The sequence below is a fragment of the Nakamurella endophytica genome, assembly GCF_014646215.1.
Taxonomy (GTDB): Bacteria; Actinomycetota; Actinomycetes; order Mycobacteriales; family Nakamurellaceae; genus Nakamurella; species Nakamurella endophytica.
Map to the genome: position 1 here is coordinate 142,243 of NZ_BMNA01000004.1, position 57,671 is coordinate 199,913.

Consider the following 57,671-nt stretch of genomic DNA (forward strand, 5'->3'; position numbering starts at 1 on the left):
CGCCGGCGCGGGGGGCGAGCCGGCGGACGCCATCCGCGTCGAGATCGCCGCCGGCGGGCGGCCCTGGGCGGAACTGGTCGCCGGGACCGCCCCGGGCCCGGCCGCGCCGGGCGGCACCCCGGCCGGCGAGACCGGCACGGTGGAGACCCTGCTGCGGCTGGCCCGGCTGCCGCTGCTGGCGGCGTGGGCGCAGAGCCGGCTGACCTCCACCCAGCGCACCGCGCACGAGCGGGCCTCGTTCCAGCTGCTGCGTCGCATGGCCGCGGAGCCGCCGGGCGACCGGGGCGGCCCCGCGGGCGCCCCGGCCGACGACGTGCAGCCACCGGAGTGGGTGGAGGAGCTGGGCTGGCGCATCGACGGCGCCAACCGCGCGGTGTGGATCTCCCCCGTCGACCTCGGCGTGCCGGGCGCCCCGCCGTACCCGGAGCTGACCGAGCTGGTGCAGGCGCTCTGGCACCGGCACCTGCCGGAGTGGCCCATCGTCGAGGACGAGGACGGGTGGATCTCCTGGGACAACGCCGCCCGTCGCGGCGGTGCCCCGGCGGTGCGCAAGGCCCTGGCCGGGCTGGCGGACGCGCTGCACAGCCACTCGCTGGTGGTCGGCGTGGGCGGCGAGCATCGGGGCGTGCCGGGGTTGCTGCGCTCGGCCGCCGAGGCCCGGCTGGCCGCGCACGTCGCCCGGGACGGCGGCGCCGGGTCGGTGCAGTGGTTCGAGCACGTCGGCGCGCGGGCGGCGCTCGCCCTGCTGCCGGTCGCCGCCATCGTGCAGGCGGCCGAGCTGTGCCTGGCCGACCTGATCGCGGCCCGCGACCGGGCGGCGCTGGTCGAGACCGTGCTGGCGGTGCTGGACTGCGGGGCGTCGCTGAGCCAGGCCGCGCAACGGCTGGGCGTGCACCGCAACACCGTGCTCGCCCGGGTGGCGCGGGCCCGCGACCTCGGGCTGGTGCCGGACGACCCGGCGCAGCGGCTGGCGCTGCACGTCATCTGCTACGCGCTGGACGTGTCCTGGTCCGGCGCGACACCCGCGGCAGGGAGCGCATCCTCGGTGACGGCGCCGACCGGGGTGACCGCCGCCGGTGCGCCCCCGGCCGGCGACGGCGACGCCGGTCCCGGACGGTCGTCCGCCGGTCCGGCCTCCCGGCACGGCCGCCCCGGTGCCGGCCGCGCGGGGCGGCCGGCACCGGGGTCGGGCCACCGTCAGGCGACCGCCGAGGTGTCGATGCCGTAGCGGCTGACCGCCGTCTCCGGCGTCAGGTGCCGGTCCAGCACGTCCGCCCGGACGTCCTCCGCGGCCCGCTCGGTGGGGTCACCGAAGCCGCCGCCACCGCCGGTCGCGCAGCGGATGACGTCGCCCTCGCGGATCGCCGTCCCGTTGACCTTGAGCAGGCGGCGCTCGTCCGGCCGGCCCGGATTGATGACGACCTCCGGCCCGACGGCGTCCTCGCCGCCGAACACGCCCCACGCCGGCTGCCGGGAGCGCTCGAACCACAGCGAGACCGTGCAGTCGGTGAGCGCCAGGTACTCGCGGACGACGCCGTTGCCACCGCGCCACCGGCCGGCGCCGCCGGAGTCGGGGCGGATCCGGTACTCGTTGATGCGCCACGGGTACCGCGTCTCGAGCACCTCGATCGGGATGTCCTTGAGCGAGCCGTTGACGTTGTTGATCAGCGCGCTCTCCCCGTCGCTGCCGTTCCACGCGCCCCAGCCGCCGACGGTGGCCTCCAGGCTGACCCACTCGCGGTTGTAGCGAGGGTCGGTCCCGGACGTCAGCACGATCATCGAGTCGCCGTGGCTGGCGCCCGCGACCTGGTCCGGCAGGGCCGGGGCCAGCGCCCTGGCGACCATGTCGATGAGCAGCCCCAGGTGCGAGAAGTACCACTGGCAGGCCGCCGGAGCGGTCGCACCCAGCACCGAACCCTGCCGCACCTGCGTGGTCATCGACCGGAACGAGCCGCCGTTGCCCGGCAGGTCCGGGCTGACCAGCAGCTTGTAGCCGACCCGCAGCGCCGACACCGCCTGCGCGACACCGCAGTTCACCGGACCGACGGTCTGGTCGGCGGACTCGGTGACGTCGAAGTCGATCGTGTCGCCGGCGACGGTGATCTTCAGCCGGATCGGGACCGGCGTGTCCAGGTCCACCCCGTCGTTGTCCAGCACGCCCTCCGCGGCGTACACCCCGTCGGGGATGGCGGTGATCACCGCGCGCTCGAGGACCTCGGTCTGGCGGAAGATCTCGTCCCGGGCCAGCTCCAGGGCCGGCAGCCCGAACCGCTGGACGATCTCCTGCAGCCGCTTCTCGCCCATGGTGATGCACGCGATCATGGCGTGCATGTCGCCGGTGGTCGGGTACGGGAACCGCACGTTGGTGGCGATGATGTCCATCATCGACCGCTCCGGGCGGCCACCGGAGAGCAGCTTCTGCGGGCCCATCCGCAGGCCCTCCTGGAAGATCGACACCGAGTCCATCGAGCCGCCCGGATCCTTGGACCCGACGTCGATCCAGTGCGCGCGCGAGGCCGTGAAACCGACGAGCTCGGTGTCGACGAACACCGGGCCGAAGATGGTCACGTCGTTCAGGTGCGTGCCACCCAGGTAGCTGTCGTTGAGGATCCACACGTCGCCCGGCTGCCACACCTCGCGGCCGAACCGCTCCTCGGTGGCCCGGGTGCAGGTCTCCAGGTTGCCCAGGAAGATCGGCAGCCCGGCGGACTGGCCGAGCACCTGGTGGTCGGCGTCCAGCAGCGCCACCACGCAGTCGCCGCACTCGTAGATGATCGGCGTGTAGGCCGAGCGGATCAGCGTGGCGTTCATGTCGTCCGCCGCCGAGTTCAGCGCGTTGCGGATGATCTCGACCGTGACCGGGTCGAGCGCGGTACCGGTGGTCATGCCTCTACCTCCTGCTGGGCGCGGATGATCAGGGAGCCGGCGTCGTCCACGGTGACCTGGAAGCCGGGCGGCACCACGGTGGTGGCCGTGGCCTCGACGACGATCGCCGGGCCGGCGAAACGGTGCGCGGCGCCCAGGTCGTCGCGGCGGATCAGCATGGTCTCGCAGGGGCGGCCGTCGAAGACCACCGTGCGGACCACGTGCGGGACCTCCTCGGACCGGGCCACCGGCCACTCCTGCGGCGCCGGCTTGCCCAGGTCGCCGAAGGCCGTGGTGCGCAGCGCGACGAACTCGATCGGCGCGCCGAGATTCGCGTGACCGTACCGGTCCTGGTGCTGCTGTGCGAACCGCTCGGCGACCGCGGTGAGGAACTCCGGGCGGCCCGGCTCGTCCGCGTCGGTCAGCGGCACGGTCAGCGTGTACTCCTGCGCCTCGTACCGGATGTCGACGGCGTGCGCCACCGCCCGCTGCTCGGGCTTGACACCCTCGTCGTCCAGCGTGGCCAGGCCCTGCTCCTGCATCCGGCGCAGCGTGGCCGCCATGTCCGCGGCGTCCAGGTCGGCGTCGAGGAAGAAGTACGGCTCGGTGAAGTCCTTGCGGATCCGGGTCTGCAGCATGCCCCAGGCCGAGAACGCGCCGGGGAACCGCGGGACGATGGTCTCGGCGATGCCCAGCTCCTGCGCCAGGAAGACGGCGTGCATGGGGCCGGCGCCGCCGAACGCCACCAGGCTCGAATCGCGTGGCTCGATCCCCCGGGACACGGTGATCGTGCGGATCGCCTGCGCCATCTTGGAATTGGCGACGGTGCAGATGCCCTCGGCCATCTCGGTGGTGTCCAGGCCGAAGCTCTCGCCCAGGGCGGCGACCGCGGTCTTGGCCGCGTCGGTGTCCAGGGTCATCTGCCCGCCGGCGAAGCCCTCCGGGTCGATCCGGCCCAGCACCAGGTTGGCGTCGGTCACGGTCGGCTCGGTGCCGCCCCGGCCGTAGCAGGCCGGGCCCGGCCGGGCACCCGCCGAGCGCGGGCCGACCCGCAGGCCACCGGCCTCGGACCAGGCGACCGAGCCGCCGCCGGCCCCGACGGTGTGGATGTTGACCACGCTCATCAGCATCGGCAGGCCCTCGAGCTGGGCCTCCGCGGACACGTCGGGTTCGCCGTCGACGATCAGCGAGACGTCGAACGACGTCCCGCCCATGTCGACGCCGATCAGATTGCGGCGTCCCGACTGTCGCGATAGCTCGGCGCAGGCGATGGCGCCACCGACCGGTCCGGACAGCAGGGTCTGCAGCGGCCGGGCACGCGCCGACTCGGCCGTCAGGATGCCGCCGGAGGACTGCATGACGTGCAGCGGGACGCCGAGACCGTCGCTGCGCAGCCGGTCCTCGAGCTCGAGCAGGTAGCGCCGCACGATCGGGCCGGTGTAGCTCTCCACCACGGCGGACGAGGTGCGCTCGTACTCACGCCACTCCTTGGCGGCCTCGTGCGAGAGCGAGACGGTGAAGTCGTCGCCGAGCTCGGCGAGCAGGATCTCCCTGGCCCGCAGCTCGTGCGCCGGGTTCTTGTAGCTGAACAGGAACGCCACCGCGACCGCGCCGTGGCCCTGGGCGCGGACGTCCGCCGCCGCCAGCCGCACGGCGGCCTCGTCCAGCGGCTCGAGTTCGCTGCCGTCGGCCGCGATCCGGCCGCCGATGCCGCGGACGTCGCGGCGCGGCACGAGCGGCTCAGGCTTGCGGTAGTGCAGGTCGTACAGGCGGGTCCGCGGACCGCGCGCGATGTGGTAGCTGTCCTCGGCGCCGGCGGTGCCGAGCAGCAGCACCTTGACGCCGCGGCGCTCCAGGAAGGCGTTGAGGCCCTGGGTGGTGCCGTGGACCAGGAAACCGATGTCCGACGTCCGGCCGATCACCGACCCCAGTCCCTCCAGCACCCCCTCGGACAGGTTGCCGGGGGTGGTGGAGGCCTTGCCGGCGGCGAAGGTGCCGGTGTCCTCGTCGTAGGTGACGACGTCGGTGAAGGTCCCGCCGATGTCCATCGAGACGCGGTACGAGCCCATGGGATCTCCGATCTGCTGGCCGGTGTGGCGCTCACCCTAGGAACGGGGCGCCCGGGCCCGGTGTGCACCGCGCATACGCAACCGGGCCTGCTGCGTGCTGGCTGCACGACGGCGGGTCCGGCGCGCTCCGGACCACCGGCCGGCCCGCGGATCCGCGGCGCACCGCGGCCGGGTCGCCGCCGGCGGCCCCGCCGGACACCACAATGGACCGCGTGACCAGCGCGGACCGGCCGGCCGGACCCCCTGCAGCCGCTGCCCCGCGCGCCGGGGCGCCGGCCGCCCGACCGGCCACCGGCCGGTCCGGCTCGCACCCGGCCCCCCGGTACCTCGCCGGCCGGTACCGGCTCGAGCGCGTGCTGGGCCGCGGTGCCATGGGCACGGTCTGGGCCGCGCACGACGAGGCGCTGCACCGCTGGGTGGCGATCAAGGAGGTCGACCTGCCGCGCGGGGTGCCCGTGTCGGAGGCCGACCAGGTCGCCGACCGGGCCATGCGGGAGGCCAGGGCGGTCGCGTCGGTCTCCGACCCGCACGTCGTCACGATCTTCGACCTGCTCTCCATCGGGCACGCGCCGGCGATCGTCATGGAACTGCTGGATGCGCGGTCGCTCGCGGAGGTGCTGCAGGAGGGACCGCTGGACGACGGCGCCGCGACCACCGTGGGACGCGGGGTGGCGGCCGGCCTGGTGGCGGCCCACGCCGCCGGGGTGACGCACCGGGACGTCAAGCCGGGCAACGTGCTGCTCTGCCGGGACGGGCGGGTCAAGCTCACCGACTTCGGCATCGCCCGGACCATCGGCGAGCAGACCCTGACCGCGACCGGGCTGCTTCTCGGATCGCCCGCGTACATCGCTCCCGAGGTGGCCGGCGGCCGGCCCGCCACCGCGATGGCCGACGCCTGGGGGCTGGGGGCGCTGCTGTTCGCCTGCGTGCAGGGCGTGCCGCCGTTCGACGGCGGCGACCCGTTCCGGACGCTGTCCGCGGTGGTGCAGGACCCGGTGCCGCCGCACCCGGCCGCCGGCCGGCTCGGACCGCTGATCGACGGCCTGCTCGTCAAGGACCCGGCGGCGCGGATGACCGTGTCGCAGGCGCTGCACCTGCTGCGCCAGCTCGACGACGACCCGATGGGCGAGCGGCTGATCCCCCGGGCCGCCCGGCCCGGACCCGCGGCGCCGCGGGCGGCGCGCCAGGCGCCACCGGGGCCGGCGTCCCCGTCCGGGCGGGCCCCGGTGGACCGCGCGGCCGGCCCCACCGCGACCCGCCCGGGTCGCCCGGCACGGCCGGCCGGGCTGCCGCCGCCGCCGTGGGCCGGCGGTGCCGGCAGTGCCGGCGGTGCCGGCGGTGCCGGCCGTGCGCTGCCGCCGCCGCCGTGGGCCGGCACCTCCGCGGCCGCGGCGGCCGCCGCCCTGCCGGCGCTGCCGGCACCGACCGTGCGGCCACCGCTGCGCGGGCGGCGGCTGGTGGTCGCGGCCGTGCTGGTCGCCCTGCTCGCCGCCGCCGGCGGCTTCTTCGGGGTGCGCGCGATCGCCGCGCTGGCCCGGTCCACGGCGGGCGAGGGCAGCCCGCCCGCCGCGGCGGCGGCCGCCCGCTCCACAGACGCTCCGGCCGCCATGTCGACCGACGCCCCGGCCGGCCTGTCGACCGACGCCCCGGCGGCCCTGTCCTCGGACGGCTCGGCTGCCCGGTCCACGGACGGCCCGGCAGCGGCCCCGCACACCGCCCTCACCCCGGGGCGCCCCGGTTAGGCTCCGCCGGTGACGACCGATTCGCCGGAGAACAGCCGCGCCACGGCGGAGGAGGCGGCCGCGCTGCTCGCTCGGGCCACCGGGGTGCTGCACCACGACGTCGCCCTGGTCCTGGGCTCGGGGTGGGGACCGGCCGCGGACGCCCTCGGCACCCCGACCGCGGAGCTGGCGACCGAGCACCTGCCCGGCTTCCGCCCGCCCGGCGTCGAGGGCCATGCCGGCACGCTGCGGTCCGTCCCGATCGCCGGTAAGCGGGCGCTGGTCTTCCAGGGCCGCACCCACCTGTACGAGGGGCGTGGGGTCGCCTCGGTGGTGCATGCCGTGCGCACCGCCACCGCCGCCGGCGCGCGGCTGGTCGTGCTCACCAACGCGGCCGGCGGGCTGCGCGAGAGCATGTCGCCCGGCCAGCCGGTGCTGATCAGCGACCACCTGAACCTGACCGCCACCTCGCCGCTGGTGGGCGCGCAGTTCGTGGACCTGACCGACCTGTGGTCGCCCCGGCTGCGGGCGCTGGCCCGGAGCATCGACCCGTCGCTCGAGGAGGGCGTCTACGCCCAGCTGCCCGGGCCGCACTTCGAGACACCGGCAGAGATCCGCATGCTGCGCACCCTGGGCGCCGACCTGGTCGGCATGTCCACGGTGCTGGAGGCGATCGCCGCCCGGGCCGCGGGCGCCGAGGTCTTCGGGGTGTCGCTGGTGACGAACATGGCCGCCGGGATGACCGGGCAGGCGCTGGACCACCAGGAGGTGCTGCAGACCGGGCGGGAGGCGGCCGGACGGATGGGTGCCCTGCTGGCCGAGGTGGTGGCGCAGGCGTGACCGGGTCCGGCGCCCTGACCCCCGATCTGCGGACCGCCACCCTGGCCTGGATCGCGGACGACCCGCACCCGGGCGACCGCGCCGAACTGCAGCAGCTCCTCGACCGGGCCGGCGACGACGGCGACGCCGCGGCCGAACTCGCCGACCGGATGCGGGCGCCCCTGGCCTTCGGCACGGCCGGGCTGCGCGGCGCGCTGCGCGCCGGCCCGGGCGGCATGAACCTGGCCACCGTGCGGCGGGCCGCGGCCGGCGTCGCCCGGTACCTGCGCGAGCAGGGCGACGTGGACCGCGTGGTGGTGGGCTTCGACGCGCGACACCGGTCGTCCGAGTTCGCCCGGGACGTCGCCGGGGTGCTGGCCGCCGCCGGCTTCCCGGCGCTGCTGGCGTCCGGTCCGGTCCCGACGCCGGTCACCGCCTACGCCACCCGGGCGCTGGCCGCCGCGGCCGGCATCCAGGTCACCGCCTCGCACAACCCGCCGCAGGACAACGGCCTGAAGGTCTATTTGCGCGGCGGCACGCAGCTGGTGGGTCCCGCCGACGGTGACATCGAGAACGCCATCCGGTCCGCGGGACCGGCCCGGGACATCGACACCGGCGGCGAGCCGCAGCCCTGGCCGCCGGACCTCGTCGAGTCGTACCGCCGGCGCGCGGCCGCGGTGGCCACCGTCCCGGCCGCCACCGCGCTGCGGGTGGCGGCGACCGCGCTGCACGGCGTCGGCGCCGCGCTCCTGGTGGACACCCTGGCGCTGGCCGGCATCACCGACGTGCACCAGGTGCCCGAGCAGGAGCGCCCCGACCCGGACTTCCCGACCGTGGTCTTCCCCAATCCCGAGGAACCCGGCGCCTGCGACCTGCTGCTCGACCTGGCCGCGCGGATCGGCGCGGACGTCGCGGTGGCCAACGACCCGGACGCCGACCGGTGCAGCATCGGCGTCCCCACCGGGTCCGGGTGGCGGATGCTCAGCGGCGACGAGACCGGCACCCTGCTCGGCGACCACCTGCTGCGCCGGCTGGACCGCACGGCGCACCCCGATCCCCTGGTCGCGACGACCATCGTCTCGTCCGAGCAGCTGCGGGCGGTGGCCGGCGCGCACGGCGCCCGCCACGACGAGACCCTCACCGGGTTCAAGTGGATCGTCCGCGCCGGGGACGGCGCCGGCACCGGGCTCGTCTTCGGGTACGAGGAGGCGCTGGGACTGGCCGTCGACCCGGACGCGGTGCGGGACAAGGACGGCATCTCGGCGGCCGTGCTGGCCTGCGACCTGGTGGCGACGCTCAAGTCGGAGGGCCGCACGGTGCAGGACCGGCTGGACGAGCTGGCCCGCCGGGACGGGCTGTACACCACCGGTGCGCTGTCGGTCCGGGTCACCGACCTGTCGCTGATCGGCGACGCCCTGCGCCGGCTGCGGGCCGCGCCGCCGGACCGGCTGGCCGGCGAGCGGGTGGAGTCCGTCGAGGATCTCCTGCCCCGCACCGACGGGCTGGTGCTGCGCACCGCCACCCAGCGCGTCGTCGTCCGGCCGTCCGGGACCGAGCCCAAGCTCAAGTGCTACCTGCAGGTGGTCGACCCGGTGCCGCCCGGGACGGGCGATCTCGCCCCGCTGCGCGCCCGGGCGCAGGCCCGGCTGGACGACCTGCGGGCGGCGGTCGAAGCCGCGGTCGGCCTGGCCCCGGCCTGACCGCGCCCCGCTTCCTCGGCGACCTGGTGGCCGCCTCGGGCCGCCCCGCCGGCACACCGCTCAGGCCGTCACGTGAGCCACAGCCGGACGGCCAGCGCCAGCCCGGCCAGCGCGACGACGACCCGCAGCACGGTGGGCGGGACCCGGCGGACCAGCGTCGGGCCGAGCGCCCCGCCGACCAGGCAGCCGATGCCCAGCGGCAGCACCGCCGCCCACCGCACGTCGCCGGAGACGGCGAACAGCACCGCGGCCGTGGCGTTGGCCGCCCCCATCAACAGGTTCCGCAGCGCGGTCGCCCGCGGGAGCACCAGGTCGGTGCCGACGACCAGCAGCGCCAGCACCATGACCCCGGCCGCGGCGCCGAAGTAGCCGCCGTAGACGTAGGCCAGGAACAGGCCGCCCGCGACCACCGGCCCGGTGTGCGCGGCCGGTCGCGGGCGCTCCGGGTGGGTCGCCGCCGAGCGCAGCGTGCGGATCCGCGGGGCGGCCAGCAGCAGCACCGACGCCAGCGCCACCAGGTACGGCACCACCACGTCGAACGCCGAGGACGGCGTGGTCAGCAGCAGCGTCCCACCGACGGCGCCGCCCAGCACGGCCAGCGGCACCGCCCGCCGCACCGCGCCGCCCAGCCCGCGGAGCTCGGCGCGGGACCGGGACACCGAGCCGACCGAGCTGCCGATCAGCGCCACGGTGTTGGTGACGTTGGCGACCACCGGCGGCAGTCCCAGCGCCAGCAGCGCCGGGAACGACACCAGCGACGCCAACCCGGCGGTCGAGCCGATCACGCCGGCACCCACCCCGGCCACCGCCAGCAGGACCAGCTGCCACAGCGTCACCCGCGCCGCTCCCTCCGGCCCCCCGCCGGCCGGGACACCCCGCGGGGCCGGCGACCGGTCCCGCGGCTGGCATCACAGCACGCCCGTCCCGATGGCCGACCACCGCCGTCGGACCGGGGCCTCGCCGGGACGGTCAGCGGCGCATGCCGGGACCCTCGGGGATCGTGGCGTCCGGACCCGGGGACTTGGTCGGATCGAGGCCCGGGCCGGCCGGGCCGGAGCCGGGGGCGGTCGACCGCGGCGGCGGGGTTCCGGCCGTGATCGACAGGCCGGGCAGCGGGGTCCCCGTCGTCGGCCTGCCCGCCGGCCCTGGCACCGGCTCCTGGGCCGCGGCGAACACCAGCCCGCGGCCGTCCTCCGCGGTGACCGTGAGCCGGTTGCCGTCGACTCGGTACGCCACCGTCCCGCGGATGACGGCGAGCAGGGCGCGGTCCACGTCGTCCCTCGCCCCGCCGCACGCCCGCTGCGTGGTGATCACCGACCCGATCCGCAACTCGTCCTCGGTGACCGTGACCGGGCCGCTCCCGCTGTTGCAGGCTCCGGAGATCTGGAGCTGGTCACGGGACAGCACCACGGTGGGTGCCAGTCCGCCCGGGACGCTGGACACGGTGTCCCCGGTGACGAGCCCGTCGAGCACCCACTGCGTCCCGGTCAGCCGGCGCGGCTGCTCGGCCTCGAGCCGGACGGTCGCCCCGGTCGCGGAGAGCACGACGGTCCCGCCGTCGCGCCGGTACTCCGGACCGGCGGCCAGGAACCGTGCCAGCCAGGCGTCGTCCGCCCCGCGGGCGCCCGGACAGGCCATGTCCGAGGCGACGACGTCCGACACCGCCAACCGGCCGTCGCGCAACACCACCGTGGCGGAGTGAATGTTGCAACCTGCGTCCGCGGACAGCCGGTCGCCGGCGAAGTCCACGGTCAGCGTGGAACCGGCCGCCAGCCGGTGCCCGGTGATCGACGTGGCGATCCACCGGCCGGCCGGCAGGGGGCTCGCGGCGGACCCGGATCCGGCTCCCGACCCGCTCGGCGAGCCCGCCGTGCCAAGGCCGGACGGACCGGCCGTCGTGGCGGAGCCGCCCGCGGACGAGCCGTCCGCCGCCGACGAGCCGGAGCCCGCAGCAGCGGTCGACCCGGCGGCACCCGGTGTTCCGGTGGCCGGCGCGGACGACGTGGCCGGTGCCGGCGACGAGGCCGGTGCCGGCGACGAGGCCGGTGCCGGCGACGAGGCCGGTGCCGGCGACGAGGCCGTCGTGCTCCCGGCGGAGCCGCCCGCGGGTGCCTGCCCGGCACAGCCGGCCAGCACCGCCGCGGCCACGGCGCCGGCGACCGCCACCCGGCAGGCGAGCAGCCAGGACGTCCGGCGACCGACCGGGCCCGTGCGGGGCGAGGCGGGGGCGCCGGTCGCCGGCTGCCGGGGCGGGGCGTCGGGCGCGGAGCGGGGTGCCGGGGGACGGGCGGATGTGGTCGTCACACCTGCAGGACGCGGCGGATGCCGTCCGGGGTTGCATCGGGATCGCGACCAGAACGGCCGAGCCACGAGCACTGTCAGGATTGGCAGGGACCGGGACGGTGCGCACGCACCGTTCCGCTGCCGCTGGTCGCCGGTCACACCGACCCGAACTGCCGGTCCCCGGCGTCACCGAGACCGGGGACGATGTACCCGGAGTCGTTGAGCCGCTCGTCGACCGACGCGGTGACCACCCGCACCGGCAGCCCGGCCGACGCCAGGGTGGCCAGGCCCTCCGGTGCCGCCAGCGCGCAGATCGCCGTGACGTCGGTGGCGCCGCGCGCGGTCAAGAGCTCGATGGTGTGCACCATCGACCCGCCGGTGGCCAGCATGGGGTCCAGGACGTACACCGGCCGGCCGGCCAGCGTCTCGGGCAGCGACTCCATGTAGGGCGTCGGCTGCAGCGTGGTCTCGTCCCTGGCCAGCCCGACGAACCCCATCTGCGCCTCCGGGATCAGCGCGTGCGCCTGGTCGGCCATGCCCAGGCCGGCGCGCAGCACCGGCACCAGCAGCGGCGGGTTCGCCAGCCGCACGGCCGACGTCCTGGCCACCGGGGTGTGGATGGCGAAGCGCTCGACCGCCAGGTCCCGGGTCGCCTCGTAGATCAGCATCAGGGTCAGCTCGCGCAGCGCGGCGCGGAACGTCGCGTTGTCCGTCCGGGCGTCCCGCATCGTCGACAGCCGGGCGACGGCCAGCGGGTGGTCGACGACGGTGACGGGCAGCCCCGCCGGGACCTCGTGCGGCGACGGCATCGCGGGCTCCTGACGCTCGGTCGGGCGGGACTGCGGGCACCGCCCGATGGCTGCACGGTAGTCGACCGCCCGCGACCGGGACGGCCGTCGCCGCCCCGCCCGGCCCGGGCTTGCGGACCTAGACTGCCCCGATGGACACCGCACGGCCGCAGGGCGGCGCCGCGGCGCTCGCCGAGCCCGGCGCCGGGCCGGACGCCACCACCCCCGCACTGCCCGCGGGCACCGCCGGGACGGCCGGGGGGCTGCAGCAGCGTCCCGCCCCGTCGCCCGGGCTGCGCACCGACGCCGAACTGTCCGACGCCACCCGCGACGACTCGTCGCTGCGCCGGTTCCTGCGCGGACTGCCCGGCATCGACCCGGTCGGCCTCGAGCAGCGTGCGGCCGGCCTGGCCACCCGCTCGATCAAGAAGAACAGCAAGCTGCAGGCCATCGACCTGGCCATCTCGATGGTCGACCTGACGACGCTCGAGGGCGCGGACACCCCCGGCAAGGTCCGGTCGCTGGCCGCCAAGGCCCGCCGTCCCGATCCTGCGCAGCCGGGCGTCCCGTCCGTCGCCGCCGTCTGCGTCTACCCCGACCTGGTCGCGGTGGCCGCCGAGCAGCTGGCCGGCAGCGGCGTCGGCGTCGCCTCGGTGGCGACCGCGTTCCCCTCCGGAAGAGCCGCGCTGGCCGTCAAGCTGGCCGACGTCCGGTCCGCCGTGGACGCCGGCGCGACCGAGATCGACATGGTGATCGACCGCGGCGCCTTCCTGGCGGGCCGCTTCGGCGAGGTCTTCGACCAGATCGTCGCCGTCCGGCAGGCCTGCGCCGGGCGCCGCCTCAAGGTCATCCTGGAGACCGGCGAGCTGGGCACCTACGACAACGTCCGCCGCGCGGCGTGGCTCGCGCTGCTGGCCGGCGGCGACTTCGTGAAGACCTCGACCGGCAAGGTGTCCCCCGCGGCGACGCTGCCGGTCACCCAGGTCCTGCTGCAGGCGGTCGCCGACTGGCACGCCCGCACCGGCGAGTACCGCGCGGTCAAGCCGGCCGGCGGCATCCGCACCACCAAGGACGCCGTCCGGCACCTGGTGGCGGTCAACGAGGTCGCCGGCCCGGCATGGCTGGACCCCTACCTGTTCCGCTTCGGCGCGTCGTCGCTGCTCAACGACCTGTTGCTGCAGCGCCGGACGCAACGCGAGGGCCACTACAGCGGACCCGACTACGTGACGGTGGACTGACATGACGGCGATCGCCCCCCATCCCACGCCCGGCTCCGCGCTGGAGTGGGACTACGCCCCCGCACCGGAGTCGGCCGCCATCGGCCGGATCCGGGACCGCTACCGCATGTACCTGGACGGCGACTTCGTCGACGGCCAGGGCGACGACCTGACGTCGGTCAACCCGGCCACCGAGGAGCCGCTGGCCACCGTCTCCACCGCCTCCGCGGCCGACGTGGACCGGGCCGTCACGGCCGCCCGTCGGGCGTACGAGGGCCCGTGGTCGGCCATGCCGGCCGCCGAGCGGGGCAAGTACCTGTTCCGCATCGCCCGCGGCATCGCCGAGCGCGCCCGCGAGTTGGCCGTGGTGGAGACCCTGGACAACGGCAAGCCGATCAAGGAGTCCCGCGACGTCGACGTCCCCACCGCGTCGGCGCACTTCTTCTACCACGCCGGCTGGGCGGACAAGCTGGCACACGCGGGCCTCGGCCCCGCCCCGCGGCCGTTGGGCGTGGTGGGCCAGGTCATCCCGTGGAACTTCCCGTTGCTGATGGCGGCCTGGAAGATCGCCCCGGCGCTGGCCGCGGGCAACACCGTGGTGCTCAAGCCGGCCGAGACGACCCCGCTGACGGCGCTGGTCCTGGCCGAGATCCTCGCCGACGCCGGACTTCCCGACGGCGTGGTGAACATCCTGCCCGGCGCCGGCGACGTGGGGCAGGCCCTGGTCCGCCACCCGGGCATCGACAAGGTCGCCTTCACCGGGTCGACCGAGGTCGGCCGGCAGATCCAGTCCGCGCTGGCCGGCACCGGGCGCGCGCTCACCCTGGAGCTGGGCGGCAAGGCGGCCAACATCGTGTTCGACGACGCGCCGCTGGACCAGGCGGTCGAGGGCATCGTCAACGGCATCTTCTTCAACCAGGGTCACGTCTGCTGCGCGGGCTCCCGCCTGCTGGTGCAGGAGTCGGTCGCCGACGAGGTGCTGGACAAGCTGCGCCTGCGGATCTCGACGCTGCGGCTCGGAGATCCCATGGACAAGAACACCGACGTCGGCGCGGTCAACTCCGCGGAACAGCTGCAGCGCATCACCGAGCTGTCCGCCACCGGCGACCTCGAGGGCGCGCAGCGCTGGACGTCGCCGTGCCCGCTGCCGGACCGCGGGTACTTCTTCCCGCCGACGGTGTTCAGCGGCGTCACGCAGTCCATGCGGATCGCCCGGGACGAGATCTTCGGCCCGGTGCTGTCCGTGCTGACCTTCCGCACCCCGGACGAGGCGGTCGCCAAGGCCAACAACACGCCGTACGGGCTGTCGGCCGGCGTCTGGACCGAGAAGGGCTCGCGGATCCTGGGCATGGCCTCCGCGCTGCGGGCCGGCGTGGTCTGGGCCAACACCTTCAACAGGTTCGACCCCACCGCCGCGTTCGGCGGGTACCGGGAGTCGGGTTTCGGTCGCGAGGGCGGCAGGGCCGGCCTGGCGGCGTACCTGCGGTCCGACGAGGGAGCACAGGCGTGAGCCAGCAACGACTTCCGGTCGCCAAGACCTACAAGCTGTTCGTCGGCGGGGCCTTCCCGCGGTCCGAGTCGGGCCGCACCTACCCGGTCCGCGGGCCGGGCGGCGAGTTCCTCGCCAACGTCGCCCGGGCCTCCCGCAAGGACGCCCGGGACGCCGTGGTGGCGGCCCGCAAGGCGTTCCGCGGCTGGGCCGGCACCACCGCGTACAACCGCGGCCAGGTGGTGTACCGGATCGCCGAGATGCTCGAGGGCCGGCGCGCGCAGTTCGTCGACCTCCTGGTCACCGGTGACGGCGCCGACCCGGCGGCGGCCGGTGCGGCCGTCGACGCCGCGGTGGACCGGATCGTGCACTTCGCGGGCTGGACCGACAAGCTGGCCGCGGTGTGGGGCAGCGCCAACCCGGTCGCCGGCCCGTACTTCTCGTTCTCGGTGCCGGAGCCCACCGGCGTGGTGGCGGCGCTGGCCCCGCCCGACGACGCCCTGCTCGGGCTGGTGTCGGTGGTCGCCCCGATCATCGCGTCGGGCAACACCGTGGTGGTCCTCGCGGCGCCGGACCACCCCTTGCCGGCCATCGCCCTGGCCGAGGTGCTGGCCACCTCCGATCTGCCGGGGGGCGTGGTCAACATCCTCACCGGTGACCCGGCCGAGATCGCCCCGCACCTGGCGGCCCACGGCGACGTCGACGCGCTGGACCTGACCGGGGCGGGCGCCGAGTTGCGCGCCGACCTGGAGCGCGCCGCCGCCGGCACCGTCAAGCGCGTCCACGTCCCCACCGGCTCGGACTGGACCGCCCCGCCCGGTACCGCCCGGCTGCGCGCCTTCCTCGAGGTCAAGACGGTCTGGCACCCCACCGGCGCGGTCTCGCTGACCGGCGGCGGCGGCTACTGACGGCAGGTCCGCTGCCCGGGCCGGCGGCCGCCCCGCGCCGGCCGGCGCCGATGAGCTTGGTCACAGCAAGCGTCATCTGCCGCACCGGCGGCGTCGGGGCCGGTCGACGGTGTGGGGTTCGCCGTCGTCCTCTCGTACCCTGTGAGGGTCACCTAACGTCCGTGCGCGCCGCGCACCCCAGTTCCGCAGGAGCATGCATGCCCGCGCTGTCCGAGTCCGCCGCCGACACCCCGGCACCGGCTGCCGACGCGGCGGCCACCGGCGGCCTGCGGGTCGCCGTCGTGGGTGCGGGGCCTGCCGGGATCTACGCCGCCGACATCCTGACCACGCGGGACCCGTCCGCCACCGTCGACATCTTCGACCGGCTGCCCACCCCCTACGGGCTGATCCGGTACGGGGTCGCCCCGGACCACCCCCGGATCAAGCAGATCATCGTCGCGCTGCACCGGGTCATGGAGAACCCGCGCATCCAGTTCTTCGGCAACGTGCACGTCGGCGCGGATCTGAAGGTCGACGAGCTGCGGACGTACTACGACGCGATCGTGTTCGCCACCGGCGCCGAGCGCGACCGGTCGATCGGCATCCCCGGTGAGGACCTGCACGGTTCGTACGGCGCCGCCGACTTCGTCGCCTTCTACGACTCCCACCCCGACCGGGAGCAGGTCTGGGACCTCACCCACGCCCGGTCGGTCGCCGTGATCGGCGTCGGCAACGTCGGTCTGGACGTCGCCCGGCTGCTCGCCCGGACCGGCGACGAGCTGCTGTACACCGACATCCCGGCGCACGTGCACGAGGTGCTGCGCAACTCGGCCGTCACCGACGTCCACATGTTCGCCCGCCGCGGGCCGGCGCAGGCCAAGTTCACGCCGGTCGAACTGCGCGAGCTGGACCACTCCCCCAATGTGCAGGTGGTCGTCGCCCCGGAGGGCATGGAGTTCGACGCGGCGTCGGAAGCGGCGCTGGGGCAGTCGAAGTCGCTGCGCATGGTGGTCGACGTGCTGTCCGAGTGGGCCATGCGGGACCCGGAGCCCGGACCGCACCGCCGCATCCACATCCACTTCCTCGAGAACCCGATCGAGATCCTGGGTGAGGACGGGCATGTCGTCGGTCTGCGGACCGAGCACCAGGAGCTGACCGGCGGCGGCAACGTCCGCGGCACCGGCGAGTTCACCGACTGGGAGGTGCAGGCGGTGTACCGCGCCGTCGGCTACCGCTCCGAGTCCATCGAGGACCTCCCGTTCGACACCGTGAAGCTGGTGCTGCCCAACGCAGGCGGCCGGGTGCTGGACCTGGACGGCGAGCCGCTGCCGGCCACCTACGCCACCGGCTGGGTCAAGCGCGGTCCGGTGGGGCTCATCGGGCACACCAAGTCCGACGCCGCCGAGACCGTCGGCCACCTGCTCGCCGACGCGCCGACCCTGACCCGCGCCCCGCAGCGCAGCCGCGACGCCGTCAAGGCCCTGCTGGAGAGCAAGGGCCTGCCGGTGACCGACTTCGAGGGCTGGGACCGCCTCGACGCGCACGAGCTGGGACTGGGCGAGCCGCACGGCCGCGGCCGGGTCAAGGTGCACACCCGCGAGGGCATGACCGGGGTCGCCCGCATCCGGTGACCGGCAGCCCACGCCGGGTCGACGCCCGGGGCGGACGCTCGTGACAGACGCCCCGGCGGGGCGCCGGCTGTCCGTGCTGTCCGCCGCCGACGCGGACCGGCTCCGCGAGCTGCCCTTCACCTACCCCACCCCCGGCTGCACGGCGGGCGACGTCGCACCGGCGGGCCTGCGCCTGCTCCGCGTCCGTCACCGGTTGCCGCCGGAGGCGGACCTGGACCTCGCGGCGGTCGCGCTGTTCGGGTGGGGCCCGCAGCGTTCGGTCGGCCGGGTGGCCGCGTCGTCGCCGGTGGTCCGCCAGGGTGCCGTCGCGCTGCTCCGGCTGGGCGTCGGCCCGCTGCGGATCACCGCACCGGTCCGGGTGGTGGACGTCGTGCACGGACCGACGACCCGAGGGTGGGCGTACGGCAGCCTGCCCGGCCACCCGGAGACCGGTGAGGAACGCTTCCAGCTGGACCTCGACACCGCCTCGGGGCGCCTCGTGCTGACCGTGACCGCCATGTCCCGCGAGGCCACCTGGTGGATGCGGGCGGCCGCCCCGCTGGCCCGGTCGGTCCAGCGGGCCGCGGCGCACCGGTACGCCCGGTCGGCCGACCGCGCGGCGCTGCCGGGCCGCTGAGACCGGCGGCGGGGACACTGCAGCCGCGCCGGCCGGACCTGGCTACAGTCGCGCACGGCGCCGTCGCGGGCGTCGACCCGGACCGGTCCGGGTCCGGCCCGCCCGTCCCGTCGCCGCCCGTCCCGCCGGATCACCGAGGAGCCAGCAAATGCCGCAGACCGTGCAGGGTGTCATCTCCCGGGCCAAGGACGCCCCGGTCGAGCTGACCACGATCGTCGTGCCGGACCCCGGGCCCGGCGAGGCGGTGGTGCAGATCCAGGCCTGCGGGGTGTGCCACACCGACCTGCACTACAAGACCGGCGGCATCGGCGACGACTACCCGTACCTGCTCGGCCACGAGGCGGCCGGCGTGGTCGAGTCGGTGGGCGACGGCGTCACCGAGGTGCAGCCCGGCGACTACGTGATCCTCAACTGGCGCGCGGTGTGCGGCGAGTGCCGCGCCTGCCGCCGCGGCCGGCCCTGGTACTGCTTCAACACCCACAACGCCCGGCAGAAGATGACGCTGGAGGACGGCACCGAGCTGTCCCCCGCCCTAGGCATCGGCGCGTTCGTCGAGAAGACGCTCGTCGCCGCCGGCCAGTGCACCAAGGTCGACTCCGCGGCCCCCGCGACCGTCGCCGGGCTGCTCGGTTGCGGCGTCATGGCCGGCATCGGCGCCGCCATCAACACCGGGGCCGTCACCCGCAACGACAGCGTCGCGGTCATCGGCTGCGGCGGGGTCGGCGACGCCGCCATCGCCGGCGCCCGGCTGGTCGGCGCGCACACCGTCATCGCGATCGACACGGACCAGCGGAAGCTGGATTGGGCCAGGGAGTTCGGCGCCACGCACACCGTGCTGGCCTCCGACGGCGACGTCGTCGAGCAGGTGCAGGCACTGACCGGCGGTTTCGGCGTGGACGTGGCGATCGACGCCGTCGGGCTGCCGCAGACCTGGAAGCAGGCGTTCTACCTGCGCGACCTGGCCGGCACGGTCGTCCTGGTCGGCGTCCCCAACCCGGCGGCGCAGCTCGAGATCCCGCTCATCGACGTCTTCGGCCGCGGCGGCAGCCTCAAGAGCTCCTGGTACGGGGACTGCCTGCCCACCCGGGACTTCCCCGTGCTGATCGACCTGTACCTGCAGGGCCGGCTGCCGCTGGACCGGTTCGTCACCGAGCAGATCGGGCTCACCGACATCGAGGCGGCCTTCGAGAAGATGCACCACGGCGACGTGCTGCGCTCCGTCGTCGTCCTCTGAGCTGGTCCCGTTCAGTCGGGGCACCGGCCGGCTCGCCCGGCCGGTGCCCGCCGCGGGCTCAGCCCGACTTGCGGCGGAAGGTGCGGGTGGCCTTGTGGTTCGCCGTCGCGCCGCCGACCCCGCCGTGCCCGTCCAGGTGCGACGACCGGGCCGCCGCGGCCTGCTGCTTGCGGGCCAGCACGGCGCGGAACGCCGCCTTGGGATCCGTCGGCGCTTCGGCGGACGCCTGGCCCGTGTCGCCGTCGCTGTGCTCCGGTGCGGTGTCCCCGTGCTCGTCCGCCACTGTCCGCTCCCCGCTCTCGTCGCCGCCGGTCCGGGCGCCGCGGAGGCGGCGCCGCGACCATCATGACCCGGCCCGGCGACGGGATGCCACCGGGTTCCGGGGCCCGGGCCGGCCCCTCCGGCGGGCGGCGGCCCGGTCCGGAGCGGCAGACTGCAGGCACCACCCGGCCCGCCGCGGGGCCGGTGCACCGGCCGGCACCGGCCGGCCAGCGACCACGGAAGGACAGCCATGACGGCCCCCCTGCGGGAACTGCGCAACTTCGTCGGCGGCAGCTTCGTGCCGGCGGCGGACGGCCGGACGAGCGAGGTGATCGACCCGTCCACCGGCACGGCCTACGCCACCGCGCCGGTGTCCGGCCCCGCCGACCTCGACCGGGCGTACGGCGCCGCGGCCGAGGCGTTCGAGAGCTGGGGCCGCACCACGCCCTCGGAACGGCAGCGGGCGCTGCTGCGGATCGCCGACGCCCTGGAGGCCAGGGCCGACGAGTTCGTCGCGGCCGAGTCGCAGAACACCGGCAAGCCCTTGGCGCTGACCGCGTCCGAGGAGCTCCCGCCGGCCGTGGACCAGCTCCGGTTCTTCGCCGGCGCCGCCCGGGTGCTGGAGGGCCGGGCCGCCGCCGAGTACATGGCCGGGCACACCTCGTTCGTCCGCCGGGAACCGGTCGGCGTCGTCGGCCAGGTGACGCCGTGGAACTACCCGTTGATGATGGCGGTCTGGAAGATCGGCCCGGCGCTGGCGGCGGGCAACACCGTGGTGCTCAAGCCGTCCGACACCACCCCGGTCACCACGCTCCTGCTGGCCGAGCTGGCCGCCGAGTTCCTGCCCCCGGGCGTGCTGAACGTCGTCGCGGGTGACCGGGAGACCGGTGCCGCACTGGTGTCCCACCCGACCCCGGCGATGGTCGCCATCACCGGCAGCGTCCGGGCCGGGATCCAGGTCGCGCAGGCCGCCGCGTCCGACGTCAAGCGGGTGCACCTGGAGCTGGGCGGCAAGGCGCCGGTGGTGGTCTTCGACGACGCCGACGTGGCCGCCGCGGCCGAGGCGATCGCGGTGGCGGGCTACTTCAACGCCGGGCAGGACTGCACCGCGGCCACCCGGGTGCTCGCCGCCCCCGGCGTGCACGACGACTTCGTCGCCGCGCTCGCCGAGCAGGCCAGGGGCACGATCACCGGTCCGCCGTCGAGCACCGACGCGCTCTACGGTCCGGTGAACAACGAGCGGCAGCTGGCCCAGGTCTCCGGCTTCGTCGACCGGCTGCCCGACCACGCCTCGCTGGACGCCGGCGGCCGCACGGTCGGCGACCAGGGGTACTTCTACGCACCGACCGTGGTCTCCGGCCTGCGCCAGGACGACGAGGCCGTGCAGAACGAGATCTTCGGGCCGGTCATCACCGTGCAGCGCTTCTCGGACGAGCGGCAGGCGCTGGCATGGGCGAACGGCACCCAGTACGGCCTGGCGTCGTCGGTGTGGACCCGCGACCACGGCCGGGCGATGCGGATGGCGGCGGCGCTGAACTTCGGCTGCGTCTGGATCAACACGCACATCCCGCTGGTGGCCGAGATGCCGCACGGCGGATTCGGACACTCGGGCTACGGCAAGGATTTGTCGATGTACGGACTCGAGGACTACACCCGCATCAAGCACGTCATGTCCGCCATCGGGGAGATCGCATGAGCGCCAGCACGGCCACCACCGCCAGCACCGCCAGTACGGCAGCAGCTGCGGGCCCGACCTTCCGCCTGCCGCAGGAACGCCGGCTGGTCACCGAGGTCCCCGGACCCCGGTCCCGTGAGCTGCAGGCGCGCCGCGCGGCCGCCGTGGCGTCCGGGGTGTCGTCCAGCCTGCCCGCCTTCATCACCGACGCGGACGGCGGCGTGCTGGTCGACGCCGACGGCAACTCGCTGATCGACCTGGGCTCCGGCATCGCCGTCACGTCGGTGGGCAACGCCGCGCCGCTGGTGGTCGACGCGGTCCGGGAGGCGGTCGGCCACTTCACGCACACCTGCTTCACCATCACGCCGTACGAGGGCTACGTGGCGGTCGCCGAGGCGCTCAACGAGCTGACGCCGGGTGCGCACACCAAGCGGTCCGCGCTGTTCAACTCCGGCGCCGAGGCCGTGGAGAACGCCGTGAAGATCGCCCGCTCGGCGACCGGGCGGCAGGCCGTGGTGGTGTTCGACCACGCGTACCACGGGCGCACGAACCTGACGATGGCGTTGACCGCCAAGGCCATGCCCTACAAGAAGGGCTTCGGCCCGTTCGCCGGCGAGATCTACCGGATGCCGATGTCGTACCCGTTCCGCGACGGACTGGACGGCAAGGAGGCCGCCGAGCGCGCCATCTCGGCCATGCAGGCGCAGATCGGCGCCGACTCGATCGCCGCGGTGCTCATCGAGCCGATCCAGGGCGAGGGCGGTTTCGTCGTACCGGCCGAGGGATTCCTGCCGGCCCTGTCGCAGTGGTGCACCGCCAACGGCGTGGTCTTCGTCGCCGACGAGATCCAGACCGGGTTCTGCCGCACCGGCGACTGGTTCGCCTGCGACCACGAGGGCGTGGTGCCGGACATGGTCACCACCGCCAAGGGCATCGCCGGTGGGCTGCCGCTGGCCGGCGTGACCGGCCGCGCCGACCTGATGGACTCCGTGCACGGCGGCGGGCTGGGCGGCACCTACGCCGGCAACCCCGTCGCCTGCGCCGCCGCGCTCGCCGCCATCGAGACCATGCGGTCCCTGGACCTCGCCGCGGCCGCCCGGCGGATCGGCGCCGCCGCGCTGCCCCGGCTCCGCGCGCTCGCGCAGGACACCGGACGGATCGGCGACGTCCGCGGGCGCGGCGCCATGCTGGCCGTCGAGTTCACCGTGCGCGGCTCGACGGAGCCCGACACGGCGACCACCGCCGCGGTGGCCAGGGCCTGCCACGACGCCGGTGTGGTCGTGCTGACCTGCGGCACCTATGGCAACGTCATCCGGCTGCTGCCGCCGCTGGTCATCGGCGACGACCTGCTGGACGAGGCGCTGACCGTGCTGGAGGGCGCCGTCCGCGCCGTCTGAAGGCACCGGGTCGCCGGCGGCCCCCGCTCTCTCCCTGCGCCGGCGACCCGGTGCCGCCGGCACCCCGGCGCCGGGGCCGGTCCCCGGCCGGCCGATATCCTGACGGCCGCCCGGGACCCGGGCACCGGCGAGAGGACACGTGGTGGCAGCGGAGATCGTCCCGATCCAGCTCGGGCTGACGGCCGGGAACGTCCTGACGCTCTGGGCGCCGCGCTGGCGCGAGGACGGCGAGGAGTGGGAGGCCTTCCTCGGCCACGGCGACCACATCTACGTCTTCCCGGACCCGGCGCACCTGGCGGCGTTCATCCGGTCGGACGCCGAGCACGACCTCACGGATCATCCCGAGTGGGAGACCGCGGCGCGGATGCTCACCGACGAGCTGGTCCCCGACGACGACCACCGCTTCGACATCGTCGGCGTGCCGGACCTGGTCGCCGAGACGCCGGACATCTGGACGCTGGCCGAGATGACCGACACGGTCGCGATCCTGCGGTCGCTGGCCGAGGTGTGCGACCTTCCGGCCGTCGACGAGGTGCTGGACTCCGCCGACGGCTTCTCGGTCCTGCCGCTCGGCGAGTCGGCCTTCTCCGGCCGGCAGGGCGAGAAGCTCTGGAACGGCATCGGCGCCGCCGTGGTCCGGAACTGGGACAAGGTGGTCGACGCGGTCGACTCGGTGGTGACCACGCCGTCGGTCGACGCGGCGCTGCTGGAGACCGCCCAGGCCGAGGCGGCCGCCACCCACGCGGTGCTCGAGGACGAGACCGAGGAGGACGTCGAGGTCGCCGAGCTCGAGGAGGGCGAACGCGACCCGGAGCTGGCGTTCTGGGACGAGATCGGCATCGACTGCATCGAGGTGGCCGTCGACGGTCGCACCGGCTGGACGCTGCGCTGCTACCTGGACGACGAGCCGCTGTTCCTGGCGGTCGGCGACCGCATCCAGATCTTCTCCAGCGACGAGGCCCTCGAGGACTACGTCACCGGCACCGGCGCCGACCACCGGCTGTCGTCGCTGGAGATCTGGCCGCAGGTCAGGGACGCGATCGACGGTGGCGACGCCGTCGTGGTGGCCGGCCCGGAGAACAGCTACCAGCTCGACGGGCTCACCGAGGCGCTCGCCGCGGGCCCGGCCGCGGTCCCCGCCGAGCGGCTCGACCTGGCCGTCGAGCTGCTCACCGACGCGGCGGCCGCCCGGCGGGACACGGCCACCGCCGACGCCCTGTCCACGGCCACCCCGCTGGGCAGCCTGGTGCGGGCGATCACCCGGCCGGATCCCGGCCGGCTCCCGCCGGCGCCGCCCTTCGACGACGAGGCCGAGCAGTGGCAGGAACTGGTGGCCCGGTTCGCCGCGTCGCTGGACTGGGACCCGCCGGCGCGGTAACCGCTCGCGTCCGGTCCGGGCCGGCATTCCCGGTCCGGGACCGGGCGTCGGCCGTCAGGCCAGCAGGGCGGCGTACCCGGGCTTGATGACGTCGTCGATCAGCCGCAGGCGCTGGTCGAAGGGCAGGAAGGCCGACTTCATGGCGTTCACGGTAAACCACTGCAGGTCGTCCCAGGTGTAGTCGAACGCCTCCACCAGCGCCGCCATCTCGCTGGTCATCGAGCACCCGCTCATCAGCCGGTTGTCGGTGTTCACGGTGACCCGGAAGCGCAGGTCCTTGAGGATGCCGATGGGGTGCTTGGCGATCGACTCGGCCGCCGCCGTCTGCACGTTCGAGGTCGGGCACATCTCGAGCGGGATGCGCTTGTCGCGGACGTACTCGGCGAGCCGGCCGAGGTGCGCCGTGCCGTCGAAGGCCAGCGAGATGTCGTCGACGATGCGGACCCCGTGGCCGAGCCGGTCGGCGCCGCACCACTGCAGCGCCTCCCAGATGGACGGCAGGCCGAAGGCCTCGCCGGCGTGGATCGTGAAGTGGGCGTTCTCCCGGCGCAGGAACTCGAACGCGTCCAGGTGCCGGGTGGGCGGGAAACCGGCCTCGGCGCCGGCGATGTCGAATCCGGCGACCTCGCGGTCGCGGTAGGCGACGGCCAGCTCGGCGATCTCCCGCGACCGGGCGGCGTGCCGCATGGCGGTGAGCAGGGCCCGCACGCGGATGCGGTGACCGGCGGCCTCCGCGGCCCGGCTGCCCGCCGCGAAGCCGTCGAGCACGGCCTCGACCACCTCGTGCAGGGCCAGCCCGTGCTCCACGTGCAGCTCGGGAGCGAAGCGGACCTCGGCGTAGACGACGCCGTCCGCGGCCAGGTCCTGCGCGCACTCCGACGCCACCCGGACCAACGAGTCCCGGTCCTGCATGACGCCGACGGTGTGCGTGAAGGTCTCGAGGTAGCGCTCCAGCGAGCCCGAGTACGCCGACTCGGCGAACCAGCGGGCCAGCTCCCGCGCGTCGGTGCTGGGCAGCGCGTCGTAGCCGGTCGCCTCGGCCAGTTCGATCAGGGTGGCGGGCCGCAGACCGCCGTCGAGGTGATCGTGCAGCAGCACCTTCGGGGCGGTGCGGATGGTGTCCGGATCGAGCGGCGACGGCATCGTCGGACGGTACCCGACCGCCGCCGGCCGGGACGGGTGGTCGCGCCCGCCCGGTCCCCCGGGGAACCGAGAACGGTTGCCCGCGGCTAACTGTCCGGTGACTGTCGGGGGTGGTCCGTACCCTCGCCAAGTGTGACGGACATCATCGAGGTCGAGGGTTTGCTCAAACGCTTCAAGGAGACGACCGCCCTCGCGGGGGTCGACTTCACGGTGCCCCAGGGCACGGTGCTCGGTCTGCTCGGCCCCAACGGCGCCGGTAAGACCACCGCGGTCCGCATCCTGGCGACGCTGCTGCCCGCGGACGGCGGCCGGGCGGTGGTGGCCGGCTACGACGTCGCCACGCAGCCCGCCCAGGTGCGGTCCCGGATCGGACTGACCGGCCAGTACGCCGCGGTCGACGAGTACCTCACCGGCGCCGAGAACCTGGAGATGATCGGCCGGCTGTACCGGCTCGGCAGGTCCGAGTCCCGGCGTCGCGCCGGCGACCTGCTCGAGCGGTTCGACCTGGTCGACGCCGCCGGACGGCCGGCGAAGACCTACTCGGGCGGCATGCGCCGCCGGTTGGACATCGCCGCCTCGCTCATCGCCCGGCCGCCCGTGCTGTTCCTGGACGAGCCGACGACGGGCCTGGACCCGCGCAGCCGGCAGGACATGTGGGAGTTCATCGCCGCTCTGGTGCAGGACGGCACGACCATCCTGCTGACCACCCAGTACCTCGAGGAGGCCGACCGGCTCGCCGACAGCATGGTGGTCATCGACCACGGCACGGTGATCGCCCGCGGCACCGGCGACCAGCTCAAGGCGGCGGTCGGCGGCCAGCGCCTGGAGTTCACCGTCGCGGACGCCGCCATGGTCGCGGTGGTCGCCGAACGTCTCGCCCCACTGGGCATCGAGCCGCCCCGGGTGGACCAGCAGACCCGGACGGTCACCCTGCCGGTGTCCGGCGGCGCCGAGGTGCTGGCCACCGCGCTGGCCCGGTTGGACGGCGCGGCGGTCGAGCTGGTCGACGTCGGTCTGCGGCGCCCGGACCTGGACGACGTCTTCCTCGCCCTGACCGGCCACGCCGCGGAGGACGGGACCGGCACGCCCGACGCGACCAGCGGCACCAGCGGCGCGAACAGCACGGACGGCGGCCCGGCCGGTGGACGCGGCACCGGATCGGGGCCCGGCGGTCCGGCGCCGGGCGGCGGCACCGCGGGCGCCGGCGTTCGACCCGCAGCGCCGGCGACCGGTCGGCACGCCGCGGCGGAGACGGAAGGAGCACACCGATGAGCGCCGTGACGGCCGCCCTCGCGGACGGCGTGACCATCACCAAGCGGAACCTGATCAAGGTCAAGCGGGTGCCGGACCTGATCGTCTTCAGCACCCTGTCGCCGATCATGTTCGTGCTGCTGTTCCGCTACGTCTTCGGCAGCGCCATCGCCGTGCAGGGCATCAGCTACGCCGAGTTCCTGCTGCCCGGGATCTTCGCCCAGACGGTCATCTTCGGGTCCACCGTGACCGGCGCGAGCCTGGCCGAGGACCTGCAGAAGGGTCTGATCGACCGATTCCGGTCGCTGCCGATGGCCAGGTCCGCCGTGCTGGTCGGCCGCACGGTGGCCGACATCGGGTTGAACGTGATCACCGTGCTGGTCATGTCGATCACCGGGCTGCTGGTCGGCTGGCGCATCCACACCTCGTTCCCGGAGGCGCTCGCCGGCTACCTGCTGCTGCTGGGGTTCGCGTTCGCCATGTCGTGGGTGATGGCCATCGTCGGGCTGCTGGTCCGCACGCCGGAGGTGTTCAACAACGCCACCTTCATCGTGGTCTTCCCGCTGACCTTCATCGCCAACACGTTCGTGCCGACCAACAACTTCCCCTCCGTGCTGCGGGCGATCGCCGACTGGAACCCGGTGTCGACGCTGACCCAGGCGGCCCGCAACCTGTTCGGCAACGTCCCGCCCAGGCAGGCCACCGGCGGCGCCTGGTCGCTGCAGCACGCCGAGCTGTACACCTTGTTCTGGGTGGTCGGCATGCTCGTGGTGTTCGTCCCGCTGGCGGTCCGGATGTACCTGCGCACCGCCGTGCGCTGACCCGGGACGGCGGCCCGGCGCCGGCAGCGGTCCGCCGCGTCGGGCGGCCGCAGCCGGGCAGCCGCGGGGCCGGTCAGCCGCGGACGGTGTCGAGGATCAGCGGCCGCAGCGGGGCCGCGTCCCCGGGATCGATCCGCAGGGCGCCGGCCAGTTCGCTGCGGGCCGCGTCCAGGCGCTCCGGGGTGTCGGTGTGCAGCTCGAAGACCGGCTGGCCACGGACCACCCGCTCGCCCGGCCGGGCCAGGCACAACACGCCGGCGGCCGCCTGCACCGGGTCCTCCTTGCGGGCCCGTCCCGCGCCGAGCCGCCAGGCCGCGAGGCCCACCGGCAGCGCCGCCAGCTCGGTCACCGTCCCGTCCCGCTCGGCGGTGACCACCTCGACCTCCGCCGGCCGGGGCAGCGGGGCGGCCGGGTCGCCGCCCTGCGCCGAGACCATCGCCCGCCAGCTGTCCATCGCGCCGCCGGAGGCCAGCACCCGCGCGGGATCCCGGTCGATCCCCGCCAGGGCCAGCATCTCCGACGCGAGCGCCAGGGTCAGCTCGACCACGTCGGCGGGCCCGCCGCCCGCCAGCACGTCGAGCGCCTCCGCGACCTCCACGGCGTTCCCCGCGGCCCGGCCGAGCGGCGTGGACATGTCGGTGAGCACCGCCGTCGTGCGGACCCCGTGGGCGGCGCCCAGCTCGACCATGGTCCGGGCCAGCTCCGTGGCGCGCTCCCGGGTCTTCATGAAGGCGCCGTCGCCCACCTTGACGTCGAGCACCAGCGACGCGGTGCCCTCGGCGATCTTCTTGCTCATGATCGAGGCGGAGATCATCGGCACGGACTCGACGGTGCCGGTGACGTCGCGCAGCGCGTAGAGCTTGCGGTCCGCCGGTGCCAGGTCCGGCGACGCTGCACAGATCACCGCCCCGATCCGGGACAGCTGCCCGGTCAGGGCCTCCGGGGACAGGTCCGCCCGCCACCCCCGGATGGACGCCATCTTGTCCAGCGTCCCGCCGGTGTGGCCGAGCCCGCGGCCGGACAGCTGCGGCACGGCGGCCCCGCAGGCCGCCACCAACGGCACCAGGGCCAGCGAGACCTTGTCCCCCACGCCGCCCGTCGAGTGCTTGTCGACGGTCGGCCGGCCCACGCCGGACAGGTCGAGCCGCACCCCGGACCGGATCATGGCGGCGGTCCAGGCGGCGATCTCGGCCGGCGCCATGCCGTTCAGCAGGATCGCCATCAGCAGCGCCGACATCTGCTCCTCGGCGACCTCGCCCGCGGTGTAGGCGCCGACCACCCAGTCGATCTGAGCCGTGGTCAACGTGCCGCCGTCCCGCTTGGCGGTGATCACGTCCACGGCGGCGAAGCTGGTCATGACTGCCCTTCCGCGCGGCCGGCGCCGGCGGCCGCCGGCCCGCCCAGTATCGGCGGCGGCCGGGACGGCCCGCACGGTGGCGGGAGAGCCCGTCGGCCCTGGCTATCGTGACCGGATGACCGGCTCCGCGGCGACCCACACCGGCACCGGCGATGCCGGCGGCGTCGCGACCGGCGGCGTCGCGGCCGGCACCGGCGCCGGCGGTGTGGTGGCCGATCCGCGGGCCGGGGTCGGCCCGGGCGGGACGGGCACGACCGCCGCCGACCTGGGGTTCGACCCGGCCGATCCCGCCTTCGTCACCGACCCGTACCCGGTGTTCCGGCGGCTGCGCGACCACGGCCCGGTGATCCCGCTGCCGGACCGGCAGCTGTTCCTGCTCACCCGCTTCCCCGACGTGCACGCCGCGCTGCGCGACCGGCGGCTCGGCCGCGACTACCACCACCGGTACACCGACGAGGAGTTCGGCCGGGCGGGCGAGGACCCGCGCTGGCCGCGGTGGGCCGCGTCCGAACGCTGGTCGCTGCTCAACCTGGAGCCGCCCGACCACACCCGGCTGCGCCGCCTGGTGACCAAGGTGTTCACCGCCCGCTCGGTGCAGGCGCTGCGGCCGCGGATCGAGGAACTGGCCCGTCATCACCTGTCCCGCGCGCTGGCCGGCGGCGGCGATTTCGACCTGATCGCCGACTACGCCCAGCCCTACTCGGTGCAGGTCATCTGCACCTTGCTCGGCGTGCCCGTCGCCGACGGTCCGCGGCTGCTCGACTGGTCGCACGCCATCGTCAAGATGTACGAGCTGGCCACCCCGGAACCGCTGCAGCAGGCCGCCGAGCGGGCCGGCGGCGAGTTCATCGACTACGTCACCGATCTCATCGCCCAGCGGCGGGCGCACCCGCAGGACGACCTGGTCACCGAGCTCGTGCAGGTCTCCGACGAGGGTCAGCGGCTGAGCCAGGACGAGATCGTCTGCACCGTCATCGTGCTGCTCAACGCCGGCCACGAGGCCACCGTCAACACCCTGGGCAACGGGTTGCGCGCCCTGCTGATGCACCCCGACCAGTGGCGGCGGCTGACCTCGGGAGAGGTCGACCCGCTCGTCGCCGTCGAGGAGCTGATCCGCTGGGACCCGCCGCTGCAGATGTTCGAGCGCTGGGTCCTGGACGACGGCGTCGAGTTCGGCGGCCGGACGTTCCGGGTCGGCGAGCGGATCGGCATGCTGTTCGGCTCCGCCAACCGCGACCCCGACCGGTTCCACGAGCCGGACCGGTTCGACGTCGGCCGCGGCGACGCCACCCACATCGGGTTCGGCGGCGGCCTGCACTTCTGCATCGGCGCGCCGCTCGCCCGGCTCGAGCTCGAGGTGTCGCTGCGCCGGCTGCGCGAGCTGGACGACCTGCGGCTCGCCCGGGAGCCGCAGTACCACCCGCACTTCGTCATCCGCGGGCTGACCGGCCTGCACGTGAAGACCGACCGCACCGTCCCCACCGAGGAGGGCACCGCCACGTGAGCACCCCGCACATCGCCGCCGCGCCCGGCGACTTCGCGCCCGTCGTGCTGATGCCCGGCGACCCCCGCCGCGCCCGGCTGATCGCGCAGCGGCTGTTCGACGAGCCGCGGCTGGTCACCGACGTGCGCAACATCGAGGGGTGGACGGGCACCGTCGCCGGCCGGCCGGTGTCCGTCCTGGCCTCCGGCATGGGCTGCCCGTCGATCACCATCTACGCCACCGAGCTGTTCCGGTTCTACGGCGTCCGGCGGATCGTCCGCGTCGGCACTGCCGGCGGGCTGGCGCCCCGCCTGCAGCTCGGCGACGTGGTGGTCGGCTCCGCCGCGCACACCGACTCGTCGATCAACACCACGCGGATCCCCGGTGTGCACTTCGCCGCGGCGCCGTCCTACGGGCTGCTCAGCGCCGCCGTGGCCGCCGCCCGCGCCGCCGGCGTACCGGTGCACGTCGGCCCGATCTTCTCCAGCGACCACTTCTACGGCGTCGGCTCCGATGTGTTCTCCGCACTGGCCAGGCACGGCACGCTCGCCGTGGAGATGGAGGCCGCGGCGCTCTACGGCGTGGCCGCGGCCGAGGGCGGCGAGGCGCTCACCACGGCGACGATCACCGACCACCTCGAGCGCGGCGAATCCATGACACCGGCCGAGCGCGAGGAGTGCTTCCAGCGCATGTCGCGGATCGCCCTGGCCGCCGTGCTGTCCGACAGCCCGTCCTGACCGGCCGCACCGAACCGGGGCTCAGTGCGGGTACAGCCCGCCGTCGAGCAGGTAGACCTTGCCGGTCAGGTAGCCGGAGCCGAGCATCGTCAGGGCCAGCTCGGCGACCTCGTCGGCGGTGCCGAACCGGCCGACCGGGATGCGCCCGGCGTCCGCATCTGCCGGCAGCATCCCGGTGTCGGCCACCAGTGCCGGCGCGAGGGCGTTGACGGTGACACCCGATCCCGCGTACCGCGCGGACAGCCACGCCGTCAGGCCGTGCAGGGCCGCCTTCGACGCGGCGTAGTGCGGGCCGATGAGCCCACCGGTGAACGCCGCGACGGACGAGGTGAACAGCACCCGGCCGAAGCCCCGGTCCGCCATGTCCGGCACGAGCCGTTGGGCGAGTAGGAACGGGGCCGTCAGGTTGACGGCCAGAGTGCGCTGCCAGGTGTCCAGGTCCAGCTCCGGAAGACCCGGGGTGGGCACCGACAGCCCCGCGTTGGCCAGCAGCAGGTCGACGGGCCCGCACTCCGCGGCGACCCGGTCGGCCAGGGCGACCACCTGGCCCGGATCGGCCAGGTCGGCACCCGCGGCGATGGCCCGGACACCGCTCGCCCGCGCCTGTGCTGCCGATTCCTCGGCGGCGGCGGCATCCCCGCCGTAGGCCACCGCGACGTCCGCGCCGGCCGCTGCCAGCCGCCGGACCAGCGCCCGCCCGATGCCGCCTGACCCGCCGGTCACCAGCGCCACCCGCCCGGCCAGGTCCCCGATCGCCATGCACCGACGGTAGGCCGACGGGTTCCGGGTGGCCCGGCCGGGACCGGGGCAGTCGGCCGGCCGACCCTCTTCGCCGTCACACTGCGTGAGGGACGCCCGGCGCGGTACCCCCTTCGTATGGACTGTTCATCAAACCTTCAACGACCTCGCCGAGCGGCCTATCGTGAGCATGTCGCTCCCGCTCGACCCGTCGGAGGTGTCCTGTGACCACCCAGCCGTTCCGCCCGACGGGCGGCCCGCTCGCCGAGGCCCAGCAGTTCCGCGACCGTGTGTTCCGCCGCGCGGGCCTGCTGCCCCGCTATGCGACCGACGCCCTCCGCGGCCGGTCGGCGACGGAGCAGCCGGTCCTGCACCTCGCCCCGGACCACCGGCCGGAGCTGCTTCCTCGCGGCTGAGACCGCCTGCGGACGACCTGTCCGGGCAAGACGTCAGTAGGCGTTGTAGCTCTGGATCGACGTCCCGTGGCTGGTGTCGGTGAGCCGTGCCAACCGCGGCCCGAGGTCGGCGACGACGGCGGGCACGTCGACGGTGAGCAGCCGGCGGTCCTGCATCAGCACCCGGCCGGCCACCACCGTCGTGGAGATGTCCGCGGACCGGGCGCTGTAGACCAGGGTGGCCGCGAGGTCGTGGACGGGCTGGGTGTGCGGTCCGGAGAGGTCGACGAGGACGATGTCGGCCTGGTGCCCCGGTGCCAGCGAGCCGATGCGGCCGGCGAGCCCGACCGCCGCCGCACTACCGAGCGTGGCGAGGCCGAGCACGTCCCGCGCCGTCATCCACAGCTCGTCGCCCTCCTCCACCCGCTGCACCAGCGCGGTGACGAGCATGCTCTCCCACACGTCGAGGGTGTTGTTCGACGCCGCCCCGTCGGTGGCCAGCCCGACCGCGACGCCGGCGGACAGCAGGGACCGGATCGGGGTGGTCTCCTCGCCCTGCTTGAGGTAGCCCTTGGGCGCGCTGCCCACCCCCACCCGGCCGCGGGCCCGGGCCAGCAGCGGCAGGTCCTCCTGGACGACGCCCTTGGCGTGGGCGATCAGCACCCGGGCGTCGAGCAGTCCGGTGTGCTCGAGCACCGCGATCGGGGTCATGCCGCGACGTGCCCGGCTGGCCCTGGTCTCCGCGCGGCTCTCCGCGGCGTGGATGTGCACGAGCAGGTCGTGCTGCAGCGCGGCGGCCGCGGTGGTGCGCAGGTCGTCGTCGTCGACGGTGTAGGCGCCGTGCGGCGCGAGGCTGGTGGTGATCCGCCCGCCCGCCGCGTCCCGGTGGGACAGCGCGAACTCCAGCGAGGTGTCGAACCCCGCCCGGCCCTGGCTGCTGAAGTACGTCCAGCCCAGGTTGGCCCGCAGCCCGGTCTCGTCGACGGCGCGCGCCACCCGGTCCATCTCGAAGTAGTGGTCGGCGAACGTGGTGACCCCGGCGGCGATCATCTCGGCGCACGCGAGCCGGGCCCCGACCTCGACGTCGTCGGGGATCAGATTGACCTCCATCGGCCAGATCCGGGTGTTGAACCAGTCGACGGTCGACACGTTCTCGGCGGCGCCGCGGAACAGCACCATGGGCGAGTGGGTGTGGCAGTTGATCAGCCCGGGCATGGCGACCTGCCCGCGGCCGTCGATCACCTGCGCCGCGGGGACCGGCGTCCCCTCGACGGGTCCGACGAAGTCGATCACCCCGTCCCGGACGACGATCGTCGACCCGGGCCGGAAGTCGATCGCGCCGTCCGGCCCGTGCACCAGCGAGGTGACATCGGTGATCACCAGATCGGCGGGTCCGGGGGCGGGCTGTGGCACGGTGGCGTCCGACGGCATGGGGCCATCCAACCGGACCTCTCCGGCCGCGGGGCACCACGGGTGCAGCCCGGCGGGCGCGGGCGGGTCCGCGGACCGGTGGTGCGGTCGCGATGCAGGCAGCCGGACGGCGACGGGCAGGAGGCACGGTGGACGGCGCAGCGAGCGACACCGCAGGCGGCACCGCAGGCGGCGCGGCGGACGACGGCGCGGGACCGACAAGCACGACGGACGGGGTGGAGCTGGCGGTGCGGGCGCTGCTGGCCCGCGCGGACGGTGACGCCGACGCCGCCGTGCACCACGCCCGGGCTGCGGCGGCCGCGGGATCCCTGCTCGGCCACGCCTTGTCGCGCTACCTCGACCCCGCAGCCGGGGCCGCCGCCGCTGCCGGCGCCACCGCGCCGGTCTACGACGCTCCCGCGGCGTTCCAGGCCTTCGTCGACGGCGGCGGCAACGTCGAGCTCTACCGGCGGACCAGCGCGGCGCTGGCCGCGGTGTACCGGCGGGCGCCGCGCGGCCGGGTGCTCGACCTCGGCTGCGGCGACGGCCTTGCGGTGGTCCCGGCGGTGCTCGCCGCCGGCGACGCCGCGCCGGCCTCCGTCGACCTGGTGGAGCCGTCCGCCGCCCTGCTCGCCGACTGCCGGGCCCGGTGCGCGGCCGCCGGCCTGGCCGTCGTCGCTCAGGCACCGACACCGACACCGACACCGACGACACCGGCCGACGCTCCCGCCGGCCCGACACCGACGGACGGTCGCGGCCCGGCCGCCGGCACGACGGTGCGGACCTGGCAGACCACGGCCCAGCAGTGGCTCGGCGGACCGGCGGCCGGTCAGCGGTGGGACGTGGTGGAGTCGACCTTCGCGCTGCAGTCGCTGCCGCCCGCGGACCGCGCCGCGGTGCTGTCCGCCGTCGCCGACCGCGCCGCGACGCTGGCCGTGGTGGAGTTCGACGTCCCGCCGGAGCCGGCCACCCCCGAGGACCGGGCGCGGTCGCTGGCGCGGCGCTACGAGCACGGCATCGCCGAGTACGGCGCCGACCGCGACCTGGTCACCCAGGGCTTCCTGGTCCCGGTGCTGCTCGGGCTCGTCGACCCCGCGGCCTCCCGGACCAACTGGGAGCATCCCGCCGCCACCTGGGCCGCCGACGTCGCGGCCGCGGGGTGGACCGATGTCCGGGTCGAGCCGGTCGCCGACTACTGGTACGCCCCGGCGTTCCTGCTGACCGCCCGCAGCGGCACCCGCGGCTGACCCACCGCGGGCCGCGCGGCGGGTTGACCTCAGCAGTACGGGCGGCGGACCGACCGCATGGGAGCCGCCCCGGCGGCCCGTGCGGTCCCGCGGGTCAGGCCGGCAGGTGCTCGGGCCCGAACGCCTCGGGCAGCACGAACCGCATGTCCCGGGGACCGACCGGGGTGTCCACCACGAGGTCCGGACCGCCGAACTCGTACAGGACCTGGCGGCAGCGCCCGCACGGCATCAACAGGTCCCCGACCCCCGACCGGCAGGCCAGCGCCACCAGCCGGCCGCCGCCGGTCAGCCGCAACTGCCCGACCAGCGTGCACTCGGCGCACAGGCCCAGGCCGTAGGAGGCGTTCTCGACGTTGCAGCCGGTGATCAGCCGGCCGTCGTCGACGACGGCCGCGACGCCGACCTGCAACCCGGAGTACGGGCAGTACGCCAGCTGCGCGGCCGCCACCGCCTGTTCCCGCAGCAGGTCCCAGTCGACGGCCGGCCCGGCGGGCCCCGCTGCGACGGTCATCCGCGGCCGCCCTTGCGGTACGTCATGCCGTCGGCCTTGGGCGGCCGCAGCCGCTGCGAGGCGAGCCCCATGACCAGCAGGGTGATGGCGTACGGCGCCGCGGTGACGAGCTGGCCGGGCAGCGCGTCCGTCGCCAGGAACCACCAGATCGCCAGCGCGGCGATGACGACCGCCACCACGGCCACCGCCCGGTTGCCGCGGCGCAGCTGCAGGGCCGCGACCAGCACCAGCGCGACGGCCAGCAGCAACAGGAAGGCGTGCATGGCGGTGCCCTCGCTGTCGAAGAGCTGGACGCCGTCGGTGTAGCCGAACAGGATCGCGCCGGCCGCCATGCCACCGGGTCGCCAGTTGCCGAAGATCAGCGAGGCCAGGCCGATGAAGCCGCGGCCGGCCGTCTGGCCGTTGACGAACTTCAGGCCGATCACCAGGAAGGCGCCGGCCAGGCCGGACAGGGCGCCGGACACCAGCACGCCGATGTACTTGTAGCGGATGACGTTGACGCCCAGCGACTCGGCGGCGTACGGCGCCTCGCCCACGGACCGCAGCCGCAGCCCGAACCGGGTGCGCCACAGCACGAAGCCGGAGCCGGCGATCAGCAGCACCGCCAGCACGGTGAGCAGGGACAGGGACGTCGTCGCCCCGCCGAGGATGCCGGCCAGGTCGGAGACGAAGAACCAACCCTTGGCCGCGATCGAGTCCAACCAGTCCGACAGCCCCGGGATGGTGATCCGGTAGACGTCGCTGACCGGCGGGGACTGCTGCTCGCCGCCGCCGGGCGCGTTGGCGAACAGCAGCTGGGACAGGAACAGCGCCAGGCCGGGCGCGACGATCGACAGCGCGACGCCGGCGATGATGTGGTCGACGCCGAAGGTCACGGTGGCCACCGCCAGGATGGCGCCGCCCACGACACCGGCCAGGATGCCGGCCACGACGCCGGGCCAGGGTCCGTACTGCCAGCCGATCCAGGCGCACCCGAACGTGCCGAGCACCATCATCCCCTCGAGGCCGATGTTGACCACGCCGGCCCGCTCGGACCACAGGCCGGACAGGCCGGCCAGCGCGATGGGCACGGCCGCGGTGATCGCCGACTGCACGGCGCCGACCGACGTGAGGTTGGCGGCCCCGGTGAGCACCCGGACCAGCGAGATCACCGCCAGCGCCGCCAACACCAGCACCGACCAGGTGACCGGGCTCCAGTGGCGGGTGCGCGGCTCGACCGCCGGCCGGGTGACGGGGGCGTCCTCGACGGCGCTCATGCGGCCACCGGTTCCTTCCGGCTCTGCGCCAGCGCCCGGGCGACGTCCCGCTGTTCCAGGACGACGCGGTAGCGGCGGACGATCTCGTACGCGACGACCACCGACAGCACGATGGTGCCCTGCATGATCACGACCAGCTGGTTGGGCACGCCCACGCCCTGCAGGGCGTTGGCCGAGCTGTCGAGCGCGGACCACAGCAGCGCGGCGAAGGCCATGCCGACCGGGTGATTGCGGCCGAGCAGGGCGATGGCGATGCCGGTGAACGCGAAGCCCGACGGGAAGTTGATCGAGTACTGATGCGAGGGGCCGTTGAGCAGCTCGGGCATGCCGACCAGCCCGGCCACCGCGCCGGACAGCAGCATCCCGGCCACCGCCATCCGCTTGACGCTGATCCCGCTGGCCACGGCGGCCGCCGGGTTGAGCCCGGTGGCCTTGATCTTGAAGCCGAACACGGTGCGGGACAGCAGGAACGCGTAGAGGACGCCGACCAGCAGGGCGAGCAGCAGCAGCGTGTACAGCGGCGTGATCGACTTCGGGATCGGGATGGTGGGCACCATCCCACCGTCGGTGATCGGCCGGGTGCCCAGGTTGTTGCCCTGCTGCACGGCCAGCCGCCCCGGGCTGAGCAGGTAGGCGATCACCGCGGTGGCGATGGCGTTCAGCATGATCGTGCTGATCACCTCGCTGACCCCGCGGCTGATCTTGAGCCACACCGCGATCCCGGCCCAGGCCGCACCGATCAGCATGGCCGCGACGATCGTCATCAGGATCCGGACGACCGACGGGATGCCCTGCATGAACGACGCGCCGGCGAGCGCGGCCGAGAGCATGGCGGCCAGCCGGTACTGGCCGTCGACGCCGATGTTCAAGAGGTTCATCTTGAACCCGATGGCCACCGCGACGGCCGCCAGGTAGTACGAGGACACCTGGTTGACCGTGCCGACCAGGACGCGCGGCCGGGAGAACGCCTGCCCCATGGCCCCGAACGCCTCGAACGGGTTGTGCCGGGTGAGCACCAGGATGATCGCGGAGACGATCGCCGAGAAGATCAGCGCGCCGACCGGGCCGGCGGCGCCGAGCAGGACCCGGCGACCGGAGAGCGCCTTCACTCGGTCACCTTCCGCGCGGACAGGCTGCCGCCGGCGGTGCCCAGGTCCGACTCGGCGACCCGGTCGGCGCTGCCGACGACACCGGCCTGTCCGGGCTGCTCCGGCCGGTCCGTGCCGGCGGTGTCGGGCAGGTCGGGCCCACCGGCCTCGTGGCCGCCGGTCATGGCGACGCCCAGCGACTCGGGGGTGACGGTGCGCGGGTCCAGCGGCGGGCCGATCCGGCCGCGCAGGATCACCCGCAGGGTGTCGGACATGCCGATCAGTTCCTCGAGGTCGGCGGAGATCAGCAGCACGGCCAGGCCGGCCGCCCGGGCGTTGCGGAGCTGGTCCCAGATGGCGGCCTGGGCGCCGACGTCGACGCCGCGGGTCGGGTGGCTGGCGATGAGCAACGCCGGGTCGCCGCTCATCTCCCGGCCGACGATCAGCTTCTGCTGGTTGCCGCCGGACAGCGCGGCGGCGAGCACGTCGATGCCGGGGGTGCGGACGTCGAACTGCTCGACGATGCGCCGGGTGTCGGCGCGGGCGGCGGCACGGTCGAGGAACATGCCCCTGGCGGCCGGGCGGCGGGTCTGGAAGCCCAGACACCGGTTCTCCCACAGCGTCGCCTCGAGCAGCAGGCCCTGGCGGTGCCGGTCCTCGGGGATGAACCCGACACCGGCCTCGCGGCGCCGGAGCGTGGACAGCCGGGTGACGTCCCGGCCGGCGAGCTCGACGGCGCCGTCCGCGACCGGCTCGAGACCCATGATCGCGTCGACCAGCTCGGCCTGGCCGTTGCCCTCGACGCCGGCGATGCCGACCACCTCGCCGGCCCGGATGGACAGGTCGATGTCCGACAGCACGTCGCGGCCGACGCCGGCGACCCGCACCCCGCGCAGCCGCAGCACCTCGCGGTCGGTCACCGTCGACTCGCGCAGCTCCGGCACCGGCAGCGCCGAGCCGACCATCATCTCGGCGAGCTGGCGGTTGGTCACCTGGCGCGGGTCCGCGGTGCCGACCGTGGTCCCCCGCCGGATGACGGTGATCTCGTCGGCGATGGCCCGCACCTCGTCGAGCTTGTGGGAGATGAAGATGATCGTCAGGCCCTCGGCCTTGAGGTCGGCCAGGTTGCCGAACAGCTCGTCGACCTCCTGCGGCACCAGCACCGCGGTCGGCTCGTCGAGGATCAGGATCCGGGCGCCGCGGTAGAGCACCTTGATGATCTCGACGCGCTGCCGCGCGCCGACGCCGAGCTCCTCCACGAGCGCGCGGGGGTCGACGCCCAGGCCGTACCGCTGCGCGATGGCCTCGATGTCCCGCCGCGCCCGGGCGCCGTCCAGCCGGCCGGACGAGGTCGGCTCGGCCCCGAGGACCACGTTCTCCCAGACCGTCAGGTTGTCGGCGAGCATGAAGTGCTGGTGCACCATGCCGATCCCGGCGGCGATGGCGTCCGCCGGGGAGGCAAACGTCCTGGCCTGACCGTCGATCTCGATGGTGCCCTCGTCCGGCTGGTGCAGCCCGAACAGGGTCTTCATCAGCGTGGACTTGCCCGCGCCGTTCTCCCCCACCAGGGCGTGCACGGTGGCGCGCCGCACGGACAGGTTGATGTCGGAGTTGGCGACCACACCGGGGTACCGCTTGGTGATGCCGGTCAGCCGCACCGCGGGCGGCGCGTCGATCAGCGTGCTCATCGCTGCTCCTGGTGGGTCACGTCGCTCCTCGTGGCCGGTGCCGATGGCGACCCGGTCCGCCCGGGGGCGGTGCCGGTCCGGGTCATTCTGCGCGACCCGGGCGCGCCGCGCGCCGTCCGGGCGGCGGCCGCGCCGCGTCCGCCGGACCCGGGCTGCGGCAGAAACGGCGAGGTCCGGCGCCCCGCTGCGCGCGGGGACACCGGACCTCGTCCGCTGCTGGGTCAGCCCAGGGTCGACGGCACCTTGATCTCACCGGAGATGATCTTGGCCTTGTAGTCGTCGAGCTTGGACTGGATGTCCGAGACGAAGCCGCCGGACGTCGCGTAGCCGACGCCGCCGTTCTTCAGGTCGTACACCTGGGTGCCGGTCAGCGGCTTGCCGGCCGCCACCGACTGGATCATCGCGTACACCGCGACGTCGACGTTCTTGACCGCGGAGGTCAGGATGACGTCCTTGACGTCGGCCAGCGTCGGCAGGTTGTACTGGTCGGAGTCGACACCGATGGCCTTGGCGTTCGCGGCCTTGGCGGCCTTGAAGACGCCGGTGCCGGACCCGCCGGCCGCCGAGTAGATGATGTCCGCGCCGCCGTTGTACATGCCCTGGGCGATCGTCTGCCCCTTGTCGGGGGCGTTGAAGCCGCTGAAGTCCGGCGGCTGGGTGATGTACTTGTCGTCGATCTTGATGCCCGAGTTCGCGGCCTTGGCGCCCGCGTCGAACCCGGCCTGGAACGACTGGATCAGCGGGACGTTGACGCCGCCGATGAAGCCGACGTGGCCCTTGGTGGACTTCAACGCTGCGGCGACGCCGACCAGGAACGAGCTCTGCTCGGCCGCGAAGGTCAGGCCGGCCACGTTCTTCAGCGGGCCGCCCTGCCGGGACGGATCGGTCAGCGACGCGTCGTCGACGATGGCGAAGTGGACGTCCGGGTTGGCCTCGGCGACCGTGCCCATGGCGGTGGCGTAGTCGAAGCCCACCGCGATGACGGTGTTGGCGCCCTGGTCCACCAGCTGGCTGAGCCGGTCGACCTTCTTCTGGTCGGGCTCGCCGACGGTCGCGGCCAGCTCGGCCACCAGCTGCACGCCCTGGCCGGTGGCGTTCGCGACACCGCGGGCCGCGGAGTCGGTGAAGGACTGGTCGCCCTTCGGGCCGTCGTAGGCCATGCCGAGCTTGACGGTGCCCGGGTCGCCGGTCAGCTTGGGGAACTGCTCGGCAGAGGTCTGGCCGGAGCCCGAGGAGGCCCCCGAGCCTCCCGACGAACCGCCGGGCATCGAGCTGCCGCTCATCCCGCTCATGCCGCTCATGTCGGAGCTGCTGCTGCCGCCCCCGGTGGACATCGGGACGGTGCCGCTGGGCGTCGACGTCGCACTGGTCGGGCTCTCGGAGGTGGTGGACCCCGAGTTGCTGGTGCTGCTGCTGCCACCGCCGCAGGCGGTGAGGGCGAGCGCCGCGGCAGCCACCCCGGCGATCAATGTGACGCTGCGCGTACGAAGCACAAGGTCTCCTTCTGCTGTGACCGGCCGGGCCGGTGCCGACGGGCGTCGGCGCTGTGGTGCGGGCGTGCGGCGACGACCCGGTTCTCCCGCCTGCGGGCGGGCGCGCTGATCGTCCCACGGCTGGCCGGACCCGGACCACGGTGACCGGATGCCGGGCACCGTCCCCGGCCCACCCCGAGGGCTCGCCCGCGTCGCGTCCCGCGGTGCCCGCGGCGGCGACGCACCGGCTACGCCGACAGGGTGAACGGTGCGCGACGTTACCGGCGGCCGCGGAGGGCCCGGAAGAGCAGCCGTCGGTCCGTGACCCAATCGTGCCCTCGCACCCGGCGGGGTCCGCGGCGTCGCAGCACCGGCCGGACGGGCCCGCGGGTCCGGCCGGATCGCCCGGACGGCAGGGGCCGCGGAGCCGGCGGGCCGCCACCCGGCACGGGCCGGTGTCGATCTTGTCCGAGCCTGTCCGACCGTGTCCGGTTCGGCACCGCCGGGTCCGCGCCGGCAGCCGTCCACGGGCCACCGGCACATCTCCGACAGTGCTCGGACAGTGCTCGGACAGGGCCCGGACCTGCCGGAAGGCTGTCCGTCAGCTCACAGCGCGCAGGTTGGCTGCCCGTGTGAACACAGGGTTAGCATCGATCAGGCTGACCGCTCGCGCGAGGGTCGTCGCAGGTGCGACGGGTCGTCACGGGAGCCCGTCGGGCGTCGGGGCTGCAGGTGTCGGTCCGCGCCCGCCGGGCGGCCGGCCAGCAGCGGACACGGGTGGCATCCGTCTCCGCCCGATCGGTGGACGTCCTCACCGGCCCGGAACCGCCCGCCGCTGACGCCGGAGGTCGCAGCTATGTCGCAGTCCACCGCCCTACCGGGCCCCGGCCCGGTCGCCGTGCCGCCGCCCCGGCGCGGCTCGGTGTACCGGGGAGTCGAGGGCATGTGGTCCTGGGTGGCCCACCGGATCACCGGTGTGCTCACCTTCTTCTTCCTGTTCGCGCACGTCCTGGACACCTCGCTGGTGCGGGTGTCGCCGGACACCTACGACCGGATCATCGAGACCTACAAGAACCCGTTCGTCAACCTGCTCGAGGTCGGGCTGGTCGGCGCCGTGCTGTTCCACGCGCTCAACGGCATCCGGGTCACGCTGATCGACTTCTGGTCCAAGGGCACCCGGCTGCAGCGGCCGATGCTGTGGGTCGTGCTGGCCGTCTGGGTCGTGCTGATGGTGCCCGGGGTCTACTTCATGCTCCAGCACACCGTCCGGGTGATGTTCGGCGGTGCGGCGTGACCGCGCACCGCACGGGTGCAACGTCACCCAGCAGCCGCCGAACCATCGACACCGCCGGAGGTGCGGCATGACCGCGCACCGCACCGGTTCGACGTCAGCCAGCAGCCGCCGGACCATCGACACCGCCGGGGGTGCAGCATGACCGCCGCGTACGACCCGCCCGCCACGCGCGGCATCGAGGCACCGCGGGCGCCGCGTCGCAAGCTCGGCGGCCGCCGCTCGAACATGGAGATGTACTCCTGGCTGTTCATGCGGCTGTCCGGCATCGTGCTGGTGGTCCTGGTGCTCGGCCACCTGCTGATCATGAACGTGCTGGACGGCGGCGTGCACCGGATCAACTGGGGCTTCGTCGCCGGTCGCTGGGCCTCCCCGTTCTGGCAGGTCTGGGACCTGCTGATGCTGTGGCTCGCCGAGCTCCACGGCGCGAACGGGCTGCGCACGGTCATCAACGACTACGCCCGCAAGGACGGCACGCGGTTCTGGCTGCTGATGCTGCTGGCCGCCTCGGTGCTGCTCACCGTCGGGCTGGGCACCCTGGTGATCTTCACCTTCGACCCGACCATCTCCTGAGGCGGAAGGTCCACCGACCATGCAATTCCATCGCTACGACGTCGTGATCGTCGGTGCCGGCGGCGCCGGCATGCGCGCGGCCATCGAGTCGAGCCAGCGTGCCCGCACCGCGGTGCTGACGAAGCTCTACCCGACCCGGTCGCACACCGGCGCGGCGCAGGGCGGCATGTGCGCCGCCCTGGCCAACGTCGAGGACGACAACTGGGAGTGGCACACCTTCGACACGGTCAAGGGCGGTGACTACCTGGTCGACCAGGACGCCGCCGAGATCATGTGCAAGGAGGCCATCGACGCCGTCCTGGACCTGGAGAAGATGGGGCTGCCGTTCAACCGGACCCCCGAGGGCCGGATCGACCAGCGCCGGTTCGGCGGGCACACCCGCAACCACGGCGAGGCGGCCGTGCGCCGCGCCTGCTACGCCGCCGACCGCACCGGCCACATGATCCTGCAGACGCTGTACCAGAACTGCGTCAAGCTGGGCGTCGAGTTCTTCAACGAGTTCTACGTCCTGGACATCCTGCTGACCGAGACCGACACCGGGCCGGTCTGCACCGGCGCGGTCGCCTACGAGCTGGCCACCGGCGAGATCCACGTCTTCCACGGCAAGTCGGTCGTCTTCGCCACCGGCGGCGCCGGCAAGGTCTTCAAGACCACGTCCAACGCGCACAGCCTGACCGGTGACGGGATGGGCGTGGTGTTCCGCAAGGGACTCCCGCTGGAGGACATGGAGTTCTACCAGTTCCACCCGACCGGCCTGGCCGGGCTGGGCATCCTGCTCACCGAGGGAGCCCGGGGCGAGGGCGCGATCCTGCGCAACGCCTCCGGCGAGCGGTTCATGGAGCGCTACGCGCCCACCATCAAGGACCTGGCGCCGCGGGACATCGTCGCCCGCTCCATGGTGATGGAGGTGCTGGAGGGTCGCGGCGCCGGGCCGAACAAGGACTACGTCCTGCTCGACTGCACGCACCTGGGCGCCGAGGTGCTGGAGACCAAGCTGCCGGACATCACCGAGTTCGCGCGCACCTACCTCGGTGTCGACCCGGTCACCGAGCCGGTTCCGGTCTTCCCCACCGCGCACTACGCGATGGGCGGGATCTCGACCAACGTCCGGGGCGAGGTACTGCGCAACAACACCGACGTGGTCCCCGGGCTGTACGCGGCCGGCGAGTGCGCCTGCGTCTCGGTGCACGGGTCGAACCGGCTGGGCACCAACTCCCTGCTGGACATCAACGTCTTCGGCCGCCGGGCGGGCATCGCCGCCGCCGAGCACGCGCTGTCCACCGGTGACGTCCTGGTCCCCGAGCCGGAGAACGCCGCCGGCTTCGTGGAGGGCATGGTCGGCAACCTGCTGGCCTCCACCGGCGGCGAGCGGGTGGCCGAGATCCGCACGGAGCTGCAGGCGACGATGGACGCCAACGCCGCGGTGTACCGGACCGAAGCGACGCTCAAGCAGGCGCTGCAGGACATCCGGCTGCTGCGCGAGCGGTACGCCCGGGCCGCGGTGCAGGACAAGGGCAAGCGGTACAACACCGACCTGCTCGAGGCCATCGAGCTGGGCTTCCTGCTCGAGCTGGCCGAGGTGATGGTGGTCGGCGCGCTGGCCCGCACCGAGTCCCGGGGCGGCCACGCCCGCGAGGACTACCCCACCCGTGACGACACCAACTGGATGCGCCACACGATGGCCTACAAGGGCGTCGCCGGCGGCGTCATGGACGGGCTGGACGGCGGCGGACCGGTCGACTCCGAGATCCGCCTGGACTACAAGCCCGTGGTGCAGACCCGATACCAGCCGATGGAGCGTAAGTACTGATGACCCTCACCGCCGACACCGGCATCGGGGCGCTCGGCGACCCGTCGGGGCCCGGGCCCGCGCAGCTGCCGCCCATCCCGGACGGGGCCGTCATGGTGACCGTGACGATCCAGCGGTTCAACCCGGAGCTGGACGAGGCGCCGCACCGCGAGTCGTACCGGATCCCCGCACTGCCCACCGACCGGATCCTGAACCTGCTGCACTACATCAAGTGGTACATCGACGGGACGCTGACGTTCCGGCGGTCGTGCGCGCACGGCATCTGCGGGTCGGACGCCATGCGGATCAACGGCCGGAACCGGCTGGCGTGCAAGGTCCTGGTCAAGGACGTGATCACGGACAAGAAGACCGAGGTCACCGTCGAGCCGATCAAGGGCCTGCCGCTGGAGAAGGACCTCCTGGTCGACATGGAGCCGTTCTTCGAGGCCTACCGCAAGGTGCAGCCGTTCCTGATCACGCACAGCAACGAGCCGAGCCGGGAGTGGATCCAGTCGCCGGAGGACCGTGCGCGGTTCGACGACACCACCAAGTGCATCCTGTGCGCGGCGTGCACCACGTCGTGCCCGGTCTACTGGTCCGAGGACGCGTACGTGGGGCCGGCGGCCATCGTCAACGCCCACCGGTTCATCTTCGACTCCCGCGACCAGGGCGGCCAGGAGCGGCTCGAGATCCTGTCGGACGCCGAGGGTGTGTGGCGCTGCCGGACCACCTTCAACTGCACGGACGCCTGCCCCCGCGGCATCGAGGTCACCAAGGCGATCCAGGAGGTCAAGCGGGCGCTGATGTTCCGGCGCATCTGACCCCCGGCCGGGCTGCACGGCCCGGCGGTGCTGGTCAGAGGCCCCTGGCGAGTCGGTGGTAGGCCTGGTTCCACCGCAGTTCCTGCTGGAACCGGCGGATCTCGGTGGTCTCGTCGATGACGACCAGCTCGGTGGCCACGATCTCGGCCCAGTCCGCGAGCTCGTCCACGGTCAGCGCGGTGGACAGCACCGTGTGGTGCGGCGCCCCGGCGGTCAGCCAGGCCTCGGCCGAGGTCTCGAGGTCGGGGGCGGGCTGCCAGACGGCCCGGGCCACCGGCAGTTTCGGCAGGGCCTGCGGTGGGTCCACCACCGTCACCCGGTTCGCGACCAGCCGGAAGCGCTCCCCCAGGTCGGCGATCCCGACGACGACCGCCGGGCCCGGCGCCGCGGTGAACACCAGCCGGACGGGGTCCTCCCGGCCGCCGATCCCCAGCGGGTGGATCTCGACCGTCGGCCGCGCCGCGGCGATCGACGGGCACACCTCGAGCATGTGGGCGCCGAGGATGAGCGCAGGATCAGCACCCAGGTCGTAGGTGTAGTCCTCCATGAACGAGGTGCCACCCGGCCGCCCCACCGCCATGGCCTTGGCGGTGTGCAGCAGGACCGAGGTCTTCCAGTCGCCCTCCCCGCCGAACCCGTACCCGTCGGCCATCAGCCGCTGGACGGCCAGTCCCGGCAGCTGCCGCAGCCCACCCAGGTCCTCGAAGTTGGTGGTGAACGCGCCGAACCCGCCGTCCTCGAGGAAGCCCCGCAGCCCGACCTCGACGGCGGCGGCGTAGCGGAGCGACTTGTGTCGCTGCCCGTCCGGGCGTAGCTCCGGTGCCACGTCGTACAGCGAGAGGTACTGCTCCACGACGTCGCCCACCGCGGCGGGCGTGGCGGCGTCCACCCGCTCGACGAGGTCGTTGACGCCCCAGGTGTTCACCGACACCCCGAACCGGGCCTCGGCCTCGACCTTGTCGCCCTCGGTGACCGCGACGCCGCGCATGTTGTCGCCGAACCGCGCCACCTTGAGCCGGCGGATGGCACGCGCGCCGAGCGCGGCCCGCTGCCAGGACGCCACCCGGGCGACGACCCTGGGGTTGCCGACGTGGCCGGCGACCGTCTTGCGGGCGACGCCGAGACGCGTCTGGATGTATCCTACCTCGCGGTCGCCGTGCGCGGCCTGGTTGAGGTTCATGAAGTCCATGTCGATCTCGGCCCACGGCAGGTCGACGTTGGCCTGGGTGTGCAGGTGCAGCAACGGCTTCTGCAGCGCCCCGAGACCGCTGATCCACATCTTGGCCGGCGAGAAGGTGTGCATCCAGATGACCAGACCGGCGCAGTCGTCGTCCGCGTTGGCCTCCAGCACGATCCGCCGGATGGCGTCCGCATCGGTCAGCACCGGCTTCCACACCACGGGCAGCGGCAGGTCCTCCGCGGCGTCCAGCTGCTCGGCGATCTCCCGGGACTGCCGGGCCACCTGGTCGAGCGTCTCGGGTCCGTAGAGCCCTTGACTGCCGGTCAGGAACCAGCACTCGGCACGGGCCGGTGTCACCATCGGGGGTCCTCTCGACGGGGCGGACGCCGTCGCGGTGCGCGCTCTGCCGCCGCTGCCGTCCGCCGGGTGGGGTGGCGCGGGCTCAGCCCTGGCCGTACACGTGCTGGTAGCGCTCGTACAGGGCGTCCACGTCGGACTGCTCGAGGGGGACGGGCGTGCCGAGCTGCTGCGCGAGGAACGCCGCGCGGCAGACCTCCTCGCACAGGACCGCGGCCTTGACCGCGGCCCGGGCGTCGCGGCCGACGGTGAAGGGCCCGTGGTTGGCCATCAGCACCGCCCGGGACCTGCTGCGCTGCAACGTGTCGACGATCCCCCGGCCGATCGAGTCGTCGCCGATGCGGGCGAACGGCCCGACCGGGATGGGGCCGCCGAACTCGTCGGCCATCATCGTCAAGGTGCAGGGCACCGGCGTCCGCAGCGCCGACCAGGCGCAGGCGTAGGTCGAGTGGGTGTGCACGACGCCGCCGACCTCGGGCATGTGCCGGTACACGTAGGCGTGGGCCGCCGTGTCGGAGCTCGGCGTGTGATCGCCGTCGACCAGGACGCCGTCCAGGTCGGTGACGACCATGGACGCGGCCGAGAGGTCGTCGTAGGACACCCCCGACGGCTTGATGACCATCAGGTCGTGGCCCGGGACCCGCGCCGAGACGTTGCCGGCGGTCCAGACCACCAGGCCGTTGCGGACGAGTTCGCCGTGCAGCCGGGCGACCTCGTCGCGCAGGGTCCGCACCGTCTCCCGGGCGGCGTCCGGGACGGTCACCGCGGCCGTCCCGGCCGGCGCGACGGCAGCGCAGGACCCGGCACGGACATCGACGGCCCCCTTCGGCAGCTGCGGCACCGCACCGTGGCGGCACCTGCAGTGTGAACGCTAACACCGCGGGACGTCAACCGGTGCGGCCGCTCGGGCAGCGACGGCACCGCCGGCGGCAGCCGGAATCCGGCTACCGCCGGCGCCAGCCGGTTCAGCCGCGGGCGGCGGTGCTGGACCGGCGCACCAGCTCGGCCGGGATGGACGCCGCGCGTGGCGGTGTCGCGCCGTCGATCAGCTGCTGCAGCAGCTCGATGGCCCGCCGGCCCAGGGCCGTGAAGTCCTGGCGGACGGTCGTCAGCGGCGGCCCGAAGTAGTCGCTGCCGTCCATGTCGTCGAAGCCGACCACCGAGACGTCGCCCGGCACGTCCAGTCCGGCCTCACCCAGGGCCCGGACGGCACCGAGCGCCATCAGGTCGTTGCCCACGAACACCGCGTCGGGCACGCCCTCCGCGAGCAGGTCCTGGCAGGCCCGGTACCCGGAGGCCGCCGACCAGTCGCCGTGCGCCAGCGCGCCCGGTCGGACGCCGTGCGCCCGCAGCTCCTGGCGCCAGCCGAGCGTCCTGGCGTGGGCGTCGAAGTAGTCGTCCGGGCCGGCCAGGTGCGCGATGTCGCGGTGACCCAGCTCGAGCAGGTGGCGGACGGCGAGCCGGGCGCCCCCGCGCTGGTCCACGGCGACCGACCGGATGCCGCTGCCCCGCGGGAGATCGGCAACCATGACCAGCGGCACCCGGCCGGCCAGCGCCTCGGCGGCGCGGGCGGCGGCCAGGTGCGGGGCGATGACCACCACGCCCTCGACGGCCTGGTCGGCGAAGTGCTCGAATGCCGGGTCGAGGTCGGCGGGGCCGACGGCCACGGTGCTGGCGACGCTGACGAACCAGCCGGCGCGGCGGGCGGCCGCCTCGACCGACAGCAGCGTGCTGGTCGGCCCGAACAGCGTGGTCGACAGCGTCACGACACCGAGGGTGCGGGACCGGCGGGTGACCAGCGCGCGGGCCGCGGTGTTCCGCCGGTACCCCAGGTCGGCGATCGCCTGGAGCACCCGCGTCCGGGTGGCCGGGCTCACGCTGGGATGCCCGTTGACCACCCTGGAGACCGTCTGGTGCGAGACGCCGGCGACCCGGGCGACGTCGTGCATCCCGGGCGGCCGGCCGGGAGAACTGGTCGCGGTCACCATCCCTGCGCGCGCGCCTCCCGCCTCGGGACGCCCGGGCTCCGGGCGTGCATCACCCGCGGACCCGGACGGACGTCCGGCGGTCGGGCGGTGCTCAGCGTACGGGCCGGCCGGGATCGCAGTGCCGGCGACGAGTCCGGTGTCACCCGCGGCCGGTGGCCGCGGCGCCGTGGTCGGCGGCATCGGTGTCGTTCGGGGAGTCGGCGGCGGCGGCGGCGGCGTCGGCGTCGAGGTCGAGGTCGCCGTTGCGCTCCGGCCCGGGATCGACGTCCACCACGACGACCTCGACCCCGCGGTCGCGGAACGGCCGCAGGTCGGACTCCTCCGCGCCCCGGTCGGTGACCAGCGTCCACCGGTCCGGCATGACCGCCCAGGCGTGGAACGGCCGCCGACCCAGCTTGGCCCCGTGCGCCAGCACGTAGACCCGGTCCGCCCGGCGCATCATGATCTCCTTCTGCCGCGTCTGCTCGAGGTCGGCCTCGCAGATGCCGCGGTCGGCGGTGACCCCGTCGGCCCCCAGGAACGCCCGGTCGAAGGTCATCCGCTCCAGCGAGGCCTCGGTGAGCGGGCCGACGAACCCCTGGCTGAGCGGCCGGAGCCGGCCACCCAGCGCCAGCAGCGTGACGTCCGGCGCATCCGACAGTTCGTTCAGCGCGTTGAGACCGGTGGTCGCGACGACGATGTCGCGGGCGGAGCCGAGCGCACGAGCCATCTCGCCGGTCGTCGAGCCCGCGTCCAGCACGACGGTCTCACCGCGCCGGACCTGCCCGGCCGCCCACCGGCCGATCGCCTGCTTGGCTTCGAGCGCCTGGCCGGTGCGCCGGCGCAGCGGGGCTTCGGGATGGGCGACCAGCGCCATGGCACCGCCGTACGTCCGGGCCAGCTTGCCCGCCGCGGTGAGCGCGGCCAGGTCCCGGCGGATCGTCGAGGCGGTGACGTCGAACAGGTCGGACAGCTGCTCCACGGTGGCCGGGCCGGACTGCGTCGCCCACCGGACGATGTCCGCCCGCCGCTCCCGGGACGTCCGCCTGACCATGCCCGCCCCTTCCCCCGGCTTCCCCGTCGCGGCCGTCCGACGACCGTCCGCTGCCTGCCCGCCGCCGTCCGCCGCCTGTCCGCCTGTCCGCCTGCCCGCCGGGTCAGGCGTCGGCGGCGGTCGGGGCGAGCTGGACCGCCTGGCGCAACGCCTCCTTCATGCTGCCCGGGTCGGCGATGCCCTTGCCGGCGATGTCGAACGCCGTGCCATGGTCGACCGACGTGCGGATCACCGGCAACCCCACCGTGATGTTCACGCCGGCCTCCAGTCCCAGCACCTTGACCGGGCCGTGCCCCTGGTCGTGGTACATCGCGACGACCAGGTCGTAGTCCCCGCGGCCCGCCAGGAAGAAAGCCGTGTCGGCGGGAACCGGTCCACGGGCGTCGATCCCGTCGGCCTGCAGCACGGTGATCGCCGGGACGATCTTCTCCGCCTCCTCGCCGCGGCCGAACAGGCCGTTCTCACCGGCGTGCGGGTTGATCGCGCAGACGGCGATCCGCGGGCAGGGGATCCCGGCGTCCACCATGGCGCGGTGGCCGCGGCGGACGGTGCGCTCCACCAGCGGCGGGTCGATGCGCGCGATGGCGTCGATCAGGCCGATGTGCGTCGTCACATGGATGACCTTGACCTTCGGCGTCGACAGCATCATCGACACCTCCTCGGTCCCGGTGAGCGCCGCCAGCAGCTCCGTGTGCCCGGGATACCGGTGGCCGGCCGCATGCAGCGCCTCCTTGTTCAACGGCGCCGTACAGATCGCCTGCACCCGACCGGTGATCGCGAGCTCGCCGGCGACGCGGACGTACTGGTACGCGGCGTCGCCGGCCACCGGGCTCAGCCGGCCGAAAGGCAGGTCGTCGGGGATGAGCCCGAGGTCGACGACGGCGATCCGGCCGGGCAGGTACTGCGCCTCGGCGGGCGAGGCGACCGCGCGGATGTCCGCGTCCACTCCCAGCAGGTCCGCGGCCAGCCGCAGCCGGCCCGCGTCGCCGATCACCAGGAGGTCGGCCAGACCGGCGACGGCGGGATCGAGCAGGGACTGCACGACCACTTCCGGCCCGACGCCGGCGGCGTCGCCCATGGTGACGGCGATGGTCGGCCTGCTGCTCATGGGTTCTCCTCGGCAGGGGTGGTCCGGGCGGTCCGGACCGCGCGGGCGATGGCGAGCAGGGAGTCGGGGGCGCCGAAGCTCCCCGGCCGCGTCGCGACGAGCCGACCGGTGGGGTCGACGCAGACGACGGCGCCGTGGTGCACCTCGGTCAGCGGGCGCAGCCGGTCCACGCCGAGCCGGTCGAGCACCGCCCTTGCCGTGCCGCCGCCGGTGAGGACCAGTCCGTCGGCCCGGCGGGCAGCGGGGACGACGGCGGTGGCCAGGGCCGCCGCCAGCTCCGCCGAGTCCCCCGGCCGCACCGGCGCGGCGGGATCGATGGCGGCGACGACGATTTCGCCCGCCGCCGGATCCGGTACGGGCCGGTGACCTGCGAGCAGATCCGCGGGTCGGGCCAGCAGCACCCGCGCACCGGCCGCCCGCAGCACCGCCAGCTGGGCCGGTACCGACGGCGCGGCGCTGCCGACGACCACCAGTGTGGCCGGAACCCCTGGCCGGTGCGGGACCGGCGCACCCCGACGGGGCGCACCCCGGTGCACCGGGACGGTGCGGGCGACCGCCGCCGCCAGTGCCGCCGACCCGACCAGCGCGGGCCGGTCCAGCCGGCACGCCGCGGCGGCGATGAGGTCCAGGTCGCCGTCGTGCTCGGCGTCGCACACCGGAACCCGACCGGCGTCCAGCGATGCCCGCAGTTCGGCGGCCAGTTCGCCACCGCGGACACTGTCGACGTCCAGACTCCTGGTGGCGACGGGCGACAGCGCCGCCGGCACGCTCCCGGGCGCGGGCCGGGCTTCGGCGCGCCAGGCGTCCGTGGCGTCCAGCGGGACCCCGTCGAGGTGCACGACGGCGCCGCGGACGGACCGGCCGGCGGCCGGCAGCGCCGGAGCCACCACGACGTTCGGCCGGCAGGCCCGGACCGCGGCGAGCTCGGCCGCGACCGGTCCGCGCAGCAACGAGTCGATCTTCTTGACCAGCAGCGGGGTGTCGGGCAGTCGCCGGAGCGCCGCGGTCACCCGTGCGGCGGCGGAGTCCGCGGGCAGCGAGCGGCTGTCGGTGTCGACGACCCGCACGTCGACAGCGGTGTCGCCGGGCGCGCATCGCTCGTCGAGTTCGACCCACACGCGCGCACCGCGCAGCAGGAACCCCGCCGCGGTCTCCACGGCGCCGGACAGGTCGTCGGCGAGCACCGCGACGGACGCCACCCGATCTCCTCCCGACGCACGGTCCCCGGCGCCGAGGGCCGCTCGACCCGCGCGGAGGGATGGACGCCACTCAAGCACCGTGCGCAGATCACGCTAGGCCGGCTGCGCATTGTGCGCAACGCCCGTCCGGGATGCCCGCCGGGCGTTCGACGTCGGCGTCAGCTCGCCCGGCGCGTCAGCCCAGCGCCCGGGACAGGTCGGCCCACAGGTCCTGGACGTCCTCGATGCCGACCGACAGCCGCAGCAGGTTGTCCGGGGTGCCGTTGGCGGCGTCGACGGCGTACTGCGCCCGCCGTTCGACCAGGGTCTCCACCCCGCCCAGGCTGGTGGCGTTGGTGACCAGCCGGACGGCGGCGCACACCCGGTCCGCGGCCGGCGCGCCGCCGGCCACCAGGAACGACAGCATGGCGCCGGGCCCGTCGTGCAGCCGGGCCACCAGGTCGTGCCCCGGGTCGTCCGGCAGTCCCGGGTAGAGCACGCGCTCGACGGCGGGGTGGGCGGCCAGCCGCTGGGCCAGCACGCCGGCGTTCGCCTGGGCCCGCTCCATCCGGACCGCGAGCGTGCGGATCCCGCGCAGCGCCAGGAAGGTCTCCAGCATCCCGGGCAGCCCTCCGGTCAGGTCCCGGCGGAGCTTGAACGCGGCGAACCGCTCGTCGTCGTCCGGGCCGGTGACCAGGGCACCCATCAACAGGTCGGAGTGACCCGACAGGTACTTGGTCACCGAGTGCATGACGACGTCCGCGCCGTGTTCGAGCGGTCGCAGCAGGAGCGGGGAGTTCCACGTCGAGTCGACCACCACGGTCGCGCCGACGGCGTGGGCCGCCTCGGCCAGCGCCGGCACGTCGGCCACGCCGACCATCGGGTTGGTCGGGGTCTCGATCCACAACAGCGCGGGCGCGGGTTCCCGGCGCAGCGCCTCGAGCACCGCCGCCGTGTCGCTGATCTCCACCCGGCGCACCTCGAGCCGGCCGAGCCGTTCCTGGTGGTCGTGGATCGAGCTGGTGCCCGAGTAGGTCATCCGCGGCACCACGACGGTGCTGCCGGCCGGCAGGCCCTCGACGACCGCGGCGATCGCGGCCATGCCGGACGAGAAGGCCAGCGCTCGCCCGCCTTCCAGCTCGCCGAGCGCCTCCTGAAAGGCACGCAGCGAGTCGGAGCCGCTCTGCCGCAGGTAATTCTGCTCGGCGCCCTGGTGGAACGTCACCGACGCCGCGATCGGTGTGTTGACCGGGGCGCCGGGCTCTGCGGGGGGCCGCCCGGCGGCGACCGCGACGGTGGACCGGGCGTACTGGCTCATGGCCGCTACGCTAGCGGGCGACCTCCGCGGCGCCGATCCAGACCGCGGCCGCCAGCCCCGGGGCGAGTTCGTGGCGGGCGCCGTCGGCCGTGACGACGAACGCGCCACCGAACGGCAGCCGCTCGACCAGCCGGACCGACTGGCCCAGCGCGATGCCGGCCGCGGACAGGTGCCGCAGCACCTCGGGGTCGCGGTCGTCGACCCGGACCAGCGGTCCGCCTTCCCCCGCCGCCAGGTCGGACAGCCGGCGTGCGGGGACGGCCTGCACGGTCCCGTCCGGGCCGGGGATCGGGTCGCCGTGCGGGTCGGTGACCGGGTGGCCGAGCCGGGCGTCGATCCGCTCGACGAGCAGGTCGGACACCACGTGCTCGAGTTCCTCGGCCTCGTCGTGCACCTCGTCCCAGCCGTACCCGAGCTCGGCGACCAGGTACATCTCCACCAACCGGTGCCGCCGCACCACCTGCAGCGCCTCCGCCCGGCCGGCCGGGGTCAGCCCGACGGCGCCGTACCGGACGTGCTCGACCAGTCCCAGCTCGGTGAGCCGCCGCAGCATCCCGGACACCGACGAGGCCGCCAGTCCGAGCCGCTCGGCCAGGGCCGTGGCGGACACCGGACCACCGTCGTGCTCCCCGACCGCCCAGATGGTCTTGAGGTAGTTCTCGACGGCCGCCGTCTGCCCCGTCCGCGCCACGCCCTGCAGGCTAGCGGCGCGGCGCCCGTACCAGCCGGGACCAGCCCGGGCCGATCCGGACCACCGGCACCGGCAAACTGCGGACGGATTCCACCCATCCGTCTCGGGGTACCGTACGAACAAAGTTCGGCACGGCGAACTCCTGGCCTGCCAGACGAGGGAGGCCCTGGCGATGTCGGCGTTGACCACCGGTTCGGACCTGGCCGCCGCCCGTGACCGCGGCCGGGTACGCGGCCTCGTGGCGGCCCTCGGCCCGGCGTTCGTGGCCGCCGTCGCCTACATCGACCCGGGCAACTTCGCCACCAACATCAGCGCCGGCGCCCGCTACGGGTACCTGCTGGTGTGGGTCATCGTCGTGGCCAACCTGATGGCCATGCTGGTGCAGTACCTGTCGGCGAAGCTGGGCGTCGTCACCGGCCGCGACCTGCCCGAGCTGTGCCGCCAGCACCTGCCCCGCCGGGTCTCCGCCGGCCTGTGGGTGCAGGCGGAACTCGTCGCGATGGCCACCGACCTGGCCGAGTTCGTCGGTGCGGCCGTCGGTCTCAACCTGCTGTTCGGCGTGCCGCTGTTCCTGGCCGGGCTGATCACCGCGGCCGTCGCGTTCGCCGTGCTGGCGCTGCAGCAGCGCGGCTACCGGCGGTTCGAGGTGGCGATCATCGCGCTGCTGCTGCTGGTCGGGCTCGGCTTCCTGGTCGACCTGCTCACGGTCGGGGCGTCCGCGCCCGACGCGCTGGCCGGCCTGCTGCCGCGGTTCGACGGGCCGGACAGCGTTCTGCTGACCGCCGGGATCATCGGCGCGACCGTCATGCCGCACGTGGTCTACCTGCACTCGGCGCTGACCAAGAACCGCGGCCAGCGGTCCACCGACGACCAGCGACGGCGGCTGCTGCGGACCACCCGGCTCGACGTGTACCTGGGCCTGGGGCTGGCCGGCCTGATCAACCTGTCGATGCTGCTCATCGCGGCGAACCTGTTCCACGCCAGCGGACGGACCGACGTGGACACCATCGAGGGCGCGCACCGCGGGCTCGGCGAGCTGGTCGGGGGCGGCGCCGCGCTGGCGTTCGCGGTGGCCCTGCTGGCGTCCGGCTTGGCGTCGTCGAGCGTCGGGACCTACGCCGGGCAGGTGGTGATGGCCGGGTTCATCCAGCGCCGCATCCCCTTGCTGCTGCGTCGCGGGCTGACCATGCTGCCGGCGCTGCTGGTGCTCGGCCTGGGCCTGCCGACCACCGACAGCCTGGTGGTGTCCCAGGTGGTGCTGTCCTTCGGCATCCCGTTCGCGCTGGTGCCGCTGCTGCTGCTGTCCCGCCGCCGGGACGTGATGGGCGACTTCGCCAACCGCCGGATCACCACGGTCGCCGGCTCGCTGATCGCCGCGCTGATCATCGTGCTGAACCTCTACCTGCTGTGGGTGACGTTCGTGGGCTGAGCTGCGCCGGCCCGCCCGGGAACTCGTGCGGTCCGGGGGCCTACCGGGCGGCGCGGATCGGCTGCCGCCGGCCGGGGAACAGCACGGTCGGCATCCGGGTCCCCGGGTGCGTCCGACATCCTCGGGGGTTCGACGTGCAGGCCGAGCAGATCACCGACCCGCTGACCTACCACGGCGAGGGCGCGGTGTGGTCGCCGAGCTGGGGCGGGCTGCGGTTCGTGGACATGCTCGCCGGGGACGTGCTCACCCTGCAGCCCGACGGCACCGCGCAGCGGCTGCACGCCGGGCGGATCGCCGCGGTCGTGCGGCCGCGGGTCGGCGGCGGTGCGGTCATCGGCGTCGAGCACGGCTGGACGCTCGAGGACCCGGACGGGACGCTGCGCCCGCTGCCGGCGGTGATCCACGACCCGGGGATCCGGATGAACGAGGGCGACTGCGACCCGCAGGGCCGCTTCTACTGCGGGTCGATGGCGTACGCCCAGGCCGAGGGCGCCGCCGCGCTGTACCGGCTGCACCCGGACGGCACGACCGACACGGTGCTGCGGGGTGTCACCGTGTCCAACGGGCTCGCCTGGACCTCCGACGGCAGCCTGGCCTTCTACGACGACACCCCGACCCACCGGGTGGCGGTGTTCGACCACGACCCGGAGGGCGGCCTGTCGAACCGGCGGGTGTTCGTCACCATCGACCCGGACGCCGGCAACCCGGACGGGCTGACGGTCGACGCCGAGGGCGGGGTCTGGGTCGCCCTCTACGGCGGCGGCGCGGTCCACCACTACACCGCCGACGGCCGGCTGGCGGACGTCGTCGAGCTGCCGGCGAGCCAGGTGACGTCCTGCACCTTCGGCGGGGACGACCTGCGGGACCTGTTCATCACCACGTCCCGGGAGAACCTCGACGACGGCGACGAGCCGCTGGCCGGCGCGGTCTTCCGGACCCGTCCCGGGGTGACCGGGCAACCGGTCCGCAGCTTCGCCGGCTGACCAGCGGATCGACGAGCAACCCGAAGGCCAGGTCGCACCGTCCTCGGTCGTGCGTCGACGGGTGCGGTGGGTGCTGGCTCTTGCGCTGACCCTGGCGGCCGGCTGCACGGCCGGCGCACCACAGACCGGCGAGGTCCCTCGCACGCCCACAGCGTCCGCCGCCGCTCCGGCGCCGCCCCCGACGACCGTGCTCCCGAGGTCCCCGGCGCGCCGGCCGTCCGCCGGCGCGCGTCCGTCGCCGACCGTGCCCCCGGTCGTCCGGGGCGGACCCACGCTCACCACCCCGACCGTCGCCGCCGTGCCCCGGGCTCTCCGGCGGTGCGGCGTCGCGGACCTCGGGCTCACCGGTCGGGCGGACCGGCGGACGAGCCAGGCGACCCACCGGCTGGCGCTGACCCTGCGGTCGACGGCCCGGTCGGCCTGTGCGCTGGCGAGGACGTTCACACCGGTGGACATGGTCGCCGTCGATGGCACCGAGATCGCCGGACGAGTGCCGTCCTCCGGGGCGCAGGTGCCGAATGCGCTCGCCGTCGACCCGGGCCAGGTCGTGCACGCCTGGGCGTACTGGATACCCGACACCGGGGACAGCCGGCGGGTCACCCGCATCGTGGTGCACGTCGGCAACAGCGGACCCGTCCTCGACCTTCCGGTCACCGACGACGGCCGGCGCCCGCCACGCGTCCGCGTCCCTCCGGGCTCGACAGTGTTCCAGTCCGCCGGCTACGCGTTCGTGGACTCCGCGGCGGATCCGGGGACGGTGGCATCGCTGACCACGTCCGTCAGCGAACCGTCCACGGTCCGCGCCGGCGCCGCGATCGTCGCCCACGTCGTCGTGCGGAACCTGAGCAACGTCGCCGTGCCGTTGACCCCGTGCCCGGAGTACGACGTGCAGCTGTCGGTGTGGCCCGGCAAGGTCCCCACGACGACGCACCACCGCGGCAGCCTGGACTGCGCGCGGATGTCCGGACGTCTGGCGCCACAGCAGGTCGTGACCGTCGACACCGCGGTCCCCGCCGGGGAGGTCGCCGGCGACGGAGTGCTCACCTGGGCACTGGTCGACGGGCGCACCGCCGTGACCTCCGACCGGCTGGTGATAACGGTCCACCGCTGAGTCGGAACAGTATGGCGCCTGGGCCCAGAACGGGGCCAGGTCTTGCGGTTCCGCGGCGTCCCAGCCGACCGTCCACCAGGTGCTCACCGGGCGGCGCTCGGTCCGCCGCGGCCGGTCCCGGTCCGGCCGGCCGTCACCGCGTCACCGCCGCCGCCGACCGACGCCCCAGCCGAGCAGCGCACCCGCGCCCAGCA

At 74.5% G+C, this 57,671-nt stretch carries 50 protein-coding genes (1 of these 50 running past the window's edge); 26 read left to right on the plus strand and 24 right to left on the minus strand.

The window, feature by feature from the left end:
* The coding region (locus IEY37_RS11170; protein WP_188941645.1) for a PucR family transcriptional regulator at positions 1–1,228 on the plus strand (1,228 nt) is incomplete at its 5' end.
* Here the strand turns inward: IEY37_RS11170 and IEY37_RS11175 are convergent.
* Complete coding sequence (locus IEY37_RS11175) at positions 1,198–2,886, minus strand: hydantoinase B/oxoprolinase family protein (RefSeq protein ID WP_188941646.1); 1,689 nt, start codon at positions 2,884–2,886, stop codon at positions 1,198–1,200. The two genes, IEY37_RS11170 and IEY37_RS11175, sit on opposite strands and share 31 nt — an antisense overlap.
* Positions 2,883–4,934 carry a hydantoinase/oxoprolinase family protein gene (locus tag IEY37_RS11180; RefSeq protein WP_188941647.1) on the minus strand — a complete coding sequence of 684 codons (2,052 nt, stop codon included), beginning with the start codon at positions 4,932–4,934 and terminating at the stop codon, positions 2,883–2,885. The genes IEY37_RS11175 and IEY37_RS11180 overlap by 4 nt, the downstream gene beginning before the upstream one ends.
* Before the next feature lie 212 nt (positions 4,935–5,146).
* Here IEY37_RS11180 and IEY37_RS11185 point away from each other — a divergent pair, with 212 nt between their 5' ends.
* The 3 genes from IEY37_RS11185 to IEY37_RS11195 are packed head-to-tail and all read left to right on the plus strand — an operon-like array spanning position 5,147 to position 9,174.
* On the plus strand, positions 5,147–6,676 hold the full coding sequence (locus IEY37_RS11185) for a serine/threonine-protein kinase (RefSeq protein ID WP_188941648.1): 1,530 nt from the start codon (positions 5,147–5,149) through the stop codon (positions 6,674–6,676).
* A gap of 9 nt (positions 6,677–6,685) precedes the next feature.
* Complete coding sequence (locus tag IEY37_RS11190; RefSeq protein ID WP_188941649.1) at positions 6,686–7,495, plus strand: purine-nucleoside phosphorylase; 810 nt, start codon at positions 6,686–6,688, stop codon at positions 7,493–7,495.
* Positions 7,492–9,174 carry a phospho-sugar mutase gene (locus tag IEY37_RS11195; protein ID WP_229674304.1) on the plus strand — a complete coding sequence of 561 codons (1,683 nt, stop codon included), beginning with the start codon at positions 7,492–7,494 and terminating at the stop codon, positions 9,172–9,174. Before IEY37_RS11190 ends, IEY37_RS11195 begins: the two co-directional genes overlap by 4 nt.
* Before the next feature lie 68 nt (positions 9,175–9,242).
* Here the strand turns inward: IEY37_RS11195 and IEY37_RS11200 are convergent, their stop codons facing one another.
* The 3 genes from IEY37_RS11200 to upp all read right to left on the minus strand — a co-directional run bounded on the left by IEY37_RS11200 (position 9,243) and on the right by upp (position 12,236).
* Positions 9,243–10,010, minus strand: a complete 768-nt coding sequence (locus IEY37_RS11200) for a sulfite exporter TauE/SafE family protein (protein WP_188941650.1) — start codon at positions 10,008–10,010, stop codon at positions 9,243–9,245.
* Positions 10,011–10,143: 133 nt separating this feature from the next.
* Positions 10,144–11,478 carry an META domain-containing protein gene (locus IEY37_RS11205; protein ID WP_188941651.1) on the minus strand — a complete coding sequence of 445 codons (1,335 nt, stop codon included), beginning with the start codon at positions 11,476–11,478 and terminating at the stop codon, positions 10,144–10,146.
* Positions 11,479–11,612: 134 nt separating this feature from the next.
* Positions 11,613–12,236, minus strand: coding sequence for a uracil phosphoribosyltransferase (upp, locus tag IEY37_RS11210; protein WP_188942310.1), 624 nt, complete (start codon positions 12,234–12,236; stop codon positions 11,613–11,615).
* Positions 12,237–12,397: 161 nt separating this feature from the next.
* On the opposite strand from upp, the gene deoC reads away from it, so the two are divergent.
* The 6 genes from deoC to IEY37_RS11240 all read left to right on the plus strand — a co-directional run bounded on the left by deoC (position 12,398) and on the right by IEY37_RS11240 (position 19,319).
* A complete protein-coding gene (gene deoC, locus IEY37_RS11215) occupies positions 12,398–13,483 on the plus strand; it encodes a deoxyribose-phosphate aldolase (RefSeq protein ID WP_188941652.1) in 1,086 nt (361 codons plus the stop codon).
* 1 nt (position 13,484) lies between these two features.
* Complete coding sequence (locus tag IEY37_RS11220; RefSeq protein WP_188941653.1) at positions 13,485–14,972, plus strand: aldehyde dehydrogenase family protein; 1,488 nt, start codon at positions 13,485–13,487, stop codon at positions 14,970–14,972.
* Positions 14,969–15,859: an aldehyde dehydrogenase family protein gene (locus tag IEY37_RS11225; RefSeq protein WP_188941654.1), complete on the plus strand. Its 891-nt coding sequence runs from the start codon at positions 14,969–14,971 to the stop codon at positions 15,857–15,859. Before IEY37_RS11220 ends, IEY37_RS11225 begins: the two co-directional genes overlap by 4 nt.
* A 197-nt stretch (positions 15,860–16,056) precedes the next feature.
* Entirely contained in the window at positions 16,057–17,469 is a 1,413-nt protein-coding gene (locus IEY37_RS11230) for an FAD-dependent oxidoreductase (protein WP_188941655.1), read from the plus strand.
* A 40-nt stretch (positions 17,470–17,509) separates the two neighbouring features.
* A complete protein-coding gene (locus IEY37_RS11235; protein WP_188941656.1) occupies positions 17,510–18,085 on the plus strand; it encodes a DUF1990 domain-containing protein in 576 nt (191 codons plus the stop codon).
* A 148-nt stretch (positions 18,086–18,233) separates the two neighbouring features.
* The gene (locus IEY37_RS11240) at positions 18,234–19,319 is read left to right on the plus strand and encodes an S-(hydroxymethyl)mycothiol dehydrogenase (protein ID WP_188941657.1); all 1,086 of its coding nucleotides are present in this window, start codon (positions 18,234–18,236) and stop codon (positions 19,317–19,319) included.
* A gap of 58 nt (positions 19,320–19,377) precedes the next feature.
* On the opposite strand, the gene IEY37_RS11245 is transcribed toward IEY37_RS11240, so the two are convergent.
* The gene (locus IEY37_RS11245; protein ID WP_188941658.1) at positions 19,378–19,602 is read right to left on the minus strand and encodes a DUF5302 domain-containing protein; all 225 of its coding nucleotides are present in this window, start codon (positions 19,600–19,602) and stop codon (positions 19,378–19,380) included.
* A gap of 228 nt (positions 19,603–19,830) precedes the next feature.
* Between IEY37_RS11245 and IEY37_RS11250 the strand changes: the two genes are divergently transcribed.
* The 3 genes from IEY37_RS11250 to IEY37_RS11260 all read left to right on the plus strand — a co-directional run bounded on the left by IEY37_RS11250 (position 19,831) and on the right by IEY37_RS11260 (position 24,030).
* Positions 19,831–21,276, plus strand: coding sequence for a gamma-aminobutyraldehyde dehydrogenase (locus IEY37_RS11250; RefSeq protein WP_188941659.1), 1,446 nt, complete (start codon positions 19,831–19,833; stop codon positions 21,274–21,276).
* Entirely contained in the window at positions 21,273–22,652 is a 1,380-nt protein-coding gene (gabT, locus tag IEY37_RS11255) for a 4-aminobutyrate--2-oxoglutarate transaminase (RefSeq protein WP_188941660.1), read from the plus strand. The genes IEY37_RS11250 and gabT overlap by 4 nt, the downstream gene beginning before the upstream one ends.
* Before the next feature lie 142 nt (positions 22,653–22,794).
* A complete protein-coding gene (locus tag IEY37_RS11260) occupies positions 22,795–24,030 on the plus strand; it encodes a SatS C-terminal domain-containing protein (RefSeq protein ID WP_188941661.1) in 1,236 nt (411 codons plus the stop codon).
* Between the two features lie 54 nt (positions 24,031–24,084).
* Here the strand turns inward: IEY37_RS11260 and IEY37_RS11265 are convergent, their stop codons facing one another.
* Entirely contained in the window at positions 24,085–25,173 is a 1,089-nt protein-coding gene (locus tag IEY37_RS11265; protein ID WP_188941662.1) for an adenosine deaminase, read from the minus strand.
* A gap of 132 nt (positions 25,174–25,305) precedes the next feature.
* Here IEY37_RS11265 and IEY37_RS11270 point away from each other — a divergent pair, with 132 nt between their 5' ends.
* Positions 25,306–26,445 carry an ATP-binding cassette domain-containing protein gene (locus tag IEY37_RS11270; protein WP_188941663.1) on the plus strand — a complete coding sequence of 380 codons (1,140 nt, stop codon included), beginning with the start codon at positions 25,306–25,308 and terminating at the stop codon, positions 26,443–26,445.
* Positions 26,442–27,245 (plus strand): ABC transporter permease, encoded by an 804-nt coding sequence (locus IEY37_RS11275; RefSeq protein WP_188941664.1) that lies wholly within the window; start codon positions 26,442–26,444, stop codon positions 27,243–27,245. Before IEY37_RS11270 ends, IEY37_RS11275 begins: the two co-directional genes overlap by 4 nt.
* Before the next feature lie 73 nt (positions 27,246–27,318).
* Here IEY37_RS11275 and IEY37_RS11280 read toward each other — a convergent pair whose 3' ends face one another.
* The gene (locus tag IEY37_RS11280; protein WP_188941665.1) at positions 27,319–28,602 is read right to left on the minus strand and encodes a thymidine phosphorylase; all 1,284 of its coding nucleotides are present in this window, start codon (positions 28,600–28,602) and stop codon (positions 27,319–27,321) included.
* Positions 28,603–28,717: 115 nt separating this feature from the next.
* Between IEY37_RS11280 and IEY37_RS11285 the strand changes: the two genes are divergently transcribed.
* Together IEY37_RS11285 and deoD are read left to right on the plus strand one after the other, a co-directional pair.
* A complete protein-coding gene (locus IEY37_RS11285; protein ID WP_188941666.1) occupies positions 28,718–30,106 on the plus strand; it encodes a cytochrome P450 in 1,389 nt (462 codons plus the stop codon).
* The gene (deoD, locus tag IEY37_RS11290) at positions 30,103–30,822 is read left to right on the plus strand and encodes a purine-nucleoside phosphorylase (protein WP_188941667.1); all 720 of its coding nucleotides are present in this window, start codon (positions 30,103–30,105) and stop codon (positions 30,820–30,822) included. The genes IEY37_RS11285 and deoD overlap by 4 nt, the downstream gene beginning before the upstream one ends.
* Positions 30,823–30,843: 21 nt before the next feature.
* On the opposite strand, the gene IEY37_RS11295 is transcribed toward deoD, so the two are convergent.
* Positions 30,844–31,581, minus strand: a complete 738-nt coding sequence (locus IEY37_RS11295) for an SDR family NAD(P)-dependent oxidoreductase (protein WP_188941668.1) — start codon at positions 31,579–31,581, stop codon at positions 30,844–30,846.
* Between the two features lie 203 nt (positions 31,582–31,784).
* On the opposite strand from IEY37_RS11295, the gene IEY37_RS11300 reads away from it, so the two are divergent.
* The gene (locus IEY37_RS11300) at positions 31,785–31,976 is read left to right on the plus strand and encodes a hypothetical protein (RefSeq protein ID WP_188941669.1); all 192 of its coding nucleotides are present in this window, start codon (positions 31,785–31,787) and stop codon (positions 31,974–31,976) included.
* Between the two features lie 33 nt (positions 31,977–32,009).
* Here the strand turns inward: IEY37_RS11300 and IEY37_RS11305 are convergent, their stop codons facing one another.
* Positions 32,010–33,386 carry an amidohydrolase gene (locus IEY37_RS11305; RefSeq protein WP_188941670.1) on the minus strand — a complete coding sequence of 459 codons (1,377 nt, stop codon included), beginning with the start codon at positions 33,384–33,386 and terminating at the stop codon, positions 32,010–32,012.
* A gap of 128 nt (positions 33,387–33,514) precedes the next feature.
* On the opposite strand from IEY37_RS11305, the gene IEY37_RS11310 reads away from it, so the two are divergent.
* The gene (locus IEY37_RS11310) at positions 33,515–34,612 is read left to right on the plus strand and encodes a class I SAM-dependent methyltransferase (protein ID WP_188941671.1); all 1,098 of its coding nucleotides are present in this window, start codon (positions 33,515–33,517) and stop codon (positions 34,610–34,612) included.
* 94 nt (positions 34,613–34,706) lie between these two features.
* Here the strand turns inward: IEY37_RS11310 and IEY37_RS11315 are convergent, their stop codons facing one another.
* From IEY37_RS11315 to IEY37_RS11335, 5 genes are all read right to left on the minus strand, one after another.
* Positions 34,707–35,123, minus strand: coding sequence for a cytidine deaminase (locus IEY37_RS11315; RefSeq protein WP_188941672.1), 417 nt, complete (start codon positions 35,121–35,123; stop codon positions 34,707–34,709).
* Positions 35,120–36,379: an ABC transporter permease gene (locus IEY37_RS11320; RefSeq protein WP_188941673.1), complete on the minus strand. Its 1,260-nt coding sequence runs from the start codon at positions 36,377–36,379 to the stop codon at positions 35,120–35,122. The genes IEY37_RS11315 and IEY37_RS11320 overlap by 4 nt, the downstream gene beginning before the upstream one ends.
* Complete coding sequence (locus IEY37_RS11325; RefSeq protein WP_188941674.1) at positions 36,376–37,488, minus strand: ABC transporter permease; 1,113 nt, start codon at positions 37,486–37,488, stop codon at positions 36,376–36,378. Before IEY37_RS11325 ends, IEY37_RS11320 begins: the two co-directional genes overlap by 4 nt.
* Positions 37,485–39,155 (minus strand): ABC transporter ATP-binding protein, encoded by a 1,671-nt coding sequence (locus tag IEY37_RS11330; protein ID WP_188941675.1) that lies wholly within the window; start codon positions 39,153–39,155, stop codon positions 37,485–37,487. The genes IEY37_RS11325 and IEY37_RS11330 overlap by 4 nt, the downstream gene beginning before the upstream one ends.
* Positions 39,156–39,376: 221 nt before the next feature.
* Positions 39,377–40,456: a BMP family lipoprotein gene (locus IEY37_RS11335; RefSeq protein ID WP_444543382.1), complete on the minus strand. Its 1,080-nt coding sequence runs from the start codon at positions 40,454–40,456 to the stop codon at positions 39,377–39,379.
* A gap of 1,027 nt (positions 40,457–41,483) precedes the next feature.
* Here IEY37_RS11335 and sdhC point away from each other — a divergent pair.
* The 4 genes from sdhC to IEY37_RS11355 all read left to right on the plus strand — a co-directional run bounded on the left by sdhC (position 41,484) and on the right by IEY37_RS11355 (position 45,101).
* Entirely contained in the window at positions 41,484–41,921 is a 438-nt protein-coding gene (sdhC, locus tag IEY37_RS11340; RefSeq protein ID WP_188941676.1) for a succinate dehydrogenase, cytochrome b556 subunit, read from the plus strand.
* Positions 41,922–42,059: 138 nt separating this feature from the next.
* Positions 42,060–42,491, plus strand: a complete 432-nt coding sequence (locus tag IEY37_RS11345; protein ID WP_188941677.1) for a succinate dehydrogenase hydrophobic membrane anchor subunit — start codon at positions 42,060–42,062, stop codon at positions 42,489–42,491.
* Positions 42,492–42,510: 19 nt separating this feature from the next.
* On the plus strand, positions 42,511–44,301 hold the full coding sequence (sdhA, locus tag IEY37_RS11350; protein WP_188941678.1) for a succinate dehydrogenase flavoprotein subunit: 1,791 nt from the start codon (positions 42,511–42,513) through the stop codon (positions 44,299–44,301).
* Positions 44,301–45,101 carry a succinate dehydrogenase iron-sulfur subunit gene (locus IEY37_RS11355; protein WP_188941679.1) on the plus strand — a complete coding sequence of 267 codons (801 nt, stop codon included), beginning with the start codon at positions 44,301–44,303 and terminating at the stop codon, positions 45,099–45,101. Before sdhA ends, IEY37_RS11355 begins: the two co-directional genes overlap by 1 nt.
* A gap of 34 nt (positions 45,102–45,135) precedes the next feature.
* Here the strand turns inward: IEY37_RS11355 and araA are convergent, their stop codons facing one another.
* From araA to IEY37_RS11395, 8 genes are all read right to left on the minus strand, one after another.
* On the minus strand, positions 45,136–46,641 hold the full coding sequence (gene araA, locus IEY37_RS11360) for an L-arabinose isomerase (RefSeq protein WP_188941680.1): 1,506 nt from the start codon (positions 46,639–46,641) through the stop codon (positions 45,136–45,138).
* Positions 46,642–46,723: 82 nt separating this feature from the next.
* Complete coding sequence (locus tag IEY37_RS11365) at positions 46,724–47,401, minus strand: L-ribulose-5-phosphate 4-epimerase (RefSeq protein ID WP_188941681.1); 678 nt, start codon at positions 47,399–47,401, stop codon at positions 46,724–46,726.
* A 202-nt stretch (positions 47,402–47,603) separates the two neighbouring features.
* Positions 47,604–48,626 (minus strand): LacI family DNA-binding transcriptional regulator, encoded by a 1,023-nt coding sequence (locus IEY37_RS11370; RefSeq protein ID WP_188941682.1) that lies wholly within the window; start codon positions 48,624–48,626, stop codon positions 47,604–47,606.
* Positions 48,627–48,765: 139 nt separating this feature from the next.
* Positions 48,766–49,659 (minus strand): DeoR/GlpR family DNA-binding transcription regulator, encoded by an 894-nt coding sequence (locus IEY37_RS11375; RefSeq protein ID WP_188941683.1) that lies wholly within the window; start codon positions 49,657–49,659, stop codon positions 48,766–48,768.
* A 103-nt stretch (positions 49,660–49,762) separates the two neighbouring features.
* On the minus strand, positions 49,763–50,767 hold the full coding sequence (pdxA, locus tag IEY37_RS11380; RefSeq protein WP_188941684.1) for a 4-hydroxythreonine-4-phosphate dehydrogenase PdxA: 1,005 nt from the start codon (positions 50,765–50,767) through the stop codon (positions 49,763–49,765).
* Positions 50,764–51,966, minus strand: a complete 1,203-nt coding sequence (locus IEY37_RS11385) for a four-carbon acid sugar kinase family protein (protein WP_188941685.1) — start codon at positions 51,964–51,966, stop codon at positions 50,764–50,766. The genes pdxA and IEY37_RS11385 overlap by 4 nt, the downstream gene beginning before the upstream one ends.
* Before the next feature lie 175 nt (positions 51,967–52,141).
* Positions 52,142–53,263, minus strand: coding sequence for a trans-sulfuration enzyme family protein (locus tag IEY37_RS11390; protein ID WP_188941686.1), 1,122 nt, complete (start codon positions 53,261–53,263; stop codon positions 52,142–52,144).
* Positions 53,264–53,273: 10 nt separating this feature from the next.
* Positions 53,274–53,963 (minus strand): metal-dependent transcriptional regulator, encoded by a 690-nt coding sequence (locus IEY37_RS11395; protein ID WP_188942313.1) that lies wholly within the window; start codon positions 53,961–53,963, stop codon positions 53,274–53,276.
* Between the two features lie 163 nt (positions 53,964–54,126).
* On the opposite strand from IEY37_RS11395, the gene IEY37_RS11400 reads away from it, so the two are divergent.
* The 3 genes from IEY37_RS11400 to IEY37_RS11410 all read left to right on the plus strand — a co-directional run bounded on the left by IEY37_RS11400 (position 54,127) and on the right by IEY37_RS11410 (position 57,477).
* Positions 54,127–55,383 (plus strand): Nramp family divalent metal transporter, encoded by a 1,257-nt coding sequence (locus IEY37_RS11400; RefSeq protein ID WP_188941687.1) that lies wholly within the window; start codon positions 54,127–54,129, stop codon positions 55,381–55,383.
* Between the two features lie 134 nt (positions 55,384–55,517).
* A complete protein-coding gene (locus IEY37_RS11405) occupies positions 55,518–56,366 on the plus strand; it encodes an SMP-30/gluconolactonase/LRE family protein (RefSeq protein WP_188941688.1) in 849 nt (282 codons plus the stop codon).
* Between the two features lie 298 nt (positions 56,367–56,664).
* Entirely contained in the window at positions 56,665–57,477 is an 813-nt protein-coding gene (locus tag IEY37_RS11410) for a hypothetical protein (protein WP_188941689.1), read from the plus strand.
* Between the two features lie 141 nt (positions 57,478–57,618).
* Here the strand turns inward: IEY37_RS11410 and yhjD are convergent, their stop codons facing one another.
* Positions 57,619–57,671, minus strand: partial view of an inner membrane protein YhjD gene (yhjD, locus tag IEY37_RS11415; protein ID WP_188941690.1) — the 3' end only. 1,069 nt of this gene lie beyond the right edge of the window; the window shows 53 of its 1,122 coding nt (coding positions 1,070–1,122); its start codon lies beyond the right edge, outside the window; its stop codon occupies positions 57,619–57,621.

Bases quoted from the DNA above. Each gene is read 5' to 3' on its own strand.
- IEY37_RS11175 (WP_188941646.1), bottom strand. From the start codon at position 2,886: ATGACCACCGGTACCGCGCTCGACCCGGTCACGGTCGAGATCATCCGC.
- IEY37_RS11180 (WP_188941647.1), bottom strand. From the start codon at position 4,934: ATGGGCTCGTACCGCGTCTCGATGGACATCGGCGGGACCTTCACCGAC.
- deoC (WP_188941652.1), top strand. From the start codon at position 12,398: ATGGACACCGCACGGCCGCAGGGCGGCGCCGCGGCGCTCGCCGAGCCC.
- IEY37_RS11220 (WP_188941653.1), top strand. From the start codon at position 13,485: ATGACGGCGATCGCCCCCCATCCCACGCCCGGCTCCGCGCTGGAGTGG.
- IEY37_RS11230 (WP_188941655.1), top strand. From the start codon at position 16,057: ATGCCCGCGCTGTCCGAGTCCGCCGCCGACACCCCGGCACCGGCTGCC.
- IEY37_RS11240 (WP_188941657.1), top strand. From the start codon at position 18,234: ATGCCGCAGACCGTGCAGGGTGTCATCTCCCGGGCCAAGGACGCCCCG.
- IEY37_RS11250 (WP_188941659.1), top strand. From the start codon at position 19,831: ATGACGGCCCCCCTGCGGGAACTGCGCAACTTCGTCGGCGGCAGCTTC.
- gabT (WP_188941660.1), top strand. From the start codon at position 21,273: ATGAGCGCCAGCACGGCCACCACCGCCAGCACCGCCAGTACGGCAGCA.
- IEY37_RS11265 (WP_188941662.1), bottom strand. From the start codon at position 25,173: ATGCCGTCGCCGCTCGATCCGGACACCATCCGCACCGCCCCGAAGGTG.
- IEY37_RS11275 (WP_188941664.1), top strand. From the start codon at position 26,442: ATGAGCGCCGTGACGGCCGCCCTCGCGGACGGCGTGACCATCACCAAG.
- IEY37_RS11280 (WP_188941665.1), bottom strand. From the start codon at position 28,602: ATGACCAGCTTCGCCGCCGTGGACGTGATCACCGCCAAGCGGGACGGC.
- IEY37_RS11285 (WP_188941666.1), top strand. From the start codon at position 28,718: ATGACCGGCTCCGCGGCGACCCACACCGGCACCGGCGATGCCGGCGGC.
- IEY37_RS11295 (WP_188941668.1), bottom strand. From the start codon at position 31,581: ATGGCGATCGGGGACCTGGCCGGGCGGGTGGCGCTGGTGACCGGCGGG.
- IEY37_RS11305 (WP_188941670.1), bottom strand. From the start codon at position 33,386: ATGCCGTCGGACGCCACCGTGCCACAGCCCGCCCCCGGACCCGCCGAT.
- IEY37_RS11315 (WP_188941672.1), bottom strand. From the start codon at position 35,123: ATGACCGTCGCAGCGGGGCCCGCCGGGCCGGCCGTCGACTGGGACCTG.
- IEY37_RS11320 (WP_188941673.1), bottom strand. From the start codon at position 36,379: ATGAGCGCCGTCGAGGACGCCCCCGTCACCCGGCCGGCGGTCGAGCCG.
- IEY37_RS11330 (WP_188941675.1), bottom strand. From the start codon at position 39,155: ATGAGCACGCTGATCGACGCGCCGCCCGCGGTGCGGCTGACCGGCATC.
- IEY37_RS11335 (WP_444543382.1), bottom strand. From the start codon at position 40,456: ATGAGCGGCATGAGCGGGATGAGCGGCAGCTCGATGCCCGGCGGTTCG.
- sdhC (WP_188941676.1), top strand. From the start codon at position 41,484: ATGTCGCAGTCCACCGCCCTACCGGGCCCCGGCCCGGTCGCCGTGCCG.
- IEY37_RS11345 (WP_188941677.1), top strand. From the start codon at position 42,060: ATGACCGCCGCGTACGACCCGCCCGCCACGCGCGGCATCGAGGCACCG.
- sdhA (WP_188941678.1), top strand. From the start codon at position 42,511: ATGCAATTCCATCGCTACGACGTCGTGATCGTCGGTGCCGGCGGCGCC.
- IEY37_RS11355 (WP_188941679.1), top strand. From the start codon at position 44,301: ATGACCCTCACCGCCGACACCGGCATCGGGGCGCTCGGCGACCCGTCG.
- araA (WP_188941680.1), bottom strand. From the start codon at position 46,641: ATGGTGACACCGGCCCGTGCCGAGTGCTGGTTCCTGACCGGCAGTCAA.
- IEY37_RS11370 (WP_188941682.1), bottom strand. From the start codon at position 48,626: ATGGTGACCGCGACCAGTTCTCCCGGCCGGCCGCCCGGGATGCACGAC.
- IEY37_RS11375 (WP_188941683.1), bottom strand. From the start codon at position 49,659: ATGGTCAGGCGGACGTCCCGGGAGCGGCGGGCGGACATCGTCCGGTGG.
- pdxA (WP_188941684.1), bottom strand. From the start codon at position 50,767: ATGAGCAGCAGGCCGACCATCGCCGTCACCATGGGCGACGCCGCCGGC.
- IEY37_RS11390 (WP_188941686.1), bottom strand. From the start codon at position 53,263: ATGAGCCAGTACGCCCGGTCCACCGTCGCGGTCGCCGCCGGGCGGCCC.
- IEY37_RS11400 (WP_188941687.1), top strand. From the start codon at position 54,127: ATGTCGGCGTTGACCACCGGTTCGGACCTGGCCGCCGCCCGTGACCGC.